At 49.9% G+C, this 57015-nt stretch carries 58 protein-coding genes and 1 tRNA gene (1 of these 59 cut by a window edge); 37 read left to right on the top strand and 22 right to left on the bottom strand.

Translation table 11 applies throughout. The features are described 5' to 3' along the window. Both ypdE and ptsP read left to right on the top strand, forming a co-directional pair. Positions 1–727, top strand: partial view of an aminopeptidase gene (ypdE, locus tag A1WG_RS19030; protein ID WP_001516815.1) — the 3' portion only. 311 nt of this gene lie to the left of the window's left edge; 727 of the gene's 1038 nt are visible here — the last part of the coding sequence; its start codon lies off the left edge, out of view; the stop codon is at positions 725–727. A 24-nt stretch (positions 728–751) separates the two neighbouring features. After that, a complete protein-coding gene (ptsP, locus tag A1WG_RS19035) occupies positions 752–3247 on the top strand; it encodes a phosphoenolpyruvate--protein phosphotransferase (protein ID WP_001516814.1) in 2496 nt (831 codons plus the stop codon). A gap of 2 nt (positions 3248–3249) precedes the next feature. Here ptsP and A1WG_RS19040 read toward each other — a convergent pair whose 3' ends face one another. From A1WG_RS19040 to ypdA, 3 genes are read right to left on the bottom strand one after another with little or no spacing between them, the layout of a single operon-like run. After that, positions 3250–4107: an AraC family transcriptional regulator gene (locus A1WG_RS19040; protein WP_001516813.1), complete on the bottom strand. Its 858-nt coding sequence runs from the start codon at positions 4105–4107 to the stop codon at positions 3250–3252. A gap of 13 nt (positions 4108–4120) precedes the next feature. Continuing rightward, on the bottom strand, positions 4121–4855 hold the full coding sequence (ypdB, locus tag A1WG_RS19045; RefSeq protein ID WP_001516812.1) for a two-component system response regulator YpdB: 735 nt from the start codon (positions 4853–4855) through the stop codon (positions 4121–4123). 14 nt (positions 4856–4869) lie between these two features. Then, positions 4870–6567 (bottom strand): two-component system sensor histidine kinase YpdA, encoded by a 1698-nt coding sequence (gene ypdA / locus A1WG_RS19050; protein WP_000544386.1) that lies wholly within the window; start codon positions 6565–6567, stop codon positions 4870–4872. Between the two features lie 376 nt (positions 6568–6943). On the opposite strand from ypdA, the gene alaC reads away from it, so the two are divergent. Next, the gene (gene alaC, locus A1WG_RS19055; RefSeq protein WP_000785926.1) at positions 6944–8182 is read left to right on the top strand and encodes an alanine transaminase; all 1239 of its coding nucleotides are present in this window, start codon (positions 6944–6946) and stop codon (positions 8180–8182) included. A 63-nt stretch (positions 8183–8245) separates the two neighbouring features. On the opposite strand, the gene ypdK is transcribed toward alaC, so the two are convergent. Together ypdK and lpxP are read right to left on the bottom strand one after the other, a co-directional pair. After that, positions 8246–8317 carry a membrane protein YpdK gene (ypdK, locus tag A1WG_RS24070; RefSeq protein WP_010723117.1) on the bottom strand — a complete coding sequence of 24 codons (72 nt, stop codon included), beginning with the start codon at positions 8315–8317 and terminating at the stop codon, positions 8246–8248. Between the two features lie 355 nt (positions 8318–8672). Beyond that, complete coding sequence (gene lpxP, locus A1WG_RS19060) at positions 8673–9593, bottom strand: kdo(2)-lipid IV(A) palmitoleoyltransferase (protein WP_000484419.1); 921 nt, start codon at positions 9591–9593, stop codon at positions 8673–8675. Positions 9594–9978: 385 nt separating this feature from the next. On the opposite strand from lpxP, the gene A1WG_RS19065 reads away from it, so the two are divergent. Continuing rightward, positions 9979–10221 carry a YfdY family protein gene (locus tag A1WG_RS19065; RefSeq protein WP_000639873.1) on the top strand — a complete coding sequence of 81 codons (243 nt, stop codon included), beginning with the start codon at positions 9979–9981 and terminating at the stop codon, positions 10219–10221. 170 nt (positions 10222–10391) lie between these two features. Here A1WG_RS19065 and A1WG_RS19070 read toward each other — a convergent pair whose 3' ends face one another. Continuing rightward, positions 10392–11018 carry a recombinase family protein gene (locus tag A1WG_RS19070; protein WP_001516811.1) on the bottom strand — a complete coding sequence of 209 codons (627 nt, stop codon included), beginning with the start codon at positions 11016–11018 and terminating at the stop codon, positions 10392–10394. 302 nt (positions 11019–11320) lie between these two features. On the opposite strand from A1WG_RS19070, the gene A1WG_RS19075 reads away from it, so the two are divergent. Both A1WG_RS19075 and A1WG_RS19080 read left to right on the top strand, forming a co-directional pair. Beyond that, positions 11321–11497: a hypothetical protein gene (locus A1WG_RS19075; protein WP_001516810.1), complete on the top strand. Its 177-nt coding sequence runs from the start codon at positions 11321–11323 to the stop codon at positions 11495–11497. Between the two features lie 186 nt (positions 11498–11683). Beyond that, positions 11684–13096, top strand: coding sequence for a hypothetical protein (locus A1WG_RS19080; RefSeq protein ID WP_000119350.1), 1413 nt, complete (start codon positions 11684–11686; stop codon positions 13094–13096). Positions 13097–13767: 671 nt separating this feature from the next. On the opposite strand, the gene A1WG_RS0121360 is transcribed toward A1WG_RS19080, so the two are convergent. From A1WG_RS0121360 to A1WG_RS19120, 9 genes are all read right to left on the bottom strand, one after another. Further along, on the bottom strand, positions 13768–14415 hold the full coding sequence (locus A1WG_RS0121360) for a replication protein (protein ID WP_123056223.1): 648 nt from the start codon (positions 14413–14415) through the stop codon (positions 13768–13770). Between the two features lie 473 nt (positions 14416–14888). After that, complete coding sequence (locus A1WG_RS19085; protein ID WP_001516808.1) at positions 14889–15275, bottom strand: hypothetical protein; 387 nt, start codon at positions 15273–15275, stop codon at positions 14889–14891. Next, positions 15272–15466, bottom strand: a complete 195-nt coding sequence (locus A1WG_RS19090; RefSeq protein WP_000611586.1) for a MerR family transcriptional regulator — start codon at positions 15464–15466, stop codon at positions 15272–15274. Before A1WG_RS19090 ends, A1WG_RS19085 begins: the two co-directional genes overlap by 4 nt. Before the next feature lie 81 nt (positions 15467–15547). Next, positions 15548–15739, bottom strand: coding sequence for a hypothetical protein (locus A1WG_RS19095; RefSeq protein WP_001461315.1), 192 nt, complete (start codon positions 15737–15739; stop codon positions 15548–15550). A 48-nt stretch (positions 15740–15787) separates the two neighbouring features. Continuing rightward, positions 15788–15979: a helix-turn-helix transcriptional regulator gene (locus A1WG_RS19100; RefSeq protein ID WP_001516807.1), complete on the bottom strand. Its 192-nt coding sequence runs from the start codon at positions 15977–15979 to the stop codon at positions 15788–15790. A gap of 156 nt (positions 15980–16135) precedes the next feature. After that, positions 16136–16876: a hypothetical protein gene (locus A1WG_RS19105; protein ID WP_001516806.1), complete on the bottom strand. Its 741-nt coding sequence runs from the start codon at positions 16874–16876 to the stop codon at positions 16136–16138. Further along, positions 16869–18155 carry a tyrosine-type recombinase/integrase gene (locus A1WG_RS19110; protein ID WP_001516805.1) on the bottom strand — a complete coding sequence of 429 codons (1287 nt, stop codon included), beginning with the start codon at positions 18153–18155 and terminating at the stop codon, positions 16869–16871. Before A1WG_RS19110 ends, A1WG_RS19105 begins: the two co-directional genes overlap by 8 nt. Positions 18156–18319: 164 nt before the next feature. Beyond that, positions 18320–18394 (bottom strand) — tRNA-Arg (locus A1WG_RS19115). A 75-nt stretch (positions 18395–18469) separates the two neighbouring features. Beyond that, on the bottom strand, positions 18470–19402 hold the full coding sequence (locus tag A1WG_RS19120) for a formate/nitrite transporter family protein (protein WP_000368110.1): 933 nt from the start codon (positions 19400–19402) through the stop codon (positions 18470–18472). Between the two features lie 302 nt (positions 19403–19704). On the opposite strand from A1WG_RS19120, the gene mlaA reads away from it, so the two are divergent. After that, positions 19705–20460, top strand: a complete 756-nt coding sequence (gene mlaA / locus A1WG_RS19125) for a phospholipid-binding lipoprotein MlaA (protein ID WP_000776778.1) — start codon at positions 19705–19707, stop codon at positions 20458–20460. 61 nt (positions 20461–20521) lie between these two features. On the opposite strand, the gene fadL is transcribed toward mlaA, so the two are convergent. Further along, the gene (gene fadL, locus A1WG_RS19130; RefSeq protein ID WP_001516804.1) at positions 20522–21862 is read right to left on the bottom strand and encodes a long-chain fatty acid transporter FadL; all 1341 of its coding nucleotides are present in this window, start codon (positions 21860–21862) and stop codon (positions 20522–20524) included. Positions 21863–22233: 371 nt separating this feature from the next. Between fadL and A1WG_RS19135 the strand changes: the two genes are divergently transcribed. The 4 genes from A1WG_RS19135 to sixA all read left to right on the top strand — a co-directional run bounded on the left by A1WG_RS19135 (position 22234) and on the right by sixA (position 26842). Further along, entirely contained in the window at positions 22234–22518 is a 285-nt protein-coding gene (locus tag A1WG_RS19135; RefSeq protein ID WP_001296261.1) for a YfcZ/YiiS family protein, read from the top strand. 181 nt (positions 22519–22699) lie between these two features. Next, positions 22700–24010, top strand: coding sequence for an acetyl-CoA C-acyltransferase FadI (fadI, locus tag A1WG_RS19140; protein WP_001516803.1), 1311 nt, complete (start codon positions 22700–22702; stop codon positions 24008–24010). Further along, positions 24010–26154 carry a fatty acid oxidation complex subunit alpha FadJ gene (fadJ, locus tag A1WG_RS19145; RefSeq protein ID WP_001516802.1) on the top strand — a complete coding sequence of 715 codons (2145 nt, stop codon included), beginning with the start codon at positions 24010–24012 and terminating at the stop codon, positions 26152–26154. The genes fadI and fadJ overlap by 1 nt, the downstream gene beginning before the upstream one ends. Positions 26155–26356: 202 nt before the next feature. After that, entirely contained in the window at positions 26357–26842 is a 486-nt protein-coding gene (gene sixA / locus A1WG_RS19150) for a phosphohistidine phosphatase SixA (protein ID WP_001195823.1), read from the top strand. Between the two features lie 68 nt (positions 26843–26910). Here the strand turns inward: sixA and smrB are convergent, their stop codons facing one another. Continuing rightward, a complete protein-coding gene (gene smrB / locus A1WG_RS19155; RefSeq protein ID WP_000730816.1) occupies positions 26911–27462 on the bottom strand; it encodes an endonuclease SmrB in 552 nt (183 codons plus the stop codon). A 165-nt stretch (positions 27463–27627) separates the two neighbouring features. On the opposite strand from smrB, the gene prmB reads away from it, so the two are divergent. From prmB to A1WG_RS19185, 6 genes are all read left to right on the top strand, one after another. Then, a complete protein-coding gene (gene prmB, locus A1WG_RS19160; RefSeq protein ID WP_001516801.1) occupies positions 27628–28560 on the top strand; it encodes a 50S ribosomal protein L3 N(5)-glutamine methyltransferase in 933 nt (310 codons plus the stop codon). Between the two features lie 236 nt (positions 28561–28796). Then, on the top strand, positions 28797–29882 hold the full coding sequence (aroC, locus tag A1WG_RS19165; RefSeq protein WP_001516799.1) for a chorismate synthase: 1086 nt from the start codon (positions 28797–28799) through the stop codon (positions 29880–29882). A 3-nt stretch (positions 29883–29885) separates the two neighbouring features. After that, the gene (gene mepA / locus A1WG_RS19170) at positions 29886–30710 is read left to right on the top strand and encodes a penicillin-insensitive murein endopeptidase (protein WP_001043833.1); all 825 of its coding nucleotides are present in this window, start codon (positions 29886–29888) and stop codon (positions 30708–30710) included. Further along, a complete protein-coding gene (locus A1WG_RS19175; protein ID WP_000447350.1) occupies positions 30710–31519 on the top strand; it encodes a sulfite exporter TauE/SafE family protein in 810 nt (269 codons plus the stop codon). The genes mepA and A1WG_RS19175 overlap by 1 nt, the downstream gene beginning before the upstream one ends. Continuing rightward, positions 31519–32067, top strand: coding sequence for an elongation factor P hydroxylase (gene epmC, locus A1WG_RS19180; protein WP_001516797.1), 549 nt, complete (start codon positions 31519–31521; stop codon positions 32065–32067). The genes A1WG_RS19175 and epmC overlap by 1 nt, the downstream gene beginning before the upstream one ends. A gap of 32 nt (positions 32068–32099) precedes the next feature. Beyond that, the gene (locus A1WG_RS19185; RefSeq protein WP_000559761.1) at positions 32100–32378 is read left to right on the top strand and encodes a YfcL family protein; all 279 of its coding nucleotides are present in this window, start codon (positions 32100–32102) and stop codon (positions 32376–32378) included. Positions 32379–32498: 120 nt separating this feature from the next. Here the strand turns inward: A1WG_RS19185 and mnmC are convergent, their stop codons facing one another. After that, positions 32499–34505, bottom strand: a complete 2007-nt coding sequence (gene mnmC / locus A1WG_RS19190; protein WP_000683549.1) for a bifunctional tRNA (5-methylaminomethyl-2-thiouridine)(34)-methyltransferase MnmC2/FAD-dependent 5-carboxymethylaminomethyl-2-thiouridine(34) oxidoreductase MnmC1 — start codon at positions 34503–34505, stop codon at positions 32499–32501. A 158-nt stretch (positions 34506–34663) separates the two neighbouring features. Between mnmC and fabB the strand changes: the two genes are divergently transcribed. After that, positions 34664–35884 carry a beta-ketoacyl-ACP synthase I gene (gene fabB / locus A1WG_RS19195; RefSeq protein ID WP_000817180.1) on the top strand — a complete coding sequence of 407 codons (1221 nt, stop codon included), beginning with the start codon at positions 34664–34666 and terminating at the stop codon, positions 35882–35884. 286 nt (positions 35885–36170) lie between these two features. After that, the gene (locus A1WG_RS19200) at positions 36171–37349 is read left to right on the top strand and encodes an MFS transporter (protein WP_000127795.1); all 1179 of its coding nucleotides are present in this window, start codon (positions 36171–36173) and stop codon (positions 37347–37349) included. Here the strand turns inward: A1WG_RS19200 and flk are convergent. After that, positions 37346–38341: a flagella biosynthesis regulator Flk gene (flk, locus tag A1WG_RS19205; RefSeq protein WP_000615850.1), complete on the bottom strand. Its 996-nt coding sequence runs from the start codon at positions 38339–38341 to the stop codon at positions 37346–37348. The two genes, A1WG_RS19200 and flk, sit on opposite strands and share 4 nt — an antisense overlap. 99 nt (positions 38342–38440) lie before the next feature. Here flk and pdxB point away from each other — a divergent pair, with 99 nt between their 5' ends. From pdxB to A1WG_RS19285, 16 genes are all read left to right on the top strand, one after another. Continuing rightward, positions 38441–39577, top strand: a complete 1137-nt coding sequence (gene pdxB, locus A1WG_RS19210) for a 4-phosphoerythronate dehydrogenase PdxB (protein WP_000699165.1) — start codon at positions 38441–38443, stop codon at positions 39575–39577. Positions 39578–39642: 65 nt separating this feature from the next. Next, positions 39643–40656 (top strand): aspartate-semialdehyde dehydrogenase, encoded by a 1014-nt coding sequence (locus A1WG_RS19215; protein ID WP_001289148.1) that lies wholly within the window; start codon positions 39643–39645, stop codon positions 40654–40656. Beyond that, positions 40656–41468 (top strand): tRNA pseudouridine(38-40) synthase TruA, encoded by an 813-nt coding sequence (truA, locus tag A1WG_RS19220; protein ID WP_001283594.1) that lies wholly within the window; start codon positions 40656–40658, stop codon positions 41466–41468. The genes A1WG_RS19215 and truA overlap by 1 nt, the downstream gene beginning before the upstream one ends. A gap of 27 nt (positions 41469–41495) precedes the next feature. Further along, the gene (locus A1WG_RS19225; protein WP_000364342.1) at positions 41496–42155 is read left to right on the top strand and encodes a DedA family protein; all 660 of its coding nucleotides are present in this window, start codon (positions 41496–41498) and stop codon (positions 42153–42155) included. Between the two features lie 155 nt (positions 42156–42310). Then, on the top strand, positions 42311–43225 hold the full coding sequence (gene accD, locus A1WG_RS19230) for an acetyl-CoA carboxylase, carboxyltransferase subunit beta (protein WP_000118402.1): 915 nt from the start codon (positions 42311–42313) through the stop codon (positions 43223–43225). Between the two features lie 69 nt (positions 43226–43294). Next, entirely contained in the window at positions 43295–44563 is a 1269-nt protein-coding gene (gene folC, locus A1WG_RS19235) for a bifunctional tetrahydrofolate synthase/dihydrofolate synthase (protein WP_001516794.1), read from the top strand. Next, on the top strand, positions 44553–45215 hold the full coding sequence (gene dedD, locus A1WG_RS19240; protein WP_001516793.1) for a cell division protein DedD: 663 nt from the start codon (positions 44553–44555) through the stop codon (positions 45213–45215). Before folC ends, dedD begins: the two co-directional genes overlap by 11 nt. A gap of 256 nt (positions 45216–45471) precedes the next feature. After that, the gene (gene cvpA / locus A1WG_RS19245; RefSeq protein ID WP_000262105.1) at positions 45472–45960 is read left to right on the top strand and encodes a colicin V production protein; all 489 of its coding nucleotides are present in this window, start codon (positions 45472–45474) and stop codon (positions 45958–45960) included. 36 nt (positions 45961–45996) lie between these two features. Then, positions 45997–47514, top strand: coding sequence for an amidophosphoribosyltransferase (gene purF / locus A1WG_RS19250; protein WP_000334207.1), 1518 nt, complete (start codon positions 45997–45999; stop codon positions 47512–47514). Positions 47515–47608: 94 nt separating this feature from the next. Continuing rightward, positions 47609–48178, top strand: a complete 570-nt coding sequence (ubiX, locus tag A1WG_RS19255; RefSeq protein ID WP_001516792.1) for a flavin prenyltransferase UbiX — start codon at positions 47609–47611, stop codon at positions 48176–48178. A gap of 264 nt (positions 48179–48442) precedes the next feature. Further along, the gene (gene argT, locus A1WG_RS19260; RefSeq protein WP_000748242.1) at positions 48443–49225 is read left to right on the top strand and encodes a lysine/arginine/ornithine ABC transporter substrate-binding protein ArgT; all 783 of its coding nucleotides are present in this window, start codon (positions 48443–48445) and stop codon (positions 49223–49225) included. 219 nt (positions 49226–49444) lie between these two features. Further along, positions 49445–50227, top strand: coding sequence for a histidine ABC transporter substrate-binding protein HisJ (hisJ, locus tag A1WG_RS19265; protein ID WP_000737621.1), 783 nt, complete (start codon positions 49445–49447; stop codon positions 50225–50227). 90 nt (positions 50228–50317) lie between these two features. Further along, complete coding sequence (hisQ, locus tag A1WG_RS19270; protein ID WP_000965518.1) at positions 50318–51004, top strand: histidine ABC transporter permease HisQ; 687 nt, start codon at positions 50318–50320, stop codon at positions 51002–51004. Then, on the top strand, positions 51001–51717 hold the full coding sequence (locus A1WG_RS19275; protein ID WP_000569965.1) for an ABC transporter permease: 717 nt from the start codon (positions 51001–51003) through the stop codon (positions 51715–51717). Before hisQ ends, A1WG_RS19275 begins: the two co-directional genes overlap by 4 nt. A 7-nt stretch (positions 51718–51724) precedes the next feature. Beyond that, the gene (gene hisP / locus A1WG_RS19280) at positions 51725–52498 is read left to right on the top strand and encodes a histidine ABC transporter ATP-binding protein HisP (RefSeq protein ID WP_001293593.1); all 774 of its coding nucleotides are present in this window, start codon (positions 51725–51727) and stop codon (positions 52496–52498) included. A gap of 196 nt (positions 52499–52694) precedes the next feature. Then, the gene (locus A1WG_RS19285; protein WP_001516791.1) at positions 52695–53597 is read left to right on the top strand and encodes an Rpn family recombination-promoting nuclease/putative transposase; all 903 of its coding nucleotides are present in this window, start codon (positions 52695–52697) and stop codon (positions 53595–53597) included. Between the two features lie 47 nt (positions 53598–53644). Here the strand turns inward: A1WG_RS19285 and A1WG_RS19290 are convergent, their stop codons facing one another. From A1WG_RS19290 to yfcG, 3 genes are read right to left on the bottom strand one after another with little or no spacing between them, the layout of a single operon-like run. Then, entirely contained in the window at positions 53645–54538 is an 894-nt protein-coding gene (locus A1WG_RS19290) for a TIGR01777 family oxidoreductase (RefSeq protein ID WP_001516790.1), read from the bottom strand. A 20-nt stretch (positions 54539–54558) separates the two neighbouring features. Continuing rightward, positions 54559–54921, bottom strand: coding sequence for a dihydroneopterin triphosphate 2'-epimerase (gene folX, locus A1WG_RS19295; protein ID WP_001516789.1), 363 nt, complete (start codon positions 54919–54921; stop codon positions 54559–54561). Between the two features lie 56 nt (positions 54922–54977). Next, entirely contained in the window at positions 54978–55625 is a 648-nt protein-coding gene (yfcG, locus tag A1WG_RS19300; protein ID WP_001516788.1) for a GSH-dependent disulfide bond oxidoreductase, read from the bottom strand. Positions 55626–55759: 134 nt separating this feature from the next. Between yfcG and yfcF the strand changes: the two genes are divergently transcribed. Both yfcF and yfcE read left to right on the top strand, forming a co-directional pair. Next, on the top strand, positions 55760–56404 hold the full coding sequence (yfcF, locus tag A1WG_RS19305) for a glutathione transferase (protein ID WP_000042426.1): 645 nt from the start codon (positions 55760–55762) through the stop codon (positions 56402–56404). Positions 56405–56459: 55 nt separating this feature from the next. Next, positions 56460–57011 (top strand): phosphodiesterase, encoded by a 552-nt coding sequence (yfcE, locus tag A1WG_RS19310; protein WP_001516787.1) that lies wholly within the window; start codon positions 56460–56462, stop codon positions 57009–57011. Positions 57012–57015 lie beyond the last annotated feature (4 nt).

The raw sequence follows: 57015 nt of genomic DNA, 5'->3' as shown, positions 1-57015 counted from the left end.
ATGCAAAATTCCAGGCCTGCTCGATGGCGAAAGGCAGGGAAATGACGTTAGCGCAATGCGCGTGGACATTGGCGCACGTTCTTATGACGAAGTCATGCAGGCGGGAGTTCGTCCGGGCGATCGCGTCACCTTCGATACCACTTTTCAGGTTCTCCCTCACCAACGGGTAATGGGCAAAGCCTTTGATGACCGCCTCGGTTGCTACCTGCTGGTGACTTTACTGCGCGAGCTGCACGACGCCGAACTCCCTGTGGAAGTCTGGCTGGTGGCCAGTTCCAGCGAAGAGGTTGGCTTACGCGGCGGGCAAACCGCCACCCGCGCAGTGTCGCCGGACGTCGCCATTGTGCTGGATACCGCCTGCTGGGCGAAAAACTTTGATTATGGCGCGGCTAACCATCGCCAGATTGGTAACGGCCCGATGCTGGTGTTAAGTGATAAATCGCTGATTGCGCCGCCAAAATTCATCGCGTGGATTGAAAGCGTGGCGGCAGAAATTGGTGTGCCGTTGCAGGCGGATATGCTCAGCAACGGCGGCACGGACGGTGGAGCGATTCACTTAACCGGCACAGGCATACCCACAGTGGTGATGGGCCCTGCCACCCGCCACGGCCATTGTGCCGCGTCGATTGCCGATTGCCGCGACATTTTGCAGATGCAGCAACTTTTATCTGCACTTATTCAACGTATTACGCGTGAGACCGTTGTTCAACTGACGGATTTCAGATGATCTCCTGATTAACCCGGAGCGGTTATGTTAACGATTCAATTTCTTTGCCCTTTGCCTAACGGTCTTCATGCTCGCCCGGCGTGGGAACTTAAAGAACAGTGCAGCCAGTGGCAAAGTGCAGTGACCTTCATCAACCATCGCCAGAATGCGAAGGCCGATGCAAAAAGCTCGCTGGCACTGATTGGCACCGGAACCTTATTTAATGACAGTTGCAGCCTGAACATTAGCGGCAGCGATGAAGAGCAGGCGCGGCGCGTGCTGGAAGAATATATCCAGGTGCGCTTTATCGACAGCGACAGCGTCCAGCCGACGCAGGCAGAGCTGATGGCACATCCGTTACCGCGTTCATTAAGCCGCCTGAATCCAGATTTGTTGTATGGAAATGTGCTGGCGAGCGGTATCGGCGTTGGTACACTGACCTTATTACAGAGCGATAATCTCGACAGTTATCGCGTGATCCCCGCCTGTGCACAAGATTCCACCCGACTGGAACACAGCCTGGCAACGCTTGCCGAGCAACTGAACCAGCAACTGCGTGAGCGTGACGGCGAAAGCAAAACTATTCTCAGCGCCCATTTGTCACTGATTCAGGATGACGAGTTTTCAGGCAATATCCGTCGGCTGATGGCTGAACAGCATCAGGGGCTGGGCGCGGCGATCATCAGTAATATGGAACAGGTTTGCGACAAACTTTCTGCCTCTGCCAGCGATTACCTGCGTGAGCGGGTCAGCGATATCCGCGATATCAGCGAACAGTTGTTGCATATCACCTGGCCGGAGCTGAAGCCACGCAATAATCTGGTGCTTGAAAAACCGACCATTCTGGTTGCTGAGGATTTAACGCCAAGCCAGTTTTTGAGCCTTGATCTAAAAAATCTCGCGGGCATGATTCTGGAGAAAACCGGGCGCACCTCGCATACCCTGATTCTGGCACGTGCTTCGATGATCCCCGTTCTTAGCGGCCTGCCGCTGGATGCGATAGCACGCTATGCCGGACAACCGGCGGTGCTTGATGCCCAGTGCGGCGTGCTGGCGATTAATCCTGATGGCGCGGTGAGTGGTTATTACCAGGTGGCACAGACGCTGGCGGATAAACGTCAGCAGCAACAAGCACTTGCCGCTGCGCAACAGGCGTACTCCCGCGATCACAAGCGTATTGATATTGCTGCGAATATTGGCACTGCTCTGGAAGCACCTGGCGCGTTTGCTAACGGCGCGGAAGGCGTCGGGCTGTTCCGTACCGAAATGCTGTATATGGATCGCGATAGTGCGCCGGACGAGCAGGAACAGTTTGAAGCCTACCAGCAGGTGTTACTGGCAGCGGGCGAAAAGCCGATTATCTTCCGTACGATGGACATCGGCGGCGATAAAAGCATTCCTTACCTCAACATTCCCCAGGAAGAGAACCCGTTCCTCGGCTATCGTGCGGTACGTATTTACCCGGAATTTGCTGGTCTGTTCCGCACTCAACTGCGGGCTATTTTGCGTGCTGCCAGTTTTGGCAACGCTCAGTTGATGATCCCAATGGTGCACAGCCTCGATCAGATCTTATGGGTAAAGAGTGAGATCCAGAAGGCAATCGTTGAGCTTAAACGCGATGGCCTGCGCCATGCAGAATCGATCCCGCTTGGGATCATGGTGGAAGTGCCGTCGGTGTGTTACATCATCGACCACTTCTGTGATGAGGTCGATTTCTTCAGTATCGGCTCCAACGATATGACCCAGTATTTGTATGCGGTCGATCGTAATAATCCGCGCGTATCGCCGCTGTATAACCCGATTACGCCATCGTTCCTGCGCATGTTGCGGCAGATCATTACCACTGCGCATCAGCGGGGCAAATGGGTGGGAATTTGCGGGGAGCTGGGTGGCGAAAGCCGCTATCTGCCGCTACTGCTTGGGCTGGGTCTGGATGAGTTAAGTATGAGTAGCCCACGCATTCCGGCGGTGAAAAACCAGCTTCGGCAACTGGATAGCGAGGCGTGTCAGGAACTGGCGCGTCAGGCGTGCGAGTGCCGCAGCGCGCAGGAAATTGAAGCGTTACTCACTGCGTTTACACCGCAAGAAGACGTTCGTCCGCTGCTGGCGCTGGAGAATATCTTCGTTGATCAGACTTTTAGCAATAAAGAGCAGGCTATTCAGTTCCTGTGCGGCAACCTTGGCGTTAACGGGCGTACTGAGCATCCGTTCGAGCTGGAAGAAGATGTCTGGCAGCGTGAGGAGATTGTCACCACTGGCGTTGGTTTTGGCGTGGCGATCCCGCACACCAAATCTCAGTGGATCCGCCATTCCAGTATCAGTATTGCCCGCCTGGTGAAACCTGTCGACTGGCAGTCAGAGATGGGCGATGTCGAACTGGTGATCATGTTGACGCTGGGCGCTAGCGAAGGAATGAACCATGTGAAAGTCTTTTCGCAACTGGCGCGCAAACTGGTGAATAAAAACTTCCGCCAATCGCTGTTTGCCGCCAAAGATGCTCAAAGTATTCTGACACTGCTCGAAACAGAGCTAACTTTTTAAATTTAGCCCTGAAAACGGGCGCTGTACTCTCCTGGCGTCAGACCAAACTGACGCCGGAAGACGCGACAAAAATAGTCGCTATCCGGAAAGCCGCAGCGTTGTGCTACTTCATGAATTGACAGGTGGTATTTCTGCAAAATCATCCTCGCCTTCGCCATCCGCACCCAACGCACATATTCGATAAATCGCATCGTCCCATGCAGCGCAAACAGTTTTGACAGGTGATTTGGCGTGATATTAAAAAACTGCGCCACATTCTCGCGGGTGAGCGGCTGGGCATAATTATCCTGAACCCAGTTACAAATGCTGTGATAGAGAAAATCGCCGCGCGGCTGCGAATGACCCGGCGGCATATTTACCACGTTGCGGCAAAGATGCAGCAAACTGAGTACCAACGGTTGAATGATATTCTGCTCCAGCGGCGAACGGCTGAGATGGGTGAGGGCGGTGAGTATTGCTTCACCTTCACCGCGTTGCAGGCTGGGAAGCTGGAGCTGGCGAACCGGATGTAACAGTGTGGTGGTGCGGCTATCGTAAAACGACAACCCCAGCCATGTTGGTGCAAACACCAGGCTTAACAACATAACAGGTTTGTTGTTGACCGGTAAATTAGCCGCGCGCGCCGGAATAAACAGTATTTCCCCTTCCACCATGTGTTGCTGTTTTGCTGCCAGTTGATTGCCGTATTCGCCGCGCAGCACAATATCCAGCCGGGGGAAATCAATACATAAACTGCCTACCGGCAACGAGGCGGGCTGGCTGGCAAACCAGACGCGCCCCAGTCGCTGTGGGTTAAGCACCAGGCCGCTGAACAGATCTGCGAAAAATTGTTGATCGGCGGGCAAGCCTGTTGCTTTCATGGATATCCCCGATTTATAGATGCATTAATTGTCTGAATTCTTTAACTTTGCTGCGGCTGACAGGCACTTCAAAATCCAGATCTTTCAGTCGCAGAATGTAGGTGTTATTAAACCACGGTTCGATTTCGCGGATTTTGTTCAGATTGACACAAAATGAGCGATGGCAGCGGAAAAAATGCGACGGCGGCAATTTGCTGCAAAACTCGGTGATGTTCATCGGCATCACGTAGGATTCACGCCGCGTATAGACAAAGGTCATTTTTTCGTGCGCTTCGGCGTAATAGATATCATTAATTGGCGTGACGATAATTCGCTCATCTTTCACCAGATTAATGGTGTCATTCTCCCGCGTTACTGTTACCGCAGGCGTACTGCTGGTTTGCTGTTGCTGCCAGGCCGCTTCCAGTTTTTGTAGCATCCCGGTGATGCGTGATTCCTGATACGGTTTGAGAATGTAGTCAAACGCCTCCAGTTCAAACGCTTCTACCGCATGTTCTTTCCACGCGGTGATAAACACAATAAACGGTTTATGGGCGAACTGGCTGATGTTTTGCGCCAGCAGCACGCCATCCAGCGACGGAATATTGATATCCAGAAAAATGGCGTCGACGCGGTTATGTTGCAAAAACTTCAACACGTCCAGACCGTCGTCAAAGGTGCCGACAATCTCCATCTGGCTATGCTCTTTAATTAGCCAGCTCAGTTCCTGTTGCGCCAGGAATTCGTCTTCAACAATGATGACTTTCACAATATCACTCCGGCTCAAAGCAATAACGTAGCCTGTGAGGCGACAGGGGTGCGTTGGTTAGGAATGTAAAACGCAATTTCCGTTCCGGGTTCCAGACGGCGGATATGCAGCCCCTCGCCATACAATAACTTCACGCGATGATGCACATTCAACAGGCCTATTTTATTACCTGGCATTTCGTTCGCTTCGACTCGTTCAATCACTTGTGGATCGATGCCATGCCCGGTATCTCTGACCGCAATGCGGACCCGATTACCGCACTCTGCGACGCTAATAGTTACAACACCTTTTCCTTTACAGGGTTGAATGCCGTGGACAATGGCGTTCTCCACCAACGGCTGAATCAGCAGGCTGGGAATACAGCAATTCACCTCTTCATCAATATCATAGATAACCGTCAGCTTGTCACCAAAGCGGGCCTGCTCAATGGCGATATAGTCTTTGATTTGATATAGCTCTTTTTTAATATCGATTTGCTCATCGTCTTTTAATTCAATGTTATAGCGCAGATAACGCGACAGATTAAAGATCAACTGGCGAGCGGTATCTGGATTCAGACGAATCGATGAGGAGATTGCGTTCAGTGCGTTAAACAGGAAATGGGGATTAATTTTACTTTGCAGGGCGCGAAGCTCTGCCTTATTTGCCATTTCACGTAACTGCTCGGCACGGGAAACCTCCAGTTGGGTGGAGATAATTTGCGACAGTCCTACCGCCATCTCCTGTAATGAGGACGTAATCTGGTGCGCGTGGCAGTAGTAAATTTTCAGCGTTCCGGTCACAACGCCTTTCTCCCACAATGGGATCACCAGCATCGAGTGGATTTCCGGTGTGCGGTGGGCTTCATCATTGTTTTTAATGATGATTTTCCCATAATTCATCGCCTGACGCGTCGTTGGGCTAATGAAGTCATCGCCATTCTGGTAGTTATGCTCGCCCACACCGACATAGGCCAGTACATGCTCGGTATTGGTAATTGCCACCGCGTCGGCGTGAATGTCGTCACGGATAATTTCACAGACTTTACGTAACGATTCGCTATTCACGTGACGAAACAGCGGCAGGGTTTTATTGGCAATATCCAGCGCCAGCTTGGCCTGCCGCGCAGCGCTGGCCTCTTTTTCGCCTTCAACGCTTTGCACCAGCAGTACAATAAAGCCGATACAGACACTGCCGAGGATCATCGGAATCCCGATTTTGGAGACGATATCCAGCCCCAGCTCGGTGGTTGGTGCCCAGACAATCACCAGAATCATGGTTAGTGTTTCGCAGAGCATACCGCCCAGAATACCGACGCGCCAACGCTGCGCTTTGGGGATTTTCAGGTTAATCCAGCCAGAAATACAGCCCGCCAGAATACTGGTGATAAAGCAGGGGATCGCCGTCACGCCTCCAATATCAATAAGATAGCGGTGAATCCCGGCTATTACGCCGGTAATGATGCCCACCCACGGGCCAAATAAAATCCCGCCTGACATTACCGCAATAATACGCACGTTAACCAGTGAGCCTTCCACCGGCACGCCGGACCAGGTGCTGAACAGGGCGAACAACGAGAAAATGGCGGTAACGGCAAGCAACTCTTTTGGTGAGTGCGCCGACTTGTGTAACAACTCGCGAAACAGGCGGATACGAATAAGGAAGAACAGGCAGATAAGCATTAACGCTGCCCGATCGAAGACCGCCAGCAGCATGTTGAATATTTCGTGCACGGGTAACTCTGGATAAGGATTAAACCTCTATGATAGGTAACCTGATGGCTGATGACCAGCAGACCATTTTTGAGGAAAAACCACAAATTTAAAAGGGGATTGTCAGGTAAATGGTGCATTGGCAATACATATCTTGATAATGCACATCAGGTTGGTAAATTTATTGAAATTATAATGTTAATTAATGTGGTGGCGTTTTCTTGGGAAAAGGTGAGAATTTCCTGTTTTATTACTGATGTTCCTCTTTTATGGCAGCAAAAATTTTTTTGCTAAAACGCTCGACAGACAGATTTTATTCAGGCTATTTTCAAAACAGCCACCTATCGTGGTAGCGTCGCTCGGACGGTCCGGGCGCTCACGTTAATCTGAGGAAATTATGGCTGACACTCGCCCTGAACGTCGCTTTACGCGTATTGATCGTCTCCCGCCTTACGTTTTTAACATTACCGCTGAACTGAAAATGGCTGCGCGTCGGCGCGGCGAAGATATTATCGATTTCAGTATGGGTAACCCTGACGGCGCAACTCCGCCGCATATTGTTGAAAAGTTATGCACTGTAGCACAGCGCCCGGATACGCACGGTTACTCCACTTCACGCGGCATTCCACGGTTACGTCGCGCCATTTCTCGCTGGTATCAGGATCGCTACGACGTTGAAATCGACCCGGAATCAGAAGCCATCGTCACCATTGGCTCGAAAGAGGGGCTGGCGCACCTGATGCTGGCGACGCTGGATCACGGTGACACGGTGCTGGTGCCTAATCCCAGCTACCCGATTCATATCTATGGTGCGGTGATTGCCGGGGCGCAGGTACGTTCAGTACCGCTGGTGGAGGGTGTTGATTTTTTCAATGAACTGGAACGTGCTATTCGCGAGAGTTATCCGAAACCGAAGATGATGATCCTCGGCTTCCCGTCGAACCCAACCGCGCAATGCGTGGAACTGGAGTTCTTCGAAAAGGTTGTTGCACTGGCGAAACGCTACGATGTGCTGGTGGTTCATGACCTGGCTTATGCCGATATCGTCTACGATGGCTGGAAAGCGCCGTCAATTATGCAGGTTCCGGGCGCACGCGACGTAGCGGTCGAGTTCTTTACGCTGTCGAAAAGTTACAACATGGCAGGCTGGCGTATCGGCTTTATGGTTGGCAACAAAACGCTGGTCAGCGCGTTGGCACGCATCAAAAGCTATCACGATTACGGCACCTTTACACCGTTGCAGGTGGCGGCTATTGCGGCGCTGGAAGGCGATCAGCAGTGTGTGCGCGACATTGCCGAACAGTATAAGCGCCGTCGCGATGTGCTGGTAAAAGGGCTGCATGAAGCGGGCTGGATGGTCGAAATACCGAAAGCCTCAATGTATGTTTGGGCAAAAATCCCGGAACCATATGCAGCGATGGGCTCTCTGGAATTTGCCAAAAAGCTGCTCAATGAAGCGAAGGTTTGCGTCTCGCCGGGTATCGGTTTTGGTGACTACGGTGACACCCATGTACGCTTTGCGTTAATTGAAAACCGTGACCGCATTCGTCAGGCTGTCAGAGGCATCAAAGCAATGTTCCGCGCTGATGGCTTACTGCCAGCCAGCAGTAAACATATTCACGAAAACGGCGAATAAATGTATTCTCAGAAAAGCAAACAGGAGCCAGACGGCTCCTGTTTTTCATTGCACAGTTTGCTTTTAGATCATCAGGGCAAAAGTACCGGCCCAAACGATGACCATAAAAGAAATGCCCATAAAGAAATATTTCACTTTACATCTCTCCGCGTAATTACTGTTACGCCTGAATGACTTCACTACATCTGGTACAGTGAGTTGACACCGGGCAAAACGACCTTAAAAGTCCTCAGCTTTGCCGTGGGCATCATCCCAGAATTCTGAGCTGATTTGCTCGAGACGGCGCTAATGTACGCCTAAAACTAAATTGAAACAAGTGGCATTTTCTTATTTACTTTTAGTAACTTACGAGTGTCTCATATCGACGACAGTTTAATTTCTGCCAGTAATAATTCACGATTTAGCGAAGGGAAAAGCCTTAAGAAAAAAGCCATAAAAACCATTGAGTTATTGTGGCTAATTTGAAGAGGGAAAGAGAACGGGTCGTTTGTTAAACGTATAACGACGCTTCACCCACCGGACGTGTTTTGAAGCGGCGGTGGATCCAGAGATATTGCTCCGGTGCACGCATAATCTCTTTCTCAATAACCTTGTTCATATAAGCGGCAGCCTGACATTCATCAGTCGGGTAACCTTCCATTTCTGGGGTGATATACAAACGGTATCCGCTGTAATCGGCTTTTCGAACCATTGTCACAGTCAACATGGCGGAACCTGAAAGGCGAGACAATACGTAGGTGCCATTGGTTGTTGCGACATTTTCTACCGCAAAGAACGGGGCGAAGGAGCTACCCTTACGACCATAATCTTGGTCGGGGGCAAACCATACGGCTTCACCTTTTTTCAAAGCGCCGACAATACCGCGCAGATTATTTCTGCCGATCATCGCTTTGTTAGAGCGCATGCGACCACGAGTCTGCACCCATTCCATCAACTGGTTATTATGCGGACGATAAGTTGCCATCATTGGCTGGCAAAGTCCCATTACGCGGCCACCCAGTTCCAGCGACATAAAATGTACGCCGACGACCATTACGCCACGATTTTGCATTTGTGCGCGTTGCAGGTTATCCAGGCCTTCGACATCAAACCACTTACGCACGCGACGATCGGGCCAGAACCACGCCATTCCGGTTTCAACCAGCGCCATACCAAGCGAGCGAAAGTTTTCGGCAATGATCTTCTCGCGTTCTTCAGAAGAATGCTGCGGGAAACAAAGTTCAAGGTTTTTACGCGCGATGGATTCGCGACGTTTCAGAAATGGTCTGGCCATCGTGCCGATACGTGTGCCAAGAAAGCACAGAACAGGATAAGGAAGTTGTACCCAAAGCCAGAGTACGCCAAGACCAAACCACGTGAGCCAGTAGCGAGGATGGAGAAACTCGCGGGAAAATTTGCGTTGTGGAAACATAGTTACCTTCTGTAGATACTAATTGTTGTATCGCAGAAGATTCCATGTCGACAGCGGTACACTCAATATATTAGGCCATCATGTACGACAATGGTTCCTGTAAAGAGTGTAAAGACTAGCCAGGACAAAACCACGAGGAGCATGAATGCGGTACTTCTACTGTAACACTGGCAGATCGTTTTCAGCCACTTTTTATTAATCATGCTGAATAAATATTTTTCCACCTGACAAAGAACCGTTTGTAACACCTTGTTTTAACTCCACTGCTGGTCGGGTAAGAGAAGAATGTTGATAAATTGTTGCATAAATTGCAAGTATATAAGGATTGTCTTACTATAAAAGTAACTGAAGTTACAGGTTTTTTAGCACGGCAGGAGGTTGAGCTATGATTTATTTATGGATGTTTCTCGCGCTTTGCATTGTCTGTGTTAGTGGGTATATCGGTCAGGTACTGAATATAGCATCTGCCGTTTCTTCTTTTTTTGGCATGGTGATCCTTGCCGCACTCATTTATTACTTCACTATGTGGTTAACTGGCGGTAATGAGCTGGCAACGGGGATATTTATGTTTCTTGCCCCGGCTTGTGGCTTGATGATCCGCTTTATGGTGGGGTATGGAAGGCGGTAATGAGGGGGAGATATGGTGTCCCCTGCAGGAATCGAAAAGTAAACTAACAGATTGAATTATAACTTATTTATCTTTCGATTTTGGTGGGTGCCCCAGTAGGTGCCCCCAGGTATTGTGGTCAGAAATGCTGGCTTTTAGTAGATGAAACAAGCCTGACGACCTTTCAAAGGTTATTCTGATTTTACGACTGATAGCTCACTTTTTATACGGTAGTAAGTCGCTCGGCTGATTCCTGCTGCCTTCATGATGAGTTCAGGTTTTACTCCTTGCTCCAACATCTCTCTAACGATCTCTCGGGCTTCCTGATTTTTCTCCCTGCCAATGTATATTCCTTCGCTTTTAGCTCGCTCAATGCCTTGCTGTTGGCGTTTACGACGTGTTTCGTAATCCTGTCGCGCCATTGTGGCAAGGATATCAATCAACATGGCATTTACGGCTCTCAGGATGCCGCTGGTTAGGTCATTGCCTGCCATCTCTACCATCTGCCAGCTCGTTGGCAAATCCATTGATACGATGATTAACCCTTTCCGGTTGAGTGTATCTTTCAGTTCAACCCATGCGCTATGTTCTAGGCGACTCAGACGATCTATAGCTTCCACTAGCAACAGATCGCCGGGCTGGGCTTCAGACAATAGCCGCATAAGCTCTACGCGCTCAAGCTTCGCCCCGCTAGCATTTTCTATGTACTCTCCAGCAATCTGCCAGCCTTTTAATTTTGAAAATTCACGTAGGCTGGTAAGTGCTCGATCAGCGTGTTGCCCCTCAGTTGATGCTCGGCAGTAAATTCTAACGTTCATTGCATTGTCTCAATAGGGTTGTGAATTTAAGTGCAAATGATACATAAGGCATTTTGTGTAGTCAAAATGTTCCTAGAAAACCCTATTGAGACTTTGTGTCACCTTGTCATTACGGTATACCCAATTGAGACAATGATAACGACTGGTGTTTAAGGTGATATATTGAGCTAGCCGAAAGAAACAGCACGACACCGTTTTTACCGTATGAGATAATTTGTTGTGCTGGTGGGGTTGCTTGCCAGTACTTGGAATGGTACAAATCTGTACCATTGTTCGACGGTCTATTAACAAGGAGTGTTAAGATGGAAAAAGACCTGAATGAGTTGAGGGAATACCTATTACTTTCCCCCGTCTATCCTGAAATTAACGATTGTCTGGCTAGTCTCTCAATGGAAGACGTGACCAATGAAGAGTTCGCGGAACGTTTGGGAATTGCTCCTGATTGGATGGATGCTATAGATACTAGCCAACTTGCTTAAGAAAGGACGCGCCATTGCTGGGCGCGTTTCTCATTTCTCCCGTAGCACTACGCATACCATCTAATAAATTTCACCATCAAAATCAGTAGATTGATAAAATGTCACTCAAATCTGTCATAAGTATCACAATTTTTAAACCTAATTGAAATATAATGTTATTAGATATTATCTAATGGAGGTAGTTTAATGTCTTATGCGTTGATTGATAATGCTTCGTTAACAGCAGTCGAAAGAACACTGGGTGATATTCTTGTTAAGAATCCAGATACTATTAACGGAGATTTAGTCGCTTTTGAAAATCTTATTCAAGCGATACTTTTTTACGATACCCTGATCTGTGTAGATAATTATAAAAAAGAATATAGAGATAAACGCATTGCTAAATTTGACTTTATTAAATTTGTATCTGAAAGTGATTTTCAACTCAGTGAACTTGATCAGTTAGCACAAGTTGAATCTCGGCAAATTACTCCCGAAATTAGAGGTGGGGAGTTTGTTGACGATGATTTTAGGCAACTTGTAGAGATGCTTAAGCTGAATATGATTTGCACATGGGATCTTCGGTCTAGCGTGTATTACTTAACAATGAAAATGCTTGGTCAGCCCGGTACTCCTGAATATGCGAAATATAGTGAACTAAGTGCATCGATTTTTAATGAATTATCAGATGCTTCTGATACGAAAGGGTACTGGTCAACCGATGTGAAGCTAGTGAGTTCATCTGGACATGAATATACTGAGCGTGAATTTGAACTAGAAAGGGAAAAATCTACTCGCGGTAAAGGAGGTATGACTCGTTCACTTGAAATGTTTATCGCATCGCTAAATTGGCTGGCATATAAATCTATTTATTACAGCGTCATTGCTAAGCATTTTAAAGCAGACTCATTTATTCATCCAATAAGGCATGCATATCAATTGCATTGGATGAAAAAAACAGGTGCTTTTGGTCATGATTATACTGCAAGGTTGGTGCAATCGTTGTCTGATAAAATCAGTACTGCAAGATCTGAAATTGTAGATCATGGACGCACATCTACTATTTCATTAGATTTACCAATATTTTCTGCATGGCTAGCAAACGAAACAGGAAATGTCTCTCAAGTTATCAATTCAGCTTTAGAGCTTAGAACACATGATCATTTTCGTACGTGTCGAGATGTAATCCGAGAGATTCATGTGACCTACGATGAATCGGGGATAAGTGCAGGAAATAAAAAAGTAACAAAATTACTAAGTGATTTAGATAAAATATCTGGAGATATTAAACGAAGCTACGGTGTTCCATCAAATCAAGGTATTCAAGGCAGTTTTTTGATAAAATGTATAAATTCATTGACAGGACTCGTGGGTATTCCAGGTTTGCCTGATAAAGAGTTTGCACTGAGCACTCCTGAATTTATGAAGTCTAAACAACATAAAGCATTTTCTACCGTTTTCAAGGATGTTACTAACGAACTAACAAGCATTGAACGTTTAGGTGGGCTTCGGGATAAATTAGCGTCGAACTTTACTATTGATGATTCTTATTATACCGAGCCAAAAACAGAGGATCCGAGATTCCGTTACGTAAGTAGTAATTGGAAGCAGCCAATGTAGATATAGTTAAATGTATAATTATAAGTAATAACAATTTACAGGCATTATTGAATTAAAAATATTGCGTTAGGGTATAATATCTAACGCAATTAGATTGAAAAATTAATTAAATAGTTAGTCAGAGCTAACTTCTTGTATTGTTAGTTACACTGCCTAACCTACAGACAAAAAGCCCCTCAGAATTGTGCTTACGCGCTCAAATTTCACTGCTGGGGATTTTTACTTACATTCAACCCAAAAAGTGACCAAAAAAGTGCTTACAGAGTTGACGTTACGTTGACGTTGTTTTCTGAAAATGATCCCTTGGTGACTTATTTTATGTATTTGATTTTACGTTTTTTATTTAATGTTTTATCACTTTAAACTAACGTCAACTTATCCTTATAGAGCGATTAATTTCTATAAGTACTTTTTCTCAAAATTTGATTTTTACGGATGGAAGTCCATCAAAGAAACGTCATTTTTTTCTAAGACTTTGATCTTTCGTTTACGGTGTTAGTGGGGACTTCGGTCGTCGAGCGCGATGCGCTCTTCTGACCGTTTCAATGGATAGGTTCGCCTTCTTGCGCCTCTCGCGGCGTTTGCCGCGCTCCGCGCTTTTGGCGGTTTGGCAGGCATATCTCTCTTATTATTGGTCGTTTTTTGCACTGCCATGTCACGATCTGTCACTACTAGTAGTAATGGTCATAACCTCCGCTTTCTCTTCTGGCTCTGGATGCTCTCACTCGTGCTTTTCTTAACATCCTTAACAGCGGGTGGGTTTGTACTTTGTTCGAGTTTATTGTCTGTGAGGATAGTAACTCCCTGCGCTCTGTCTCTGCCTCTTTGGTGACCGCTATCACTGATAAATCCCAATCGTGTTTGCTAATTAACGGTGCTTGGAACGGGGTGATTGGTGAGCGATTTATGTCTTGTCGTTTCAATGTACGCTGTATCTGTCGCTTAACTTTGTAGTTGTCTTTCCTTGATGCCTGAATGGCTTTTAGTATGCGTCTTACAGCATGAAAGCCAGTGATAGAAAGTGTTTCTTTTTTTATCTCATGCCGCGCCCAGCCATTCGAATAACCCCAAACGGTGGCATCTGACCAATCATATAGGCTCTTGCTCGCCTCTCTATTAAAGTCATTTAACTTAGTTTCGGGCTTTGCCATGTAATCAATCTGTTTACCTATACACTTTGTAGGCTCTGAATATTGCTGACCTTTCAAATCTAGATCCCACTGGGGAGGAACATTTGATGGGATTGCATTGTTTGCCAGTGTTACCCATTTGCTGACAATTTTGCCAGCTTGCCCATTAATGCTTCTTTCGTTCACCATGATTATTGCGTGTACATGCGGCTCTGACTGGTGTTGAGCCCACTCCATGACGTAAACCCACTGATTGCCTTTCGAAGTCAACCATCTGGTAAGTGCCTTTAACGCTTTGTTGAATTTCTCTGGCGTTGTTCCCTTAACGGGTCTGAAGGTAAAGGAGTAGGGGATACCACTAGTTGATTCGACATCCAGAGTAAACAAAGCTCGTCTCATTGTACGCCATTTCTTCTTTGTCCAGGCTGGTGGTATGCATTGGTTAGCCTTTGATGATTGGCGTTTATTCTCCGCCTTTAATTCATTACGTTTGTGCGTAACTGATTTCACATAAGCTAATGTGCGACCATTGATGTGATTGATTACGGCTTGTGATTTTGTGGATAGACTCGCGTCTTTATCGTATAATTCCATGTGTAAAGTTCATATATTTCAATTGATTCAAAGCCGACTCTCGCAAAGTCGGCTTTCTGCTTTGTCAATCACAGGTATTTGGTTTCAATACCCTTGTAAACAGTTCTAAGCGTGTCTTCAGGCACTTTGCCCACCAGCCCACGCAACAACGACAACGTTATGTTTACCTTACGCAATGTCTTTACATATCTGGCGTTCGTCCTCCAGATCTTCAATGTTTCGTCTTTATCGCTGTGGTATGCTTCTAAATTGCGTTCTGTGACGTGATACGCCCCTGTTTTAAACTGCTCAACAGGAATTCCCCAATCGTTGCGTAACAGCGTTAAAACGCGACTACGTTCGTGATTTCCGGCTTTCCTTAATATGTCGTCAAACTCCTTTGGGGTAAGCTTCCTGCCACTTAGTAGGCTATCGCGTATATTCGCGGCGACCTGAGAGCGTGTAAGAGTGCTCATTTTCGTCCCCCCAGAAATCTGTCGGCAAATTGATCAAGGCTGGAGGCAAGCCACACCCGGCGCTTGCGTCCATTGATGGTCTGATTTATATAGGGAGGAAAGCTTGGGATATATCGCTTTAACTGATAGAAGCGTGACAGACATACGCCAAGATATTCTGCTGCGTCTTTAGCGGTCAGGTAATTAATCATTTTATTCCCTTACTGTTGTACCAAAATGCAATACGGGGGAGACTTCCTGTCTCCCCAAATTACTCTACAATTTTTGTGCGATTAAATCAGATCTATTACTAAGTAATCATCGCCAGAGGCAATGCCGATAGCTTTTCCACCGCTGGTGGATTTCACATCATAAACCCAGGTGCTGGTGCTCACCTTTTGTGGCTCTGATCTAATCAGTGCCGCGAAGGTTTCAAAATCAACATGGGTTACGTTCAGTTTTTGATTGGTAGGTTTCAACTGCATTCTTAATACCTAATAACGTATTGTTTGTATCCTGTTTGTTTCTGTTCTTTAGTTGCTACGCGATTCGGCTATACGTTGATCGATCCAGTCATCGATCTCGCTTTCAATAAAAGCTATTGCACGAGAACCAATCTTGACTGATTGGGGGAATTGTCCTCGGCTCATCAGAGCATATACCCACGCCTTGCTATAGCCAGTGCGTTTCAAAACCTCAGATAGCCGAATCAGCGACTTTTTCATATCTACCTCGTAATACGTTGCTTGACTATGTGAGATAGTAAATCATTGTTTTTTTAAGTTTTCTGTGAGTTTGGAGAAAAAGTTTTCGGGAAAGGAATTGTCCCAAATTGGGCGTTTGTTTTCGTCTCTCCAGCCAATTTGGGAACATCAATTATTTTACTTGGTTATCTTTCCCAAAAAATTGGGTGCGTGCCGCTGCAAAGTCTTTTTTAGAAGCGTTCTTAGATTATCCATGGTCATGCCAGCATCATTGTATTCTTCACTGTACTTTGCGATGTTGTTTGCTGCTTTCTCGCACACCGCGGACTGGTTGAGCTTTCCATTCTTTCTAACGTCCTCGCTGGATTCATATAAAGCAATCGCCAGCCCAGCAATCATTTTCCAGGCGGTGTTTTTGCCGCGCCAGTCACTGGGGAGCGACCCACTTTCTGTTTCCTCTGCTATCGGTTCATCAATGTTGTGATCTTCCAGTTCTGGGAAGAAGCTCACAAGCTCGGACCGCTTGAAATAAAACGAATCGTAAGACCCATACCAATCATCCTCATCATCGTGATATAAAAAGTCTTCTCCTTTCCTAACGTTGAAAGTCCCTTCTTCCCCCGGTATCGGGCTCTCCCTGTATTCATGCCCCATAGCCAGAAGACCTAAAAACTCCACACACTGCTTTTCAAAGTCTTCATTAGTCGTAAAACCAGATACCCAATCGAACTGATAAAAGCCCAGCCCCCCTAAAGTATCTGGTTTAGTCTTGCTCAATCTGTAGTTACTTAAGATAGCGGCAGCTATCACTCTTTCATTTTCATTGTTTAGTCTTGCAAGTTCGCTGATCAGATTACCAAACCAGATTTTATCTTCTGACTCGTTATAAAACGCATCTAGTCCTGTCATCTTAGTCACGGCGTGTTCTCCTACCGAACTCGTAAGGGCTTATATGTATTTCTCGATTGGCGTCCAGATAATCTGCCCACCATTGAAGCATTAGTTTGCGCTCTTCTAAGTAATCAGCCTTGTGCTTGTAGGCTCTTTTAACGTCTTTATATTCTTTGTGGCTCATCTGGCGCTCTACTGCGTCTTCCTGCCACAAACCGGACTCCATCAAGGAACTACAAGCTGTGGCACGGAATCCATGTCCAGTTACGTCCTCTTGCGTGTTATATCCCATTAAACGTAATGCCTTGTTTACTGTGTTTTCACTCATCACGCCTTTGGTGTTTCTTTCATTCGGAAACACAACATCGTAGCTTCCGCTTAGTTCTCTCAACTGCTTTACAATAGAAACAGCCTGACGGCTAAGAAGCACGATATGTTCGTCTTTTCCCGTCTTTGTGCCACGGGTGGAAAACCTCACACCATCGATAGGCTCTCTTTTTTTAGGGATAATCCACTCGGCCCGATCAAGGTCAAACTCTTTCCAACGGGCAAACCTTAACTCGCTTGAACGAACAAAGGTCAACATGGTTAGCTCAATGGCAAGGCGGGTAAGAGGATTACCTCTAAAACTTCCCAATCGAGTGAAAAAGTCTGGTAGGTCTCTGGGATGTAATGCGGCATGATGCTTAGTTTCATATTGCATTAACCGGACATCGAGATCATTCGTGATAATTTCTGTCTTAATGCCGCTCAGACGAGCACTATGTATGATGTCCTTTACTCGTTGTTTAAGTCGGTTAGCTGTATCGTGTTTCCCTGCGTCATCTACCTTCTTAAACAAAGGTAAAATTGTCATCGCCTCCAGTTTGCGAATATCCGAGTTGCCAATGTGAGGAAAAATATACATTTCAAGGCTTCTAAGTACGCGTTTTCTGTGGGCTTCGTTCCACATCTGGTGGCTTTCAACCCATTGACGTCCTATTGTCTCAAAAGTGAATGCACCTTTTTCTTCTGCTTTTGCTGCTCTTTGCTCAGCTTTGGGATCTATCCCCTTGACTAACAACTTTTTGGTGTTGTCTCGTTTTTCTCTGGCGTCTTGTAAGCTAATGGTTGGATATACACCAAAAGCAAGTCTGTCTTCTTTCTTATCTGATGGGCGGCGATACTTCATTCGCCAATACTTCGACCCGGTCTGGGATACTTCAAGATAAAGACCACCACCATCAGACAATTTATAAGTTTTGTCTCGTGGCTTAGCTGCTTTGCACTGACGGTCTGTTAATTTGTTGAGGGTATTTCTGGACATATTGGGGGCACATATACAATCGAACCAGCAATGCCCCCAATTATGCCCCATAGATTTACTTGATTTCAATAGACGGCAATGGACGTCATGAGAATAAAAACTCTTTATTTTTATATGGTTACATGGGATTTATAGACAATGGTAGACGTTGGTGTACGGCGGGATGGTGTCCCCTGCAGGAATCGAACCTGCAATTAGCCCTTAGGAGGGGCTCGTTATATCCATTTAACTAAGAGGACAATGCGGCATGAGTATAACCGCTATTAAACAGCGGAGTAAGTACACCGCCGCTCGATTGCTTAAACCCTCGCCACTTACACCGGGTTTTTATCATTTTTCTTAATAGTTTCCGCACATTCTGCTTTCTGGCGGGCCTCTTCTTTACGCTTGTTACTCATATCGTTGCGGATCTGTGCATGGCTCATTAACGCGAAGATGAAAGTGCCGCCGCAAATATTCCCCGCCAGAGTAGGTAGCGCAAATGGCCAGATGAAATCGCTCCAGTGCAGCGTGCCGTTAAATACCAGATAGAGGATCTCTACAGAACCCACGACGATGTGAGTGGTGTCACCCAGGGCGATAAGCCACGTCATTAATATAATTACCACAATCTTTGCCGCTCCTGCCGCAGGGAACATCCATACCATTGTGGCTATCAGCCAGCCGGAGATAATCGCGTTGGCAAACATCTCGCTGGGGGTGTTTTTCATTACATCCATGCCGATTTTGACAAACGCATCGCGGGTTTCTTCATTAAAGATAGGCATATACTCAAACGCCCACGCCGCAATACCTGTTCCAAGAATATTACCCAGCAACACGACGCCCCATAACCGCATCAGTAAGCCGATGTTGCCGATAGTCGGTTTTTGCATTACCGGTAGTACCGCAGTTACGGTATTCTCAGTAAATAATTGCTGGCGAGCCATAATGACGATAATAAAACCAAAGGTATAACCCAGATTCTCCAGCAAAAAACTCCCCGGTACACCTTCCAGTTCGACATGAAATATACCTTTTGCCAGTAGCGAAGCGCCCATCGACAGGCCCGCAGCAATAGCTGACCACAGTAGCGCCATTGCGTCGCGTTCCAGCTCTTTTTCGCCGTCCTGGCGGATATGCTCGTGAATAGCCATCGCTCTGGAGGGGAGTCGGTCTTCATCTATTTCTATTTTTTTCCCGCGTTCTTTTTCTTCACTCTCTACTTCAAGTTCGTCGCTGTGTTTATCTATTTTGTCGTTATCCATGGTGTCGTCTCTTGAATTAGCACGCATAGCTAAAGCGTAGCGGCTTTTTTGCTCGCAACTGGCGGGAGTTACTCTGAAAATGTATAAAAGGCCGCGTTTGCCTTTTTCTGTTTCTACGGAATCAAGTAGCCTACAGGGCGGCGATTACCAGGCTATGATCAAATCAGCATTTCAGGGCGTCTGGACATCAGTTGACGTGCTGCTACAATCGCCCACACCTAAACAGGCGGATACGGTATCGTTCCGTCATGGATGGCAAACTGCATAAGCCATAAAAAGCCATAAAAAACAGGGAGACATTTATGAAGCTTCGCCTGTCGGCGCTTGCTCTGGGAACTACGCTTCTGGTGGGGTGTGCGAGTTCCGGTACAGATCAGCAAGGGCGTTCAGACCCGTTAGAAGGGTTCAACCGCACCATGTACAATTTTAACTTCAATGTGTTAGACCCGTATGTGGTTCGACCGGTAGCTGTCGCCTGGCGTGATTATGTTCCGCAACCGGCGCGTAACGGTTTGAGCAATTTTACCGGCAACCTTGAAGAACCTGCGGTGATGGTTAACTATTTCCTGCAGGGCGACCCTTATCAGGGGATGGTTCACTTTACCCGCTTTTTCCTGAACACCATTTTGGGGATGGGCGGCTTTATTGATGTTGCGGGGATGGCGAATCCGAAGCTGCAACGTACTGAACCTCACCGTTTTGGTAGTACGCTCGGTCACTATGGCGTGGGCTATGGGCCGTATGTTCAGTTACCGTTCTACGGTAGTTTCACGCTGCGTGATGACGGCGGTGATATGGCAGATGCTCTTTACCCGGTACTTTCCTGGTTGACCTGGCCGATGTCTGTGGGTAAATGGACGCTTGAAGGGATCGAAACCCGTGCGCAGTTGCTGGATTCCGACGGTCTGCTTCGTCAGTCGTCCGATCCTTATATTATGGTTCGCGAGGCTTACTTCCAGCGTCATGATTTCATCGCCAATGGCGGCGAACTCAAACCGCAGGAAAACCCGAACGCGCAAGCGATTCAGGATGATTTAAAAGATATCGATTCTGAATAAGATGCAAATAAAAAAGGTGAGTCGTAAAACTCACCTTTTTTCTTATTAAGCTAACGTGTTATTAGAACGCGTAGTTAAAGTTAGTCCCGAACAGCCAGGCTTTACCTTCAGACTCGAATTGATATGGACCTTCGTTGATCTTCACGCTCTGACCGTGCATATAAGAGACGCCGACATCTACAGAAGCATCTTTATTAAATGCATAAGTAGTACCTGCGCTCAGCCAGAAACGGTCCTGATCCGGAATGGAGATAGAACGGTTCTGTGCCGGAACTGGGCTGTCATCGAAGGCAATGCCGGTACGGAAGGTCCAGTTATCATCGTAGTAATAAGTTGTACCCAACGCGATGCGGTAAGCATCTTTAAAGCCTTCATGTTTCTGGAACAGCGTGTCGCCACCGGTTGAGGTTGCTTTCAGTTGTTGGAACTGACTCCAACTGGTGTAAGCCAGGCTATAGTGAATCGCCCACTGCGGATCAACACGGTTATAACCAGACACTTCCCACATTTCAGGCAGGTTCAGCGTCAGATAACCCGACTGCGTTGCGCCACCTGTAGCACCAGGCAAACCGAGATTGTAGTTATTCAGGCCAATTGGCAAGTCGCTGCTGTAGTTACCTTTGAAGTCAATTTTTACCTCAGAACGGTAGGTCAACGCGTAGCGGTTGTTTTTATCCAGCTCATACAGGATCCCGGCGTTCCAGCCAAAGCCCCACTGGTTGCCGTTCAGATGAGCAATTTTGGTGTTACTTTCAATATCATTAGCGGCTGCAGCCAGCGCTTGTCCCTGTGGTGTCCGTCCGGCGGGAGATTGCATAATCTGACCAGCAACCAGTTGCCCCAGATCACCTGCAAAACGTTCAATTTTTGCACGAGCATAGACGGCGTTAAGACCAAGACCGAAACTCCAGGCGTTGTTTAAGCGGTAGGCACCGCTTAAATTCATATTCACGGTTTCGAGGTCGGTTGTACCACCGACAGAACCGCCTGCATAAGTGTCATTAAACTCTGTCGCCAGACCATAGTTAGAGGTAATGGAAGCCCCCCAACCAAATTGGTCGTTAATCGGCGCAACAAAGTGTGCGTTCGGAACCCATGCTGTAGGTGCGATGTTATCCGCGTCGAGGCTACGACCAGACGGAGAAGTTCCGCTGATATTCACATCCGGATCAATATAAACCGCACCCGCAGAAAAAGTCGGGCGGTCAAACATGGTAATCAACGCGGGGTTACGGCTGACATTACCAGCATCATCGGCAATAGCGCCTTCCCCTGAATAAGCCCGACCCAGGCCAGAGGAAGAAAATTCGTTTAACTGAAAGCCTGCCGACCAGGCCTGGGTGGAGATAAGTGCCACTGCGACTGCGAGAGCAGACTTTGTAAACAGGGTTTTCTGGCTCATGACCATAACCTCAATAATTTATTTTTATACAAACTATGTTACGTGCTGTAACAGGAGCGCGAAGTGTAGGGGCTGATGTACATCTTAGAAATCAGACCAGTGGCGAGAGTATAGGTCTGACCAGATGGAATGTTGCAAGTATGTTTCTATATTTTTTCAAATATGATCTAAGAAACGCGATCCAGTTGGCAAAATTTGGAGGTGGCGCACTCATTCATCCAGGTGAATTTTGTTTTAGATCATTTTTAAGTGTGATTTCGGTCACTTATCTGATTTTGCAGAATTAACAACTGGAGCAGCACTTTTCAGAAGCGTAAAATATCCGTAACGTTTATCTGGCACCTTGGGTGCACATACAGAGGAAATCAACGATGAGTAAATGTAGTGCTGATGAAACCCCGGTTTGCTGCTGTATGGATGTTGGCACCATTATGGACAACTCCGATTGCACCGCGTCTTACAGCCGCGTGTTTGCAAACCGCGCAGAAGCAGAACAAACGCTGGCGGCGCTGACTGAAAAAGCCCGTAGCGTAGAATCCGAACCATGCAAAATCACCCCGACTTTCACTGAAGAGTCTGACGGTGTTCGCCTGGATATTGATTTCACTTTTGCCTGCGAAGCTGAAATGCTGATTTTCCAGTTGGGTCTGCGTTAATTCCTCTCGGGTACATACGTCCCTGCCAGGTTGTTGGCAGGGGCGTTTTATTTTCTCTTCTTCTTTTCTCTCTGTGTCATAGCTCCCACTTTCCCTTTTCTCCACTTGGCTAAATGTAAAAAAATAGTTAAGACTATGATCAGGTCAGACCACTTTATGTCTTTTTTTACAGGGGAGTGTTATGGGTCAGGTTTTACCGCTGGTTACCCGCCAGGGCGATCGCATCGCCATCGTTAGCGGGTTACGTACGCCTTTTGCTCGCCAGGCAACGGCTTTTCATGGCATTCCCGCTGTTGATTTGGGGAAGATGGTCGTCGGTGAGCTGCTGGCACGTAGTGAGATCCCCGCCGAAGTGATTGAACAACTGGTCTTTGGTCAGGTTGTGCAAATGCCAGAGGCTCCCAATATTGCGCGTGAAATTGTTCTTGGCACTGGAATGAACGTCCATACCGACGCATACAGCGTCAGCCGAGCTTGCGCTACCAGTTTCCAGGCGGTTGCGAACGTGGCCGAAAGCCTGATGGCGGGAACCATCCGCGCCGGTATTGCTGGCGGGGCCGATTCCTCTTCGGTATTGCCAATTGGCGTCAGTAAAAAACTGGCGCGCGTGTTGGTTGATGTCAACAAAGCCCGCACGCTGAGCCAGCGTCTTAAACTCTTCTCCAGCTTGCGTTTGCGTGACTTAATGCCTGTTCCGCCTGCGGTAGCGGAATATTCCACCGGTTTGCGAATGGGCGATACCGCCGAACAAATGGCGAAAACCTACGGTATCACCCGCGAACAGCAAGATGCACTGGCGCACCGTTCGCACCAGCGTGCTGCCCAGGCATGGTCAGAAGGCAAACTCAAAGAAGAGGTGATGACCGCCTTTATCCCTCCTTATAAACAACCCCTCGCGGAAGACAACAATATTCGCGGTAATTCCACGCTTGCTGATTACGCAAAACTGCGTCCGGCATTTGACCGTAAACACGGAACGGTAACTGCGGCGAACAGTACGCCTCTGACCGATGGCGCGGCGGCAGTGATCCTGATGACCGAATCGCGAGCGAAAGAATTAGGACTGGTGCCGCTGGGATATCTGCGCAGTTACGCGTTTACCGCTATTGATGTCTGGCAGGACATGTTGCTCGGTCCGGCCTGGTCAACGCCGCTGGCGCTGGAGAGAGCAGGCCTGACGATGGCCGATCTGACATTGATTGATATGCATGAAGCATTTGCCGCCCAGACGCTGGCAAATATTCAGTTGCTGGGTAGCGAACGTTTTGCCCGCGATGTGCTGGGGCGTGCACATGCCACTGGCGAAGTGGACGATAGCAAATTTAACGTGCTTGGCGGTTCCATTGCTTATGGTCATCCCTTCGCGGCAACCGGCGCGCGGATGATTACCCAGACATTACACGAACTTCGCCGTCGCGGCGGTGGATTTGGTTTAGTGACCGCCTGTGCCGCAGGTGGACTTGGTGCGGCAATGGTTCTGGAGGCGGAATAATGGAAATGGTATCGGCTTTTACCCTCAATGTACGTCTGGACAATATTGCCGTCATCACCATTGACGTTCCCGGCGAAAGAATGAATACCCTGAAGGCAGAGTTTGCCTCGCAGGTGCGCGCCATTATTAAACAACTCCGCGAAAATAAAGAACTTCGAGGCGTAGTGTTTATCTCCGCTAAACCGGACAACTTTATTGCCGGTGCAGACATCAACATGATTGGCAACTGCAAAACCGCGCAAGAAGCGGAAGCACTGGCGCGGCAGGGCCAACAGTTGATGGCGGAAATTCATGCTTTGCCAGTTCCTGTTATTGCCGCCATTCACGGCGCTTGCCTGGGCGGTGGTCTGGAGCTGGCACTGGCGTGCCACGGTCGTATCTGTACAGACGATCCTAAAACCGTGCTCGGTTTGCCGGAAGTACAACTTGGGTTGTTACCTGGTTCAGGCGGCACCCAGCGTTTACCGCGCCTGATCGGCGTCAGCACAGCACTAGAGATGATCCTCACTGGCAAGCAACTACGGGCAAAGCAGGCGTTAAAGCTGGGGCTGGTGGATGACGTCGTTCCGCATTCTATTTTACTGGAAGCCGCTGTAGAGCTGGCGAAGCAGGAGCGTACAGTTTCTCGGACTCTCCCGATTCGTGAACGAGTGATGGCCGGGCCATTAGGTCGTGCGCTGTTATTCAAAATGGCAGGCAAGAAAACAGAACAGAAAACCCAGGGCAACTACCCGGCGACAGAACGCATTCTTGAGGTTATCGAAACAGGATTAGCGCAGGGCTCCAGTAGCGGTTATGACGCTGAAGCACGGGCCTTTGGCGAACTGGCAATGACATCGCAATCACAGGCTCTGCGTAATATCTTTTTTGCCAGTACCGACGTGAAGAAAGATCCTGGCAGCGATGTTGCCCCCGCCCCATTAAATAGCGTGGGGATATTAGGTGGTGGCTTGATGGGCGGTGGTATTGCTTACGTTACAGCCGGTAAAGCGGGGCTACCTGTAAGAATTAAAGATATCAACGCCCAGGGCATAAATCATGCTTTGAAATACAGTTGGGATCAGTTGGAGGGGAAAGTGCGCCGCCGGCATATCAAAGCCAGTGAACGCGACAAACAATTGGCGCTGATTTCAGGTTCTATGGATTATCACGGTTTTTCCCATCGCGATCTGATTATTGAAGCAGTGTTTGAAAATCTCGAATTAAAACAACAGATGGTGGCGGAAGTGGAGCAAAACTGCGCCCCTCATACAATTTTTGCCTCCAATACCTCATCTTTACCGATTAGCGATATTGCCGCTCACGCCTCACGACCAGGGCAGGTTATCGGCCTGCATTTCTTCAGCCCGGTAGAAAAAATGCCGCTGGTAGAAATCATTCCTCACGCCGGGACATCGGCGCAAACCCTCGCCACCACGGTAAAACTGGCGAAAAAACAGGGCAAAACGCCAATCGTGGTGCAGGATAAAGCCGGATTTTACGTTAATCGCATTCTGGCACCTTACATTAATGAAGCTATCCGCATGTTGACCGAAGGTGAGCGTGTTGAGCACATTGATGCCGCACTGGTTAAATTTGGTTTTCCGGTGGGACCAATCCAACTTTTGGATGAGGTAGGAATCGACACAGGGACTAAAATTATTCCTGTACTGGAAGCAACTTATGGAGAACGTTTTAGTGCGCCTGCAAATGTTGTTTCTTCAATTTTGAACGACGATCGCAAAGGTAGAAAAAATGGCCGGGGTTTCTATCTTTACCGCCAAAAAGGGCGTAAAAGCAAAAAACAGGTTGATCCCGCCATTTACCCGTTGATTGGCGCGCAAGGGCAGGGGCGACTGTCCGCACCGCAGGTTGCTGAACGGTGTGTGATGTTGATGCTGAATGAAGCAGTACGTTGTCTGGACGAGCAGGTTATCCGTAGCGTGCGAGACGGGGATATTGGCGCAGTATTTGGAATTGGTTTTCCGCCATTTCTCGGTGGTCCGTTCCGCTATATCGATTCTCTCGGCGCGGGCGAAGTGGTTGCAATAATGCAACGACTGGCCGCGCAATATGGTTCCCGTTTTACCCCTTGCGAGCGTTTACTTGAGATGAGTGAGCATGGGGAAAGTTTTTGGAAAACAACTGCAACTGACCTGCAATAAGAAGGTCAAAGCTATATGAATCCGCGCTGAATGGTGGAGTCCTGGTTAAAATGTAAACGCATATTGACTATACTTACGCCATTGAGGTAAAAAACAGCGTTTCATTCGGTGAATGGATAAGGCACAATGCCGGCCACCGTCTTCTTTCTCTGGTTTCAGATGAAAGAAGACGGGTGAATCTGGTTAACAAAAGCGGTGCAATATGCAAGTTTTTATCATGCGTCACGGCGACGCAGCCCTCGATGCCGCCAGTGATTCGGTTCGTCCTCTGACCACTAACGGTTGTGACGAATCTCGCCTGATGGCGAACTGGCTGAAAGGTCAAAAAGTGGAAGTCGAACGTGTTCTGGTGAGCCCGTTCCTGCGAGCCGAGCAAACTCTGGATGTCGTAGGTGATTGTATGGAACTGCCATCCAGTGTCGAAGTTCTGCCAGAATTGACGCCCTGCGGCGATGTCGGTCTGGTTAGTGCTTATCTTCAGGCATTGACCAACGAGGGAGTCGGGTCGGTACTGGTTATCTCTCACTTACCCTTAGTCGGTTATCTGGTAGCCGAGTTATGTCCGGGCGAAACGCCGCCTATGTTTACCACTTCAGCTATTGCCAGCGTAACGCTTGATGAAAGCGGAAAAGGCGAATTTAACTGGCAGATGAGCCCGTGTAATTTGAAAATGGCAAAAGCGATATAATTACGCAACGTTTATATCGCATATCAACTTTCAGAGAGCCACTTAAGTGGCTCTTGTTGTATTGAATGTCAGGGAAGTTCTGGCGGCAGCCACTCTTCCACTTCAATCAATACCAATAACGCCGCGTCGCCGCCGTACTCTTTTGGTGCCTGGTGAAATGCCATCACATGCGGATGCTGTGCCAGCCACAGTGGTGTTTGTTGCTTCAAAATATGCTTACCGTGCCCATGCATCACACAGGCGCAAAACACATGTTCACGGCGACAGGCGGCAATTAATGCGCCCAGTTCCTGTTTGGCTTGTAGCTGCGTCAGGCCGTGCAAATCAAGAAACAACTCCGGCGAATAATCACCGCGTCGCAGTTTCTTCGCCTCAAAATGACTGACATCCGGGCGGACATATTTAACCGGGCCTTCGGTATTTAATAACGGCTGAAATTCATCAGAGAAATAATGGCTGGCATCAGCCTGCTCCTGAATCAACCGCTTGACCGGCACTTCGCTGACTTTTTTTCGTTGTGGTCGATGGACAATCGTGTCCTGCTTAATCTTGCGAGTACCCGCCATCAACTGGCGAAACAGGGCCTGATCCTCCTCGCTGAGAGTTGTTTTCTTTTTCATCTATGCATCTCTATTTTATTTTTCCTACAGTTTACCCGACTCGTAGCGCAATCGATCGGCCAAAACATAATTTTCCTGCGTCATTGCCGCGTGAATGCTGATTTATCGTCATCTTCATGGCAAACTAGCCGCCGAAATTAATGCGACCATGCCCTGGAGGAATACGTGGATAAAATTTTCGTTGATGAAGCAGTAAATGAACTGCAAACCATTCAGGACATGTTGCGCTGGTCGGTTAGCCGCTTCAGCGCGGCAAATATCTGGTACGGTCATGGCACCGACAACCCGTGGGACGAAGCGGTGCAACTGGTATTGCCGTCGCTCTACCTGCCGCTGGATATTCCGGAAGATATGCGCAACGCCCGCCTGACCTCCAGCGAAAAACACCGTATTGTTGAGCGCGTGATCCGCCGCGTCAACGAGCGCGTTCCGGTTGCCTATCTGACCAACAAAGCCTGGTTCTGCGGCCATGAATTTTACGTCGATGAACGCGTGCTGGTGCCGCGTTCACCGATTGGTGAACTGATCAACAATAAATTTGCCGGACTTATCAGCAAGCAACCGCAACATATTCTGGATATGTGTACCGGTAGTGGCTGCATTGCTATTGCCTGCGCTTATGCCTTCCCGGAAGCGGAAGTCGACGCGGTGGACATCTCTCCCGACGCGCTGGCGGTAGCCGAACAGAACATTGAAGAACATGGTCTGATCCACAACGTCATACCGATTCGTTCCGATCTGTTCCGTGATTTGCCGAAAGTGCAGTACGACCTGATCGTCACCAACCCGCCGTATGTCGATGCGGAAGATATGTCCGACCTGCCAAACGAATACCGTCACGAGCCGGAGCTGGGGCTGGCGTCTGGCACTGATGGCCTGAAACTGACACGTCGCATTCTCGGCAACGCGGCGGATTATCTTGCTGATGATGGTGTACTGATTTGTGAAGTCGGCAACAGCATGGTACATCTGATGGAACAATATCCGGATGTTCCGTTCACCTGGCTGGAGTTTGATAACGGTGGCGATGGTGTGTTTATGCTCACCAAAGCGCAGCTTATTGCGGCACGAGAACATTTTGGTATTTATAAAGATTAAATTTACTCGTCATTCTTCAAGTTGCATGTGCTGCGTCTGCGGGTTATTCGGCCCATCCATGGGCCTCACCCCTTACGGGGCCGCTGCAAGTAGCGTTCAAATCCGCTCCATGCGGATTTGTCGTTCACCCCAGTCACTTACTTCTGTAAGCTCCTGGGGATTCACTCACTTGTCGCCTTCCTGCAACTTGAATTATTTAGAGTAAAAAATGCAAACACAACAATAACGGAGCCGTGATGGCTGGAAACACAATTGGACAACTCTTTCGCGTAACCACCTTCGGTGAATCGCACGGGCTTGCGCTCGGTTGCATCGTCGATGGTGTTCCGCCAGGCATCCCGCTGACGGAAGCAGACCTGCAATACGATCTCGACCGGCGTCGCCCGGGGACATCGCGCTATACCACCCAGCGTCGTGAACCGGATCAGGTCAAAATTCTTTCCGGCGTTTTTGAAGGTGTCACCACCGGCACCAGTATTGGCTTGTTGATCGAAAACACCGACCAGCGCTCTCAAGATTACAGCGCAATTAAAGACGTTTTCCGTCCGGGTCATGCTGATTACACCTACGAACAAAAATACGGCCTGCGCGATTATCGCGGCGGCGGACGTTCTTCCGCCCGTGAAACCGCCATGCGCGTTGCGGCTGGAGCAATTGCTAAAAAATATCTCGCCGGAAAATTTGGCATCGAAATTCGCGGCTGCCTGAGCCAGATGGGCGACATTCCACTGGAAATCAAAGACTGGTCGCAAGTTGAACAAAATCCGTTCTTCTGCCCGGACCCGGATAAAATCGACGCGTTAGATGAGTTGATGCGCGCGCTGAAAAAAGAGGGCGACTCCATCGGTGCGAAAGTGACTGTTGTTGCCAGTGGCGTACCCGCCGGACTTGGCGAACCGGTATTTGATCGCCTGGATGCTGACATCGCCCACGCGTTGATGAGCATTAATGCGGTGAAAGGCGTGGAAATTGGCGACGGTTTTGACGTGGTGGCGCTGCGTGGCAGCCAGAACCGTGACGAAATCACCAAAGAAGGTTTTCAGAGCAACCATGCGGGCGGTATTCTCGGTGGTATCAGCAGCGGGCAGCAAATCATTGCCCATATGGCGCTAAAACCGACCTCCAGCATTACCGTGCCTGGGCGTACAATTAACCGCTTTGGCGAAGAAGTTGAGATGATCACCAAAGGCCGTCACGATCCTTGTGTCGGGATCCGCGCGGTGCCGATCGCTGAAGCGATGCTGGCAATCGTTTTGATGGATCACCTGTTACGACAACGGGCGCAAAATGCCGATGTGAAGACTGATATTCCACGCTGGTAAAAAATGAACAAAACTGCGATTGCGCTGCTGGCCCTGCTTGCCAGTAGCACCAGCCTGGCAGCAACGCCGTGGCAAAAAATTACCCAACCTGTGCCGGGTAGCGCACAATCGATAGGCAGTTTTTCCAATGGCTGTATCGTCGGCGCTGACACGCTACCGATACAGTCCGAACATTATCAGGTGATGCGTACCGATCAGCGTCGCTATTTCGGTCATCCGGATCTGGTGATGTTTATCCAGCGTCTGAGTAGCCAGGTGAACAATCTGGGTATGGGGACGGTGCTGATTGGCGATATGGGGATGCCCGCAGGTGGGCGTTTCAACGGCGGCCACGCCAGCCACCAGACCGGACTGGATGTCGATATCTTCCTGCAACTGCCGAAAACTCGCTGGACCGCCGCGCAACTTTTGCGTCCGCAGGCGCTGGATTTGGTTTCCCGTGATGGCAAGCATGTCGTCCCAACGCTGTGGAAGCCGGAAATTTTCAGTCTGATCAAACTTGCTGCGCAGGACAAAGACGTGACGCGCATTTTTGTTAATCCGGCGATAAAACAACAACTTTGCCTTGATGCAGGCACCGATCGTGACTGGTTGCGGAAAGTGCGACCCTGGTTCCAGCATCGCGCACATATGCATGTACGATTACGTTGTCCTGCCGATAGCCTGGAGTGTGAAGACCAACCTTTACCACCGCCGGGCGATGGTTGCGGGGCAGAACTGCAAAGCTGGTTTGAACCACCAAAACCGGGAACAACAAAGCCTGAGAAGAAGACACCGCCTCCGTTGCCGCCTTCCTGCCAGGCGCTACTGGATGAGCACGTGATCTAATGGAAACGTTTAATAGCCTGTTTATGGTTTCCCCGCTGTTGCTGGGAGTTCTCTTTTTTGTCGCGATACTGGCGGGATTTATCGACTCGATTGCCGGTGGTGGTGGGTTACTCACTATTCCGGCATTGATGGCGGCGGGGATGTCTCCGGCTAACGCGCTGGCAACTAACAAACTGCAAGCCTGCGGTGGCTCTATTTCCGCCACCATCTACTTTATTCGCCGCAAAGTCGTCAGCTTAAGCGATCAGAAACTCAATATCGCCATGACCTTTGTCGGCTCGATGAGCGGCGCACTGCTGGTGCAGTATGTTAAAGCTGATGTGCTGCGGCAAATTTTACCGATTCTGGTGATTTGTATCGGTCTTTATTTCTTACTGATGCCCAAACTGGGAGAAGAAGATCGCCAGCGTCGGATGTATGGGCTGCCATTTGCGCTGGTCGCAGGGGGCTGCGTTGGTTTTTACGACGGATTCTTTGGCCCGGCAGCCGGATCGTTTTACGCACTGGCCTTCGTTACGCTGTGCGGCTTTAACCTCGCCAAAGCCACCGCCCATGCCAAATTACTTAACGCAACGTCAAACATCGGCGGTCTGCTGCTGTTTATTCTCGGCGGCAAAGTGATTTGGGCGACAGGATTCGTGATGCTGGTGGGGCAGTTCCTCGGCGCGCGTATGGGTTCAAGACTGGTGTTGAGCAAAGGACAAAAACTGATCCGCCCGATGATCGTTATCGTCTCGGCGGTGATGAGTGCCAAATTACTTTATGATAGCCATGGACAGGAGATCCTCCACTGGTTGGGGATGAACTAATGAACAGTACACACCACTACAAGCAGTTGATTGAAATTTTTAATAGCTGCTTTGCCGATGAATTTAATACCCGTCTGATTAAAGGCGACGACGAACCGATCTATCTTCCTGCTGATGCGGAAGTTCCATATAACCGAATCGTCTTTGCTCATGGCTTTTACGCCAGTGCTATCCACGAGATTTCGCACTGGTGTATTGCCGGGAAAGCGCGCCGTGAACTGGTTGATTTTGGTTACTGGTATTGCCCTGACGGACGCGATGCCCGGACGCAAAGCCAGTTTGAAGATGTTGAAGTTAAGCCGCAGGCGCTTGACTGGTTGTTCTGCGTGGCGGCGGGATATCCGTTTAACGTCAGTTGCGACAACCTGGAAGGCGACGTCGAACCGGATCGTGTGGTATTCCAACGACGGGTTCATGCGCAGGTGATGGATTATCTGGCGAACGGTATTCCTGAACGTCCGGCACGCTTCATAAAAGCATTACGAAATTATTATCACACGCCGGAACTTACGGCGGAACAGTTCCCGTGGCCGGAAGCGCTCAACTGAAGCCAGCGCCACGTTTACAATGAGGAAAGAAGATGATCGCGGAGTTTGAATCACGCATTCTGGCATTAATCGACGGTATGGTTGACCATGCCAGTGATGATGAGTTGTTTGCCAGTGGGTATTTGCGTGGCCACCTGACGTTAGCCATCGCAGAACTGGAAAGTGGTGATGACCACTCCGCCCAGGCGGTGCATACAACCGTTAGCCAGAGTCTGGAGAAAGCGATTGGTGCGGGTGAATTGTCGCCACGCGATCAGGCGCTGGTGACCGATATGTGGGAACACCTGTTTCAGCAGGCTTCACAGCAGTAAGTTGTGGCGTCTGGAGCACCATGCCTGATGCGACGCTTACCGCGTCTTATCAGGCCTACAGGTCACACGTAGGTCGGATAAGGCGTTCACGCCGCATCCGACAAACAATGCCAAAGCAGATTACCCTACCTTAACCGCTTTACCCTTCAATAACTTCCGTACCCATAACCGATTTGGATTTAATGCCGCCAGCGTACTGGCATCCATCGGAACAGGTTCTTCACTCATCTGTGCCGCCAGAATCTCGGCGCACAGCGGGGCAGAGCACAAACCGCGCGAACCCAAAGCAGCAAGCATAAAGAGATCGTCATAGACTGGTGCGCTTACCGCTTCATCTTTCTGTTCCGCCAGCGAGGTATATTCCGCGAGCGTGGCGTCATAATCGGGGACATTTCCCACCATGGGCAGATGATCGCGCGTGGCACAACGTACACCACAACGAGCCTCTTTATCACTGACATCAACTTCTTTCGTCCACTGCGCCTGCGGGAAGCAATCAATCAACCGTTGGCGATTCTGCTGCTGATCGTCCTCACTGTAGGTCGTATCTTCACTACCGCGGTGATAACTGGCACCAATACAATGGTGCTGATTCGCCGGATTTTGTGGTGTGAGATAACCGTCATAGCACAGCACCTGCTTCAGTTTCGCCAGTTCCGGCGTTGTCGGAATATGACTGACCTGTCCGGCAACCGAATACACCGGTAGAGGTGACGTCTGGCTGAATCGGCTGATTTGATGCCCGTTCGCCAGTACCACCACGCTATGCATCACCTGCTGATGATCTGCAAATGTCAGTTGCCACCCGTCATCCTTACGCAATAAATCCTGCAACTGATGTTGATAACGAATCTGCAAACCTTGCTGTTCCGCCTGTTCCAGTACATTACGGGTAAGTTCTGCCGGACATAGCCAGCCGCCTTGCGGATAAGTAATACCGCCACAATTTGTCGCAACACCTGTAATGTTTTCAACCTCATTTGCGTTGACCGCCATCGCCAGATCTGCGGGTAAATCCATCGATAACATCTGCGCGATTTTGTGCTGGCTTTTCTCATCCCAGGCTAGCTGCGTTACGCCGCACCAGTCATGATTAAATTTAACGGGTAATTGACCGTAAAGCCGACGGGCAAAAGTAAATGCATTAGAGAAAAAGCGGTTCAGCGCCTCATCGTGTTTGCTTAATAACGGATACAGCGCTCCCTGACGATTACCAGAAGCACCAAGCGCGGGAGCGTTATCCGCGCAGTAAAGCGTTACCTGCCAGCCGCGCCGCAACAGCGCCAGTGACAACAACGCGCTGGCGATACCGCCGCCAATAATCGCCACTTCCCGTTTGTTGCTACCTGTGCGATTAAACCACGGTGCGGAAGAGGGCAGTGATAATGTCTGTTCCATCACGCCGCAAAGCATCTCCCGTTTCCGCCCAAAACCCTTACGCTTTTGCATCGTGAATCCAGCTTCCTGCAAGCCCCGGCGGACAAAACCGGCAGACGTGAAGGTTGCCAGCGTGCAGCCAGGACGTGCCAGACGCGCCATGGCGTTAAACAGATTTTGCGTCCACATATCCGGGTTTTTCGCTGGCGCAAAGCCGTCCAGAAACCAGGCATCCACTTTTTGATTTAGTGAATTGTCCAGTTGGCTGGTGAGTTCGTTAATATCGCCAAACCATAAATCCAGCGTTACGCGGCCTTCATCGAGCAATAAACGATGACAACCGGGCAAGGGTAAAGGCCACTGCGCCTGAAGCTGTTTCGCCCACGGTGCCAGTTCTGGCCAGTGTTGATGTGCTAACGATAAATCAGCCTGGGTGAGGGGAAATTTCTCAAAACTAATGAAGTGCAATCGCTGCAATTGTGCCTGTGGATGCGCTTCGCGAAACTGATCAAATGCCTGCCATAGCGTCAGGAAGTTTAATCCGGTGCCGAAGCCGCTCTCTGCTACCACAAACAGAGGATGTGGATGTGTGGGAAAACGTGCCTCTAATTGGTTACCCCCCAGAAAAACATAACGCGTCTCTTCCAGTCCGTTATCGTTGGAAAAATAGACATCGTCAAAATCTCGGGAAACAGGTGTACCCTCAGCATTAAATTCGAGGTTGGCAGGTTGTATAGCGTAGTGTTTCACGTAAGTTACTCGTCTTACAGGCGGTGGCTCGATCTTAGCGATGTGTGTCAGGCTGCGCAAATTTCTCTATAAATTGTCTGATCGGACTTGTTCGGCGTACAAGTGTACGCTATTGTGCATTCGAAACTTACTCTATGTGCGACTTACAGAGGTATTGAATGAAACGTGCAGTGATTACTGGCCTGGGCATTGTTTCCAGCATCGGTAATAACCAGCAGGAAGTCCTGGCATCTCTGCGTGAAGGACGTTCAGGGATCACTTTCTCTCAGGAGCTGAAGGATTCCGGCATGCGTAGCCACGTCTGGGGCAACGTAAAACTGGATACCACTGGCCTCATTGACCGCAAAGTTGTGCGCTTTATGAGCGACGCATCCATCTATGCATTCCTTTCTATGGAGCAGGCAATCGCAGATGCTGGCCTCTCCCCGGAAGCTTACCAGAATAACCCGCGCGTTGGCCTGATTGCAGGTTCTGGCGGCGGTTCCCCGCGTTTCCAGGTGTTCGGTGCTGACGCAATGCGCGGCCCGCGTGGCCTGAAAGCGGTTGGCCCGTATGTGGTCACCAAAGCGATGGCATCTGGCGTTTCTGCCTGCCTCGCCACACCGTTTAAAATCCACGGTGTTAACTACTCCATCAGCTCCGCTTGTGCGACTTCCGCACACTGTATCGGTAACGCAGTCGAGCAGATCCAACTGGGCAAACAAGACATCGTGTTTGCTGGTGGTGGCGAAGAGCTGTGCTGGGAAATGGCGTGCGAATTTGACGCGATGGGCGCGCTGTCTACCAAATACAATGACACCCCGGAAAAAGCCTCCCGTACTTATGACGCTCACCGCGATGGTTTTGTTATCGCTGGCGGCGGCGGTATGGTGGTGGTTGAAGAGCTGGAACACGCGCTGGCTCGTGGTGCTCACATCTACGCTGAAATCGTTGGCTACGGCGCAACGTCTGATGGCGCAGACATGGTTGCTCCGTCTGGCGAGGGCGCGGTTCGCTGCATGAAGATGGCGATGCACGGCGTTGATACCCCAATCGACTACCTGAACTCTCACGGTACTTCGACTCCGGTTGGCGATGTGAAAGAGTTGGCAGCTATCCGGGAAGTGTTCGGTGATAATAGCCCGGCGATTTCTGCAACTAAAGCGATGACCGGTCACTCACTGGGCGCTGCGGGTGTGCAGGAAGCAATCTACTCTCTGCTGATGCTGGAACACGGCTTTATCGCCCCAAGCATTAACATTGAAGAGCTGGACGAGCAGGCTGCGGGACTGAACATCGTAACCGAAACGACCGATCGCGAGCTGACCACCGTTATGTCTAACAGCTTCGGCTTCGGCGGCACCAACGCCACGCTGGTAATGCGTAAGCTGAAAGATTAATTCTGCGACATGTCGGAGTCGGTTGGAGCAGCTCGGATAAGACGCGTAAGCGTCGCATCCGACATTACGCGCCAGCTCCGCATTCGGCAGTAACGCAAAAGGGAGCCTGATGGTTCCCTTTTTCACATCATTGACAATCGCTGTTTGTTCCAGGCAAACTTCTTGCTTTGTCGATATCCTGCTGAAAATACGTACGCGTTAAACCCTTCCAACGCACTGTAACCCTGAAAACCAGAGAGATAAGACGGGGAAATTCTTCGCCTTGCGCTGCATTCTGGAGTAATGCATGACTGCTGTAAGCCAAACAGAAACACGATCTTCTGCCAATTTTTCGCTTTTTCGCATCGCTTTTGCGGTTTTTTTGACCTACATGACCGTAGGGTTACCTTTGCCGGTGATCCCACTTTTTGTCCATCATGAGCTAGGCTATGGCAACACCATGGTCGGAATTGCCGTTGGCATTCAGTTTCTGGCTACGGTATTAACACGAGGTTATGCCGGACGGCTGGCCGATCAATATGGGGCAAAACGTTCAGCACTTCAGGGCATGTTATCCTGTGGCCTGGCCGGTGGTGCTTTATTGCTGGCTGCGCTTTTACCTGTTTCTGCGCCGATTAAATTTGCCCTGCTGGTCGTCGGGCGTTTGATCCTTGGCTTTGGTGAAAGTCAGTTGCTGACTGGTGCTCTGACCTGGGGATTAGGCATCGTCGGGCCAAAACACTCCGGAAAAGTGATGTCGTGGAATGGGATGGCGATTTACGGCGCACTGGCTGTCGGCGCACCGCTTGGCTTACTGATCCATAGTCATTACGGTTTTGCCGTCCTGGCACTTACGACAATGATACTGCCGTTGCTGGCGTGGGCCTGCAATGGCACGGTGCGCAAAGTACCAGCTCTGGCGGGAGAACGCCCCTCGCTGTGGAGTGTCGTCGGTCTTATCTGGAAGCCTGGGCTGGGCCTGGCGCTTCAGGGCGTGGGCTTTGCGGTTATCGGGACCTTCGTTTCGCTTTACTTTGCCAGCAAAGGATGGGCGATGGCGGGCTTTACGCTCACCGCCTTTGGCGGCGCATTTGTCGTAATGCGCGTAATGTTTGGCTGGATGCCAGACCGTTTTGGTGGCGTAAAAGTGGCGATAGTCTCTCTGCTGGTAGAAACGGCCGGCTTGTTGATGCTCTGGCAGGCACCGGGAGCGTGGGTCGCATTAGCGGGCGCGGCGTTAACCGGGGCTGGGTGTTCGCTTATATTCCCGGCCCTGGGTGTGGAAGTGGTTAAACGCGTTCCTTCCCAGGTGCGCGGCACAGCGCTCGGTGGCTATGCCGCGTTTCAGGATATCGCCCTCGGTGTTTCCGGGCCGCTGGCGGGTGTTCTGGCGACCTCGTTTGGCTACTCTTCGGTATTTCTTGCCGGGGCGATATCGGCGGTGCTGGGGATTATTGTGACGATACTGTCGTTTCGCCGGGGTTAACCCACTAGCCAGATCAACATCACAATGATGACGACGAATAATATCCACAGGCTGGGGCGCATTGACATTTCTTTCATCGTGTCAATTAATGGGGTAAAGGGATTGAGCAGCGGTTGAATATCACGCGGTTCAATGCCTTTCACCCGCCGCTGATAGAGCTGGTTAAGGATATCTTCGGCCTGTGCAGACGTCAGGGCTGATTGTGTTGAAAGCCCATACTTTTGCTCAACATACGTCGATAATACCGTCAACTCGCTTGCATCCAGTGGCTGCTTTAGCGCCATCTGGAGTGACTCCAGCGTCGGAGTGTGTTGCTGACTTAACGCCTGACGAGCCTGTAACCAGGTGACCAGATGGTTAAACAGTTTCGCCGGAATCAACTCGCCATCTTTCACCCCTGAAAGTTCCAGCATCGATTGCCAAATCTGTTTGCTGGGTTCCCCTGTTGCCGCCGCGAGTTTGGTGACCAGTTGCTTGAGCGTATTGTGTTCCGCTGGTAATAAAGGTCGGTCGGTCGCCTGGCGCTGTTGCGGCTGCGGGATAACCATCTTCCCTTCCTGTAGTAGCGTCAGGACGGTTTTTAATTGCTCTGGTGAGAGTTGATTTAGCGGCGTCTGACCAAAGTTATGCCGGATATAATCCGTGACGGCCTGACGATTATTTCCCAGACGTAAATACTCCCCCAATTGGGCCAAAAGTTGGCGGACAGAATAACTTTTTTGCGCAGACAGCAAACGTTGCGCAAGGTTTTGTTCTGCTGCCGGGAAATGGCGTGAAAGCAAAGGTGAATCACCCGGCAGACCGATGTCGTGCTTTATATTGGCCCACAACTCTGCGCTCTGCTGTTGCGTCAGCGAAGTCACTTTGATCATCAAACTTTCCAACGCGGTACGTTGCAAGCTGGATAAAGGCTGATTGCCTGCGCCAGACGACAGGTTATCCCCCTGACCTGGTGGTTGCGCAGGAGGAGGGCCTGAAAGAGGTTGTATCATTACGTATCCTTATACCTGAAATCATCGCAAGTATGCCTGGCCGCGAGATTATGGCACACTTGTCCGGTTAACTCTCGTTCTCATACAGGTAGCACAAACGTGAAAATCCTTGTTGATGAAAATATGCCTTATGCCCGCGAATTATTTAGCCGTTTGGGTGAGGTGAAAGCGGTTCCGGGGCGTCCAATTCCAGTCGCAGAACTGGATGGCGCGGATGCGTTGATGGTGCGTTCGGTCACGAAAGTGAACGCGTCGCTGCTGACGGGGAAATCAGTAAAATTTGTTGGCACCGCCACTGCGGGGACCGACCATGTTGATGAGGCATGGTTGCAGCAGGCAGGGATCGGTTTTTCTGCCGCACCTGGCTGCAATGCGATTGCGGTAGTGGAATATGTTTTCTCGTCGTTGCTAATGCTTGCCGAACGCGATGGATTTTCACTGCATGACCGTACCGTGGGGATCGTGGGAGTTGGTAACGTTGGTCGTCGATTACAGGCGCGGCTGGAGGCGTTGGGAATTAAAACCTTGCTTTGCGATCCGCCACGCGCCGATCGTGGGGATGAGGGAGATTTCCGTTCTCTTGATGAGCTGGTTCAGCACGCGGATATTCTGACGTTCCATACACCACTCTTTAAAGATGGTCCGTACAAAACGCGGCATCTGGCGGATGAAAAACTGATCCGCAGCCTGAAGCCGGGGACGATTCTGATTAACGCTTGCCGTGGCGCAGTCGTCGATAATACCGCACTGCTGACCTGTCTGAATGAAGGCCAGAAGTTAAGCGTGGTGCTGGACGTCTGGGAGGGCGAGCCAGAACTCAACGTCGAGCTGCTGCAAAAAGTGGATATCGGCACGCCGCATATCGCGGGCTATACCCTCGAAGGTAAAGCGCGTGGCACCACGCAAGTGTTTGAGGCTTATAGCAAGTTTATTGGTCATGAACAGCACATCGCGCTGGATACCTTATTGCCAACACCAGAATTTGGCCGTATTACGCTGCATGGCTCGCTCGATCAGCCAACGCTAAAAAGGCTGGTGCATTTGGTGTATGATGTGCGCCGCGATGACGCACCGCTGCGTAAAGTCGCCGGGATACCGGGTGAGTTCGATAAACTGCGCAAAAATTACCTTGAACGCCGTGAATGGTCGTCTCTGTATGTGATTTGCGATGACGCCAACGCGGCGGCATTACTGTGTAAATTGGGTTTTAACGCCGTTCATCATCCGGCACGTTAATCTCTTCTTCATGCTCTCTGCTGTAATATCGGCAGGGAGTTTTGCTATTTCTGGAGTAAACCACCATGTCTGAAGGCTGGAACATTGCTGTCCTGGGCGCAACTGGCGCTGTGGGCGAAGCCCTGATTGAAACGCTGGCTGAACGTCAGTTCCCGGTTGGGGAAATTTATGCACTGGCACGTAACGAAAGCGCAGGTGAACATCTGCGTTTTGGTGGTAAGACAATCACCGTGCAGGATGCTGCCGATTTTGACTGGACGCAGGCGCAACTGGCGTTTTTTGTTGCAGGTAAAGAAGCTACCGCCGCCTGGGTTGAAGAAGCCACTAACGCGGGATGTCTGGTCATTGATAGCAGCGGCCTGTTTGCTCTCGAACCTGATGTTCCGCTGGTGGTGCCGGACGTGAATCCGTTTGTACTGGCGGACTACCGTAACCGTAACGTTATTGCTGTTCCTGATAGCCTGACCAGCCAGTTACTGGCTGCACTGAAACCGTTAATCGATCAGGGCGGTTTGTCGCGCATCAGCGTTACCAGCCTGATTTCTGCCTCCGCTCAGGGCAAAAAAGCGGTGGATGCATTAGCCGGGCAGAGCGCGAAATTGCTCAACGGTATTCCGATTGATGAAGATGATTTCTTTGGTCGTCAGTTGGCGTTTAATATGCTGCCCTTGCTACCGGATCGCGAAGGTAACGTACGTGAAGAGCGCCGTATTGTCGATGAAGTGCGCAAAATTATGCAGGACGAAGGGCTGATGATTTCGGCTAGTGTCGTTCAGGCACCGGTATTTTACGGTCATGCTCAGATGGTCAACTTCGAAGCATTACGTCCGCTGGCGGCAGAAGAAGCGCGTGATGCGTTTTCCCAAAGCGAAGATATTGTGCTTTCTGAAGAGAATGAATTCCCAACGCAGGTGGGCGATGCGTCTGGTTCTCCGCATCTTTCTGTCGGCTGTGTTCGTAATGACTATGGTATGCCAGAGCAAATCCAGTTCTGGTCGGTGGCCGACAACGTCCGTTTTGGGGGGGCACTGATGGCGGTGAAGATCGCTGAAAAACTGGTGCAGGAGTACCTGTACTAATGTCCGACCAGCAACAACCGCCAGTTTATAAAATTGCGCTGGGTATTGAGTACGACGGCAGCAGATATTACGGCTGGCAACGGCAGAATGAAGTCCGCAGTGTGCAGGAAAAGCTGGAAAAGGCGCTCTCGCAGGTAGCGAACGAACCCATCACCGTGTTCTGTGCCGGGCGAACCGACGCAGGGGTACACGGCACCGGGCAGGTAGTGCATTTTGAAACCACCGCGTTACGCAAAGACGCTGCGTGGACGTTAGGCGTAAATGCGAATTTACCTGGTGACATCGCCGTGCGTTGGGTTAAAGCTGTACCCGATGATTTTCACGCCCGATTTAGCGCTACGGCTCGCCGTTATCGCTACATCATCTACAATCATCGACTGCGTCCGGCGGTACTGAGTAAAGGTGTTACCCACTTTTACGAACCGCTGGATGCCGAACGGATGCATCGGGCGGCACAATGCCTGTTGGGCGAGAATGATTTCACCTCGTTCCGCGCGGTGCAGTGTCAGTCCCGAACGCCGTGGCGTAACGTTATGCATATCAACGTCACGCGTCACGGTCCCTATGTGGTGGTAGATATCAAAGCGAATGCCTTTGTACATCATATGGTGAGGAATATTGTCGGCAGCCTGATGGAAGTGGGTGCCCACAACCAGCCGGAGAGCTGGATAGCAGAGCTGTTGGCGGCTAAGGACAGGACGCTGGCGGCAGCAACGGCGAAAGCGGAAGGGTTGTATCTGGTCGCGGTGGATTACCCGGACAGATTCGATCTTCCAAAGCCGCCAATGGGCCCGCTCTTTCTGGCGGACTAATTTTAGTCGTACAAGGCATAGGCAAATATGGACCTGATTTATTTCCTCATCGATTTTATCCTGCACATTGACGTGCATTTGGCGGAACTGGTCGCGCAGTATGGCGTCTGGGTTTATGCCATTTTGTTTGTGATTTTGTTCTGTGAAACTGGTTTGGTAGTGACACCGTTTCTGCCGGGAGATTCGCTGCTGTTTGTTGCCGGGGCGCTGGCCTCGCTGGGAACTAACGATCTCAATGTCCATATGATGGTAGTACTGATGCTGGTTGCCGCGATTGTTGGCGATGCCGTTAACTACACTATTGGGCGGTTGTTCGGTGAGAAATTATTCAGCAATCCGAACTCGAAAATTTTCCGTCGCAGTTATCTCGACAAAACCCATCAGTTTTATGAGAAACATGGCGGCAAAACCATTATTCTCGCCCGTTTTGTGCCAATCGTCAGAACGTTCGCCCCGTTCGTTGCGGGGATGGGCCACATGTCATACCGTCATTTCGCCGCTTATAACGTGATCGGCGCGCTGTTGTGGGTTCTACTTTTTACCTACGCAGGCTATTTCTTCGGTACAATCCCAATGGTTCAGGATAACCTTAAGCTGCTGATCGTCGGGATTATTGTGGTTTCCATTCTGCCGGGCGTCATCGAAATTATCCGTCACAAACGCGCTGCGGCACGCGCCGCAAAATAAAAAGTAACTCCGCGGTTCGACCACTTTTTTATCCAAAGTTTCGGGCTGTTATGTTTTAATGTGCAACATTCATGGTCTGTTGGGGGCAAAAATGGCATTATGCGTCCCCAAAGATAAAGCTGGCATCGAACCAGGTTCAGACAGAAAGGTCCCTAATGAGCTGGATTGAACGAATTAAAAGCAACATTACTCCCACCCGCAAGGCGAGCATTCCTGAAGGCGTGTGGACTAAGTGTGATAGCTGCGGTCAGGTTTTATACCGTGCTGAGCTGGAACGTAATCTTGAGGTCTGTCCGAAGTGTGACCATCACATGCGTATGACGGCGCGTAATCGCCTGCATAGCCTGTTGGATGAAGGAAGCCTTGTGGAGCTGGGTAGCGAGCTTGAGCCGAAAGATGTGCTGAAGTTCCGTGACTCCAAAAAGTATAAAGACCGTCTGGCATCTGCACAGAAAGAAACCGGCGAAAAAGACGCGCTGGTAGTAATGAAAGGCACCTTGTATGGAATGCCGGTCGTTGCTGCGGCATTCGAATTTGCCTTTATGGGCGGTTCAATGGGATCTGTGGTGGGTGCGCGTTTCGTGCGTGCCGTTGAGCAGGCGCTGGAAGACAACTGCCCGCTGATCTGCTTCTCCGCTTCCGGTGGCGCACGTATGCAGGAAGCGCTAATGTCGCTGATGCAGATGGCGAAAACCTCTGCTGCGCTGGCGAAAATGCAGGAGCGCGGTCTGCCGTACATCTCCGTGCTGACTGACCCAACCATGGGCGGTGTTTCTGCGAGTTTCGCGATGCTGGGCGATCTCAACATTGCTGAACCGAAAGCGTTAATCGGTTTTGCTGGTCCGCGTGTTATTGAACAGACCGTTCGCGAAAAACTGCCGCCGGGATTCCAGCGCAGTGAGTTCCTGATCGAGAAAGGCGCGATCGACATGATTGTCCGCCGCCCGGAAATGCGCCTGAAACTGGCGAGCATCCTGGCGAAGCTGATGAATCTGCCAGCGCCGAATCCTGAAGCGCCACGCGAAGGCGAAGTGGTGCCACCAGCACCGGATCAGGAACCAGAGGCCTGATAACTGATAAGGGCAGGGCCGCTGGCTCTGCCCTTTTGCTATTATCCCCGTAATGAATCAGCGGATACCATGATTATCAAACGCACACCTCAAGCCGCGTCGCCTTTGGCTTCGTGGCTTTCTTATCTGGAAAACCTGCACAGTAAGACTATCGATCTCGGCCTTGAGCGCGTAAGCCAGGTGGCAGCGCGTCTCGGCGTTCTGAAACCAGCACCGTTTGTGTTTACTGTCGCGGGTACTAATGGCAAAGGCACAACCTGTCGCACGCTGGAGTCGATTCTGATGGCGGCAGGGTACAAAGTGGGGGTCTACAGTTCGCCGCATCTGGTGCGTTATACCGAGCGCGTTCGTGTGCAGGGGCAGGAATTACCGGAATCGGCCCATACTGCCTCTTTTGCTGAGATTGAATCGGTACGCGGTGATATTTCTCTGACCTATTTCGAATACGGTACACTGTCGGCGTTGTGGCTGTTCAAACAGGCACAACTTGACGTGGTGATTCTGGAAGTCGGGCTGGGCGGTCGTCTGGATGCCACCAATATTGTTGATGCTGATGTCGCGGTAGTGACCAGCATTGCGCTTGATCATACCGACTGGCTGGGGCCAGATCGCGAAAGCATTGGTCGCGAGAAAGCGGGGATCTTCCGCAGTGAAAAACCGGCGATTGTCGGTGAACCGGAAATGCCGTACACCATTGCCGATGTGGCGCAGGAAAAAGGTGCATTGCTGCAACGTCGCGGTGTTGAGTGGAATTATTCTGTCACAGACCATGACTGGTCGTTTACCGATGCTCACGGTACGCTAGAAAACCTGCCGTTGCCGCTTGTCCCACAACCAAATGCCGCAACGGCGCTGGCAGCACTTCGCGCCAGCGGCCTGGAGGTCAGTGAACAGGCAATTCGCGAGGGCATTGCCAGTGCAATTTTACCGGGACGTTTCCAGATTGTGAGTGAGTTGCCACGCGTCATTTTTGATGTCGCCCATAATCCACATGCGGCAGAATATCTCACCGGACGTATGCAAGCGTTACCGAAAAGCGGGCGCGTGCTGGCGGTTATCGGTATGCTACATGATAAAGATATTGCCGGAACTCTGGCCTGGTTGAAAAGCGTAGTTGATGACTGGTGTTGTGCGCCACTGGAAGGGCCACGCGGTGCTACAGCAGAGCAACTGCTGGAACATCTGGGTAATGGCAAACCATTTGACAGCGTTGCGCAGGCATGGGATGCCGCGATGGCGGACGCTAAACCGGAAGATACCGTGCTGGTGTGTGGTTCATTCCATACGGTCGCACATGTCATGGAAGTGATTGACGCGAGGAGAAGCGGTGGCGAGTAAGTTTCAGAATCGGTTAGTTGGCACAATAGTGCTGGTGGCGCTGGGGGTGATTGTGCTTCCAGGGCTGCTCGATGGGCAGAAAAAACATTATCAGGATGAGTTTGCAGCGATCCCTCTGGTGCCGAAAGCTGGCGATCGTGACGAGCCTGATATGATGCCAGCCGCCACTCAGGCGTTGCCGACACAGCCGCCAGAAGGCGCGGCAGAAGAGGTGCGGGCAGGCGATGCCGCAGCGCCTTCGCTCGATCCGACAACCATTGCGGCCAACAATACCGTGTTTGAACCGGAACCTGCACCGGTTGCTCCACCGAAGCCGAAACCTGTGGAACCGCCGAAGCCGAAGGTGGAAACGCCACCAGCGCCGAAGCCAGAACCAAAACCTGCCGTCGAAGAAAAAGCGGCACCGACGGGTAAAGCGTATGTAGTGCAACTGGGCGCGCTGAAAAATGCCGATAAAGTGAATGAGATTGTTGCTAAGCTGCGTGGCGCGGGATATCGCGTTTATACGTCGCCGTCGACGCCAGTGCAGGGTAAAATCACCCGTATTCTGGTTGGGCCGGATGCTTCTAAAGAGAAGCTGAAAGGTTCGCTGGGTGAGTTGAGGCAGCTTTCTGGCTTGAGCGGCGTGGTGATGGGCTATACGCCGAATTAATACGGTTTGCCTGATGCGACGCTAACGCGTCTTATCAGGTCTACGCGGGAGCATAACCCCAGGTCGGATAAGGCGTTCACGCCGCATCCGACACGTATAGCCGGTGCCGCAAAGGCACAAAAAGTCGATGGCGTTGAATATTTTTTCAGCGCCATTTTTATTGATGCGCGGGAAGGAAATCCCTACGCAAACGTTTTCTTTTTCTGTTAGAATGCGCCCCGAACAGGATGACAGGGCGTAAAATCGTGGGACACATATGGTCTGGATTGATTACGCCATAATCGCGGTGATTGCTTTTTCTTCTCTGGTTAGCCTGATCCGCGGCTTTGTTCGTGAAGCATTATCGCTGGTGACATGGGGTTGTGCGTTCTTTGTCGCCAGTCATTACTACACTTACCTGTCAGCCTGGTTTACGGGCTTTGAAGACGAACTGGTTCGAAATGGGATTGCCATCGCGGTACTGTTTATCGCTACGCTTATCGTTGGCGCTATCGTGAACTTCGTGATAGGTCAGTTGGTGGAGAAAACGGGGTTGTCAGGCACCGATCGGGTGCTGGGCGTCTGTTTCGGTGCGTTGCGCGGCGTATTGATTGTTGCCGCTATTCTTTTCTTTCTCGACTCCTTTACCGGAGTGTCGAAAAGCGAAGACTGGAGCAAATCACAGCTGATCCCACAGTTCAGTTTTATCATCAGATGGTTTTTTGATTATCTGCAAAGCTCGTCAAGTTTCTTGCCCAGAGCGTAAGTGCTCTGAGATGTGGCTTAACGAGGAAAAAGACGTATGTGCGGTATTGTCGGTATCGCCGGTGTTATGCCGGTTAACCAGTCGATTTATGATGCCTTAACGGTGCTTCAGCATCGCGGTCAGGATGCCGCAGGCATCATCACCATTGATGCCAATAACTGCTTTCGTTTGCGTAAAGCGAACGGTCTGGTGAGCGATATATTTGAAGCTCGCCACATGCAGCGTTTGCAGGGCAATATGGGCATTGGTCATGTGCGTTACCCTACGGCTGGCAGCTCCAGCGCTTCTGAAGCGCAGCCATTTTACGTTAACTCTCCATATGGCATCACGCTTGCCCATAATGGCAATCTGACTAACGCTCACGAGTTGCGTAAAAAGTTGTTTGAAGAAAAACGCCGCCACATCAACACCACTTCTGACTCGGAAATTTTGCTTAATATCTTCGCCAGCGAACTGGATAACTTCCGCCACTATCCGCTGGAAGCCGATAACATTTTCGCCGCCATTGCCGCCACTAACCGTCTGATCCGTGGCGCATATGCCTGTGTGGCGATGATTATCGGCCACGGTATGGTTGCTTTCCGCGATCCTAACGGCATTCGTCCGCTGGTGTTGGGAAAACGCGATGTTGATGACAATCGCACAGAATATATGGTTGCCTCTGAAAGCGTTGCGCTCGATACCCTGGGCTTTGAGTTCCTGCGTGACGTCGCACCGGGCGAAGCGATTTACATCACTGAAGAAGGGCAGTTGTTTACCCGTCAGTGTGCCGACAATCCGGTCAGCAATCCGTGCCTGTTCGAGTATGTTTACTTTGCCCGCCCGGATTCGTTCATCGACAAAATTTCCGTTTATAGCGCCCGCGTTAATATGGGCACCAAGCTTGGCGAAAAAATTGCCCGTGAATGGGAAGATCTGGATATTGACGTGGTGATCCCGATTCCGGAAACCTCCTGCGATATCGCACTGGAAATCGCTCGCATTCTGGGTAAACCGTACCGCCAGGGCTTCGTGAAAAACCGCTACGTTGGCCGTACCTTTATCATGCCGGGCCAGCAACTGCGCCGTAAGTCTGTTCGTCGTAAACTGAACGCCAACCGCGCTGAGTTCCGCGATAAAAACGTTCTGCTGGTCGATGACTCCATTGTCCGCGGCACCACCTCTGAGCAGATTATCGAGATGGCGCGTGAAGCCGGAGCGAAGAAAGTGTATCTCGCCTCTGCCGCGCCGGAAATTCGTTTCCCGAACGTTTATGGTATTGATATGCCGAGCGCCACGGAACTGATCGCACACGGTCGTGAAGTGGATGAAATCCGCCAGATCATCGGTGCTGATGGGCTTATCTTCCAGGATCTAAACGATCTGATCGAAGCCGTTCGCGCTGAAAATCCGGATATTCAGCAGTTCGAATGCTCGGTGTTTAATGGCGTCTATGTCACCAAAGACGTTGATCAAGGCTACCTCGATTTCCTCGATACTTTACGTAATGACGACGCTAAAGCAGTGCAACGTCAGAACGAAGTTGAAAACCTGGAAATGCATAACGAAGGATAATACCTTCGTTCAGGGTGCCGGTCTGGCACCCTGACTTGCAACTCCCGCCGAAATCCTGCAAAGTCTGCCTGCAAGTCTGACAGGGCAATTATCTATGAAACGACTCATTGTAGGCATCAGCGGTGCCAGCGGCGCGATTTATGGCGTACGTTTATTACAGGTTCTGCGTGATGTCGCAGATGTTGAAACGCATCTGGTGATGAGCCAGGCAGCGCGCCAGACTTTATCCCTCGAAACGGATTTTTCCCTGCGCGAAGTTCAGGCATTAGCCGATGTCACCCATGATGCGCGCGATATTGCCGCCAGCATCTCTTCCGGGTCTTTCCAGACGTTGGGGATGGTGATTTTACCCTGTTCAATCAAAACCCTTTCCGGCATTGTCCATAGCTATACCGATGGTTTACTGACCCGAGCAGCAGATGTGGTACTGAAAGAGCGTCGCCCACTGGTGCTTTGCGTGCGTGAAACGCCGCTGCACTTAGGACACTTGCGTTTAATGACTCAGGCTGCGGAAATTGGTGCGGTAATTATGCCTCCCGTTCCGGCGTTTTATCATCGTCCGAAATCGCTTGATGATGTGATAAATCAAACGGTTAACCGTGTACTTGATCAGTTTACGATAACCCTTCCCGAAGATCTCTTTGCCCGCTGGCAGGGCGCATAACTTTGCTGTTGCCCTGTTTCGGGGCAATTTTGCAACCGTGATCAAATCCTCGACATTTTGTTCCTGCCATTGAATCGAAACGCTGCGATTCAACCGGCATACCTGCTATCTTCAACTTTAGGACAATAATGCAACGTCTTATTAACACATTTAACGTTAGATGTTTGAGCTGTTGTCAAGATGGCATAAGACCTGCATGAACGAGCCTGCAAACACACAACACAATACACAACATAAAAAAGCCATTTCACTTGAGGGTTATGTATGAAGAAGTCGATTCTTGCTCTGTCTTTGTTAGTCGGTCTGTCCGCAGCAGCTTCCAGCTCTGCGGCACTGCCGGAGACGGTACGTATCGGAACGGATACCACCTATGCGCCGTTCTCATCGAAAGATGCCAAAGGTGACTTTGTTGGCTTTGATATCGATCTGGGTAACGAGATGTGCAAACGCATGCAGGTTAAATGTACCTGGGTTGCCAGTGACTTTGATGCGCTGATCCCGTCACTGAAAGCGAAAAAAATCGATGCCATTATTTCATCGCTCTCTATTACTGATAAACGTCAGCAGGAGATTGCCTTCTCCGACAAGCTGTATGCCGCGGATTCTCGTTTGATTGCAGCTAAAGGTTCACCGATCCAACCAACGCTGGATTCGCTGAAAGGTAAACATGTCGGTGTGCTGCAAGGCTCCACCCAGGAAGCGTACGCCAATGACAACTGGCGCAGTAAAGGCGTCGATGTGGTGGCCTATGCTAACCAGGATTTGGTCTATTCCGATCTGGATGCAGGTCGTCTGGATGCCGCTCTGCAGGATGAAGTCGCTGCCAGCGAAGGTTTCCTCAAGCAACCCGCCGGTAAAGAGTTCGCCTTTGCTGGTTCATCAGTGAAAGACAAAAAATACTTCGGTGATGGTACAGGTGTAGGGCTACGTAAAGATGATGCCGAACTGAAAGCCGCCTTTGATAAGGCGCTTGGCGAACTGCGTCAGGATGGCACTTACGACAAGATGGCGAAAAAGTATTTCGACTTTAATGTCTATGGTGGCTGATACGTCGCAGGGAAGTAGCGCCTGATGGGGAATCATCATGGTGCATTCCAGGTTTGTTGCACTATCGTGGTGCATTAAAATGCATACTTAAGCAATTTTAATGAAAAATAATACGACTAACTGGCCTGGATATTTTGCCTTGTTGGTCAATTTTATGGCACGATAACTGTAACAAACCTGTAAATATTCCCTATAAAAAGACTGTCAGTTGAGGACATTATGAAAAAACTGGTGCTATCGCTCTCTCTGGTTCTGGCCTTCTCCAGCGCAACCGCTGCGTTTGCTGCTATTCCGCAAAATATCCGTATCGGCACCGATCCAACCTATGCACCATTTGAATCAAAAAATTCACAAGGCGAACTGGTTGGCTTTGATATTGATCTGGCGAAGGAGTTGTGCAAACGCATCAATACGCAATGTACCTTTGTTGAGAATCCGCTGGATGCGTTAATTCCGTCATTAAAAGCGAAGAAGATTGACGCCATCATGTCATCACTTTCCATCACGGAAAAACGTCAGCAGGAAATTGCCTTCACCGACAAACTGTATGCTGCCGATTCTCGTCTGGTGGTGGCGAAAAATTCTGACATCCAGCCGACAGTAGAATCGCTGAAAGGCAAGCGGGTAGGGGTATTGCAGGGCACCACCCAGGAGACATTTGGTAACGAACACTGGGCTCCCAAAGGCATTGAAATCGTCTCTTATCAGGGGCAGGACAATATTTACTCAGACCTGACTGCCGGACGTATTGATGCCGCGTTCCAGGATGAAGTTGCCGCCAGTGAAGGTTTCCTCAAACAGCCAGTCGGTAAAGATTACAAATTCGGTGGTCCGTCTGTTAAAGATGAAAAACTGTTTGGCGTAGGCACCGGCATGGGGCTGCGTAAAGAAGATAACGAACTGCGCGAGGCACTGAACAAAGCCTTTGCTGAAATGCGCGCTGACGGTACTTACGAGAAATTAGCGAAAAAGTACTTCGATTTTGATGTTTATGGTGGCTAATCGCCATCGGTGAAAGAAAGCCCGCTCCCTTCGAGACACCGGAGGGAGATAAGAGGCGGTAAATTCACCACACACAACAGGACAGGCAGCATGTTGTATGGGTTTTCAGGTGTAATTTTACAGGGGGCGCTCGTCACGCTGGAGCTGGCTATCAGCTCTGTAGTGCTCGCTGTAATCATCGGTCTTATTGGCGCTGGCGGTAAGCTTTCGCAAAATCGGTTATCGGGACTGATTTTCGAAGGCTATACCACGCTGATACGCGGTGTGCCGGATTTAGTGTTAATGCTGCTGATATTCTACGGTTTGCAGATCGCGCTAAACACGGTGACGGAGGCGATGGGCGTCGGACAGATTGATATCGACCCGATGGTCGCCGGTATTATAACCCTGGGGTTTATCTACGGCGCTTACTTCACCGAAACGTTCCGCGGCGCGTTTATGGCGGTGCCGAAAGGGCATATTGAGGCGGCAACAGCATTCGGCTTTACCCGTGGGCAAGTGTTTCGGAGGATTATGTTCCCGGCGATGATGCGTTACGCCCTACCGGGGATTGGCAACAACTGGCAGGTCATTCTTAAATCAACGGCTCTCGTTTCGTTACTCGGACTGGAAGATGTGGTGAAAGCCACTCAACTGGCAGGCAAAAGTACCTGGGAACCATTCTATTTCGCCATCGTCTGTGGCGTGATTTATCTGGTTTTTACCACCGTTTCCAATGGTGTGCTGCTGTTCCTTGAGCGCCGCTACTCCGTGGGTGTGAAGAGGGCTGACCTGTGATCGAAATCTTACATGAATACTGGAAACCGCTGCTGTGGACTGACGGTTATCGCTTTACCGGTGTGGCGATCACTCTCTGGTTGCTGATTCTGTCGGTGGTGATGGGGGGGATTCTGGCGCTGTTTCTGGCGATTGGGCGCGTCTCAAGTAATAAATACATTCAGTTTCCCATCTGGTTATTTACTTATATTTTTCGCGGTACGCCGCTGTATGTTCAGTTGCTGGTGTTCTATTCCGGCATGTACACGCTGGAGATTGTTAAAGGCACCGAGTTCCTTAACGCCTTTTTCCGCAGTGGCCTGAACTGTACCGTGCTGGCATTGACGCTCAACACCTGTGCTTACACCACTGAGATTTTTGCCGGGGCGATCCGGTCGGTGCCGCATGGGGAAATTGAAGCTGCCAGAGCCTATGGTTTCTCAACCTTTAAAATGTATCGCTGCATTATTTTGCCGTCGGCACTGCGTATTGCATTACCGGCCTACAGCAACGAAGTGATTCTGATGCTGCACTCTACTGCGCTGGCGTTTACTGCCACGGTGCCGGATCTGCTGAAAATTGCCCGCGATATCAACGCCGCCACGTATCAACCTTTTACTGCCTTTGGCATTGCCGCGGTGCTCTATTTAATCATCTCTTATGTCCTGATCAGTCTCTTTCGCAAAGCGGAAAAACGCTGGTTGCAGCATGTGAAACCTTCTTCAACGCACTGAGAATACGATGTCCGAGAATAAATTAAACGTTATCGATTTGCACAAACGCTACGGCGAACACGAAGTGCTGAAAGGCGTTTCACTGCAAGCGAACGCCGGGGATGTGATCAGTATCATCGGATCGTCGGGATCAGGGAAAAGTACCTTTCTGCGCTGTATTAACTTCCTCGAAAAACCGAGCGAAGGCGCGATCGTGGTTAACGGGCAGAACATCAATCTGGTGCGCGATAAAGACGGCCAACTCAAAGTTGCCGATAAAAATCAGCTACGTTTACTGCGCACGCGCCTGACGATGGTGTTTCAGCACTTCAATCTCTGGAGCCATATGACGGTGCTGGAAAACGTCATGGAAGCGCCGATTCAGGTGTTGGGGCTGAGCAAGCAGGAAGCACGCGAGCGGGCAGTGAAATATCTGGCGAAAGTTGGCATAGACGAACGTGCGCAGGGGAAATACCCGGTGCATCTTTCCGGTGGTCAGCAACAGCGTGTTTCCATTGCACGGGCGCTGGCAATGGAACCGGAAGTTTTGCTGTTTGATGAACCTACCTCAGCGCTCGATCCAGAGCTGGTAGGCGAAGTTCTGCGCATTATGCAGCAACTGGCGGAAGAGGGGAAAACCATGGTGGTGGTGACTCATGAAATGGGCTTTGCTCGCCATGTCTCTACCCACGTCATTTTTCTCCATCAGGGGAAAATAGAAGAAGAGGGGACGCCGGAACAGTTATTTGGCAACCCGCAAAGCCCGCGTCTGCAACAGTTCCTTAAAGGATCACTGAAATAATTGCCTCTCCGGCGGCTAATGCTGCCGGAGTATTTTCAAGGCTAATTTGCGAGTTAGCTTCCATTGAAATGTATATATTTCAGCCCACTTAAAATACTTCTGAATTCGTTGTCCAAATATAAAAACTGCCTACTGCATTGGTTATAAAGGGTAGTTATTGTCTCGTCCTCTTAAATTTGATGGGTGACGGAACGCCATGACAATATCGACCACTTCCACGCCGCATGATGCAGTATTTAAATCCTTTTTACGCCATCCAGATACAGCACGAGATTTTATTGATATTCATCTTCCAGCACCGCTGCGCAATCTGTGTGATTTAACAACGTTAAAACTGGAACCAAACAGTTTTATTGATGAAAACCTGCGACAATATTACTCCGACGTCTTGTGGTCAGTGAAAACACAGGAGGGGATGGGGTATATTTATGTCGTCATTGAACACCAAAGTAAGGCGGAAGAATTAATGGCTTTTCGCATGATGCGTTATTCCATTGCGGCGATGCAAAACCATCTGGATGCGGGCTATAAAGAACTTCCTTTGGTGATCCCAATGCTGTTTTATCATGGTTGCAGAAGTCCTTATCCTTATTCTCTCTGCTGGCTTGATGAATTTGCAGAACCTGCGATTGCCCGCAAAATTTACTCATCGGCTTTTCCGTTGGTAGATATTACTGTAGTGCCGGATGACGAGATTATGCAACACCGTAAAATGGCATTGCTGGAGTTAATTCAGAAACATATTCGCCAGCGCGACTTATTGGGGTTAGTGGAGCAAATAGTTTCTCTTTTAGTTACAGGGAACACTAATGACAGGCAGCTACAAGCACTGTTTAATTACGTTTTACAAACGGGGGATGCCCAGCGGTTCCGTACATTTATAGGTGAGATAGCGGAACGAGCACCGCAAGAAAAGGAGAAACTGATGACTATTGCTGACAGATTACGTGAAGAAGGGCGGAATGATGGATTAATTCTGGGTAAACGCGAAGAAGCTCTGCGTATTGCTCAGGAGATGCTGGAGAGAGGTTTAGACAGAGAGTTAGTTCTGATGGTAACCCGACTTTCGCCAGATGAGCTTCTGGCGCAAAGTCACTGATCCAGTAAACCCCGAGGCTACCTGGCGGATGTTCGCGGCAAAGCGTATCAGCGAACAACATCCGCCAGCGCTTCGTCTAAATCGTACCAGCGAAAAGCGAACCCCGCTTCTTCCAGCCTTTTTGGCAGCGCACGTTGTCCGCCCAATACCAGAACCGATGATTCCCCCATCAGCAAGCGAATGGCTGCGGCAGGGACGCGCATAATCGCCGGGCGATGCAGTGCATGGCCTAGCGCGTGGGCAAATTGTTCATTGTGTACCGGATATGGCGAAACCATATTAAATGGTCCCCGCAGATCGTTATCCAGCAGCCAGAGAATACCGTTAACCATATCATCAATATGAATCCAGGGCAGATACTGCCGACCGGAGCCAATCGGACCTCCCAGACCAAGGCGAAACGGTGGCAGCATTTTGCTGAGGATACCGCCATCTGGTGCCAGCACCACACCGGTTCGTAGCAGGCATACTCGTGTTTTGTCACTTTGTGCCCGACAAGCTATTTCTTCCCAGCGGGCACAGAGTTTATGGGTAAATTCGTTATGCGGCGGTTCTTCTTCGGTGACCACCACTTCACCTAAATCGCCATAATATCCCGCCGCCGAGCCTGAAATAAGCACTGACGGCGGCGAGTCACTGGCGTTAATCAAATCCACCAGTTTTTGCGTGATATTCCAGCGACTTTGACAGAGGAGATCTTTTTGCTCGTGAGTCCAGCGTTTATCAGCAATGGGTTCACCAGCCAGGTTGACCACCACATCCACGCCGTTGAGATTGCGTTGATCGGCAAGCCCTTGCCATAGCGTCACCTGAGGGCCGAGGACGGAGCTGGCTTTCTGCGGGGTACGCGTCACCACCGTGACCTGATGCCCCAACTCCAGCAAACGAGGGATTAAATGACGACCAATTAATCCCGTCCCTCCGGTGATCACTATATTCATGCAGCCTCCCGATATGGCGGTTAACGCTGCCAGCTCAAGGTCATCGATACCGAATCGGCGTAGCGCAGCGCGTGAAGTTTATCGATCTCCACTTCAGCATACGTCACCCAGTGATGTTCACGTGCGATATCGAGCACATCCTGAGTTAATTTTTCCAGCAAAGAGAAACGGTTATTCTCTACATGCTGAATGATGTTTTTAGTAATGGTGCGATAATTCAGCGCGTCGTTAATATCTTCGCTGGTGCGCGCTTTATCGGCGGGGTAGTGGATCGTAACGTTGATAACAATATCCTGACGGTTGTTAATCTCTTCGTCTTTAATTCCGATAAACGTACGTAAACGAAGGTTCCTTATACGAATAATAGCGGCAGGTTGTGCCATTGCAGGTTCTCCGTTGTTTTATTTAGGATTAAATAATACACGAGAACCCGGTTCTGTTAACTATTCGAAATCTCATCATTTACTTGCGCTTTTAGCAGCGCCTGCCCGGTAGCAGGACGCGAACGGATTCGCTCATACCAGTTTTTTACTGCCGGATACATCGCGAGGTCAATGCGCTGGCGAGCCCAGGCATTGACCCACGGCCAGCAGGCAATATCTGCAATGCTGTAGTTTTCTCCGCCCAACCAGGGGGAGTTTTCCAACCGCTTATTCAGTACGTGATAGAGACGTTGGGTTTCAACCTGATAACGTTCAATTGCGTAAGGAATGCTTTGTGGTGCAGCGTGGTTAAAATGATGATTTTGCCCGAGCATCGGCCCCAGGCCGCCAACCTGCCAGAATAACCACTGTAATGTGGCGGCGCGTTCACGCGGTTCATGGCTCAAAAAGAGTCCTGTTTTCTCTGCCAGATACAACAAAATAGCCCCCGACTCAAATATGCTTAATGGTTTGCCGTCGTCAATTGGGGAGTGATCGACAATTGCCGGAATTTTATTGTTCGGTGAAATGCGCAAAAACTCCGGGCGAAACTGACTGCCTTTACCGAGGTCAACTTTGATTAAGCGATAATCCAGCCTTGCCTCTTCGAGAAACAACGTGATTTTGTGACCATTCGGTGTGGGGGCGAAATAGAGATCGATCATCGCAGCTCCGGTTATCTAATAATCTGAACATCTCAAGTATAGAAACCGTGGCGACTTGTGTGAGTTTTCATCACGTAACGGTGACAAAAAGGCTCTATAGTTTGATAGCAAGCCCATTTATCGCTGAGGACATAATGAGTAAACCCGCTATCACGCTTTGGTCAGATGCCCATTTTTTCTCCCCTTATGTGTTATCCGCTTGGGTGGCGTTGCAGGAAAAAGGTCTGCCTTTTCATATGAAGACCATCGACCTCGACAGCGGTGAACATTTGCAGCCGACGTGGCAAGGTTATGGGCAGACACGGCGCGTGCCGTTGTTACAAATTGATGATTTTGAGTTGAGTGAATCCTCTGCCATTGCAGAATATCTGGAGGACTGTTTTGCGCCGCCGACCTGGGAGCGTATTTATCCGCTTGATTTACAACACCGGGCGCGGGCACGGCAGATTCAGGCCTGGCTACGCAGCGATCTGATGCCCATCCGCGAAGAACGTTCTACGGATGTCGTTTTTGCCGGTGCGAAGAAAGCGCCACTATCGGCAATGGGAAAAGCCAGCGCGGAGAAACTGTTCGCGATGGCAGAACATTTACTGGCGCATGGTCAGCCGAATCTGTTTGGCGAATGGTGTATTGCGGATACTGATTTAGCGTTAATGATTAATCGTCTGGTACTACATGGTGATGAGGTGTCGGAACGTCTGGTGGATTATGCGGCATTCCAGTGGCAGCGGGCTTCAGTTCAGCGTTTTATTGCACTTTCAGCAAAGCAATCTGGCTGATAGCAACGACAGAATCCAGTATCATAGCTTACGTTTTTTCGACGAGGAGTGAGTGATGAAACTGATGTTTGCATCGGACATTCATGGGTCGTTACCGGCGACGGAACGTGTTCTGGATTTATTTGCCCAAAGCGGTGCCCAGTGGTTGGTGATTCTCGGAGACGTGCTGAATCATGGTCCGCGAAACGCCCTGCCTGAAGGGTATGCGCCAGCCAAAGTAGCCGAACGGCTGAATGAGATGGCGCATAACATTATCGCCGTGCGCGGCAACTGCGACAGCGAAGTGGACCAAATGCTACTGCATTTCCCGATAACCGCGCCGTGGCAACAGGTGTTACTGGAAAAACAACGTCTGTTTTTGACGCATGGCCATCTGTTTGGCCCGGATAATCTGCCTGCTTTAAACCAGAACGACGTGCTGGTGTATGGTCATACCCATCTACCAGTAGCGGAAAAGCGGGGGGATATTTTCCACTTTAACCCCGGTTCGGTAAGCATTCCGAAAGGCGGCTATCCGGCGAGTTATGGCACGCTGGATGATGACGTACTAAGCGTAATCGCACTCAATGATCAAAGTATCATTGCGCAGGTCGCGATTAATCCGTAATTTA

It is taken from the genome of Escherichia sp. KTE96 (assembly GCF_000408525.1).
GTDB lineage: Bacteria > Pseudomonadota > Gammaproteobacteria > Enterobacterales > Enterobacteriaceae > Escherichia > Escherichia marmotae.
Note: the sequence above shows the minus strand (reverse complement) of the source record. Positions and strands in the feature narration are given on the sequence as shown.

Bases quoted from the DNA above. Each gene is read 5' to 3' on its own strand.
- A1WG_RS19095 (WP_001461315.1), bottom strand. From the start codon at position 15,739: ATGCAGTTGAAACCTACCAATCAAAAACTGAACGTAACCCATGTTGAT.
- A1WG_RS19080 (WP_000119350.1), top strand. From the start codon at position 11,684: ATGTCTTATGCGTTGATTGATAATGCTTCGTTAACAGCAGTCGAAAGA.
- hisQ (WP_000965518.1), top strand. From the start codon at position 50,318: ATGTTGTATGGGTTTTCAGGTGTAATTTTACAGGGGGCGCTCGTCACG.
- A1WG_RS19175 (WP_000447350.1), top strand. From the start codon at position 30,710: ATGGAAACGTTTAATAGCCTGTTTATGGTTTCCCCGCTGTTGCTGGGA.
- hisP (WP_001293593.1), top strand. From the start codon at position 51,725: ATGTCCGAGAATAAATTAAACGTTATCGATTTGCACAAACGCTACGGC.
- epmC (WP_001516797.1), top strand. From the start codon at position 31,519: ATGAACAGTACACACCACTACAAGCAGTTGATTGAAATTTTTAATAGC.
- A1WG_RS19135 (WP_001296261.1), top strand. From the start codon at position 22,234: ATGAGTAAATGTAGTGCTGATGAAACCCCGGTTTGCTGCTGTATGGAT.
- hisJ (WP_000737621.1), top strand. From the start codon at position 49,445: ATGAAAAAACTGGTGCTATCGCTCTCTCTGGTTCTGGCCTTCTCCAGC.
- fadL (WP_001516804.1), bottom strand. From the start codon at position 21,862: ATGAGCCAGAAAACCCTGTTTACAAAGTCTGCTCTCGCAGTCGCAGTG.
- A1WG_RS19090 (WP_000611586.1), bottom strand. From the start codon at position 15,466: ATGATTAATTACCTGACCGCTAAAGACGCAGCAGAATATCTTGGCGTA.
- ubiX (WP_001516792.1), top strand. From the start codon at position 47,609: ATGAAACGACTCATTGTAGGCATCAGCGGTGCCAGCGGCGCGATTTAT.
- sixA (WP_001195823.1), top strand. From the start codon at position 26,357: ATGCAAGTTTTTATCATGCGTCACGGCGACGCAGCCCTCGATGCCGCC.
- cvpA (WP_000262105.1), top strand. From the start codon at position 45,472: ATGGTCTGGATTGATTACGCCATAATCGCGGTGATTGCTTTTTCTTCT.
- A1WG_RS19290 (WP_001516790.1), bottom strand. From the start codon at position 54,538: ATGAATATAGTGATCACCGGAGGGACGGGATTAATTGGTCGTCATTTA.
- A1WG_RS19065 (WP_000639873.1), top strand. From the start codon at position 9,979: ATGATTTATTTATGGATGTTTCTCGCGCTTTGCATTGTCTGTGTTAGT.
- argT (WP_000748242.1), top strand. From the start codon at position 48,443: ATGAAGAAGTCGATTCTTGCTCTGTCTTTGTTAGTCGGTCTGTCCGCA.
- fabB (WP_000817180.1), top strand. From the start codon at position 34,664: ATGAAACGTGCAGTGATTACTGGCCTGGGCATTGTTTCCAGCATCGGT.
- A1WG_RS19070 (WP_001516811.1), bottom strand. From the start codon at position 11,018: ATGAACGTTAGAATTTACTGCCGAGCATCAACTGAGGGGCAACACGCT.
- flk (WP_000615850.1), bottom strand. From the start codon at position 38,341: ATGATACAACCTCTTTCAGGCCCTCCTCCTGCGCAACCACCAGGTCAG.
- A1WG_RS19040 (WP_001516813.1), bottom strand. From the start codon at position 4,107: ATGAAAGCAACAGGCTTGCCCGCCGATCAACAATTTTTCGCAGATCTG.
- A1WG_RS19215 (WP_001289148.1), top strand. From the start codon at position 39,643: ATGTCTGAAGGCTGGAACATTGCTGTCCTGGGCGCAACTGGCGCTGTG.
- A1WG_RS19200 (WP_000127795.1), top strand. From the start codon at position 36,171: ATGACTGCTGTAAGCCAAACAGAAACACGATCTTCTGCCAATTTTTCG.
- A1WG_RS19110 (WP_001516805.1), bottom strand. From the start codon at position 18,155: ATGTCCAGAAATACCCTCAACAAATTAACAGACCGTCAGTGCAAAGCA.
- A1WG_RS19285 (WP_001516791.1), top strand. From the start codon at position 52,695: ATGACAATATCGACCACTTCCACGCCGCATGATGCAGTATTTAAATCC.
- ptsP (WP_001516814.1), top strand. From the start codon at position 752: ATGTTAACGATTCAATTTCTTTGCCCTTTGCCTAACGGTCTTCATGCT.
- A1WG_RS19085 (WP_001516808.1), bottom strand. From the start codon at position 15,275: ATGAGCACTCTTACACGCTCTCAGGTCGCCGCGAATATACGCGATAGC.
- alaC (WP_000785926.1), top strand. From the start codon at position 6,944: ATGGCTGACACTCGCCCTGAACGTCGCTTTACGCGTATTGATCGTCTC.
- folX (WP_001516789.1), bottom strand. From the start codon at position 54,921: ATGGCACAACCTGCCGCTATTATTCGTATAAGGAACCTTCGTTTACGT.
- fadJ (WP_001516802.1), top strand. From the start codon at position 24,010: ATGGAAATGGTATCGGCTTTTACCCTCAATGTACGTCTGGACAATATT.
- aroC (WP_001516799.1), top strand. From the start codon at position 28,797: ATGGCTGGAAACACAATTGGACAACTCTTTCGCGTAACCACCTTCGGT.
- smrB (WP_000730816.1), bottom strand. From the start codon at position 27,462: ATGAAAAAGAAAACAACTCTCAGCGAGGAGGATCAGGCCCTGTTTCGC.
- A1WG_RS19225 (WP_000364342.1), top strand. From the start codon at position 41,496: ATGGACCTGATTTATTTCCTCATCGATTTTATCCTGCACATTGACGTG.
- A1WG_RS19120 (WP_000368110.1), bottom strand. From the start codon at position 19,402: ATGGATAACGACAAAATAGATAAACACAGCGACGAACTTGAAGTAGAG.
- yfcF (WP_000042426.1), top strand. From the start codon at position 55,760: ATGAGTAAACCCGCTATCACGCTTTGGTCAGATGCCCATTTTTTCTCC.
- A1WG_RS19075 (WP_001516810.1), top strand. From the start codon at position 11,321: ATGGAAAAAGACCTGAATGAGTTGAGGGAATACCTATTACTTTCCCCC.
- truA (WP_001283594.1), top strand. From the start codon at position 40,656: ATGTCCGACCAGCAACAACCGCCAGTTTATAAAATTGCGCTGGGTATT.
- purF (WP_000334207.1), top strand. From the start codon at position 45,997: ATGTGCGGTATTGTCGGTATCGCCGGTGTTATGCCGGTTAACCAGTCG.
- mlaA (WP_000776778.1), top strand. From the start codon at position 19,705: ATGAAGCTTCGCCTGTCGGCGCTTGCTCTGGGAACTACGCTTCTGGTG.
- fadI (WP_001516803.1), top strand. From the start codon at position 22,700: ATGGGTCAGGTTTTACCGCTGGTTACCCGCCAGGGCGATCGCATCGCC.
- folC (WP_001516794.1), top strand. From the start codon at position 43,295: ATGATTATCAAACGCACACCTCAAGCCGCGTCGCCTTTGGCTTCGTGG.
- A1WG_RS19185 (WP_000559761.1), top strand. From the start codon at position 32,100: ATGATCGCGGAGTTTGAATCACGCATTCTGGCATTAATCGACGGTATG.
- yfcG (WP_001516788.1), bottom strand. From the start codon at position 55,625: ATGATCGATCTCTATTTCGCCCCCACACCGAATGGTCACAAAATCACG.
- yfcE (WP_001516787.1), top strand. From the start codon at position 56,460: ATGAAACTGATGTTTGCATCGGACATTCATGGGTCGTTACCGGCGACG.
- A1WG_RS19100 (WP_001516807.1), bottom strand. From the start codon at position 15,979: ATGAAAAAGTCGCTGATTCGGCTATCTGAGGTTTTGAAACGCACTGGC.
- accD (WP_000118402.1), top strand. From the start codon at position 42,311: ATGAGCTGGATTGAACGAATTAAAAGCAACATTACTCCCACCCGCAAG.
- A1WG_RS0121360 (WP_123056223.1), bottom strand. From the start codon at position 14,415: ATGGTGAACGAAAGAAGCATTAATGGGCAAGCTGGCAAAATTGTCAGC.
- mepA (WP_001043833.1), top strand. From the start codon at position 29,886: ATGAACAAAACTGCGATTGCGCTGCTGGCCCTGCTTGCCAGTAGCACC.
- lpxP (WP_000484419.1), bottom strand. From the start codon at position 9,593: ATGTTTCCACAACGCAAATTTTCCCGCGAGTTTCTCCATCCTCGCTAC.